Consider the following 57,671-nt stretch of genomic DNA (forward strand, 5'->3'; position numbering starts at 1 on the left):
CTTGATGGTGTAAGCCTTTGAGGGCACGAACCGGGAGCCCGAGACCTTGACCATGCTGTCGGTGACCTGCTCGAAGGTGGTCTCGGACAGGTCGATGAGGCCGCCGGGGCCGGGCAGGTGATAGGGGTCGGTCTTTTCGTAGAGGGTGTGGGCAGCCACCGAAAGGGTGGTGCATTTTCGGATGGGGTTGAGGGGGGCCAGGCGAAAGTGGTCTTTGGCCAGGTACCCGAACATGCAGTCACTGCCGCTGCCCGGGGTGGCGGCGATGGCCGCGCATTCCAGGATCTTGCCCATGTGAAGGGCCAGGCCCGCATCAAAGCCCTCTTTGACGGCCAATGCGGCAAAGACCGTGGGGTCGTAGGCGCGCCCTGCGATGATTACCTGGGCTCCGTTGTCCAGGGCCGTGATCATGGGCTCCAGGCCCATCTGGCCCACGACGCGTTCGGTGCGGTCCAACTCCTCGTCGGTGAGTTCGGGGGCGGGGTGCAGCGGGCTCACCTTTCCCTCGGCCATCTTGCGGGCCACGGTTTTTTTGTCGATTTCCGCGTGGATCACGGCCATGGGAAAGGTCAGCTCTTTTTCCCGGGCGATGGCTTGGACGATCTCCACCACCTCGGCGAGATGGGGCTCTCCGCCTGCGCCTCCGGCTGTTCCCACGATGACGGGGATGCCTGCCTTCATGGCTGCCTCGATCATGACGGCCAGGTCACGCTTGACGGCCGTGGCATCGGTAAAGGAGATGCCCGCGCCCAGATAGTAGGGCCCGGGGTCCGTGGAACCGGCATCTACGGCAATCACATGGGGTTTTCGCTTCATGCCCTCCTCAAAGGAGGCCATGGGGAATCCGTATCCCAGTATGGCGGTTGGTGACAACACCCTGAGTTCTTGCATCCTGCATGATCCTTTCTCTTGATGGTGCGTACGGCCGGAGTCCGGGGGCGCTTGTGGGGCGGCGCGAGCGGGCCGGTCTCATGATCGGGCGGCATCCTGGTGCCCAGGAGGCGCATTCAAAGACATTGTTGCCCAAGAGAAATAGCAACAGCCGTACCAAATCGGGATGGCAGGGTACAATATGTTGAAATGGATGAGGTTTGTGCTGGAAATGGGGTTGGGCGTGGGACGAGGGGAAGCCTGAGACTCTCCTGCCCCGCAGGCATTTTTCTTGCGGGGCAGGAATGGGGATGGGCATCAGTGGGAGATGTCGTGCCGTTTGAGCAGGGCGTAGAGGCGGGACTGGGAGAGGCCTGCCGTGGCGCAGGCTTTTTTCACGTTGCCGCCGCTGGCTGCCATGAGGTCTTTGAGATAGCGGGCTTCGGCTTCGGCGCAGACGAGGTCCCGATAGGCCTGGAGGGGAGGCATGGCCTCGGGGTCGTAATGTGGGGTTACCTCCGGGCCTTGGGTATCGGATGGGTGGTCGCCATGGCTGACCCGCGCCCGTGCCACCCGGGCCCTGAGTTTCATGGGCAGGTGCTTGGGAAAGAGGGTGGGCTCATGGCGGGAGGAGATGAGGGCCTGGTCCAGGACATTCACCAGCTCCCGGACGTTGCCCGGCCAGCTGTGCTTTTCCAGCACGTCGAAGAAGTCCGAGGAGACCCCTTTCTGGTCCCGCCCCGTCTCTTTGCAGAACCGGGCGATGTGGTAGGAGGCGATCTCGCGCAGGTCGGTTCCCCGTTGGCGCAAGGGGGGCAGCTCCAGGGAGAAGGCGTGGATGCGGTAGAGCAGGTCCTTGCGGAAGGTGCCCTCCTTGACCATGGCCTCCAAGTCCCTGTTGGTGGCGCAGACCAGCCGAAAGTGGCTTGTCACCATCTCCCGGCTTCCCACCGGCCGGATGGTGTGCTCCTGCAGGACCCTCAGAAAGGCTTTCTGCAGGGACATGGGGAGTTCACCCACCTCGTCGAGAAAGAGGGTGCCGTTGTGGGCCTGGGCGATGAGGCCGATGCGGTCCCGGTCCGCCCCGGTAAAGGCGCCTTTGACGTGGCCGAAGAGGAGGCTCTCCACCAGGGATTCGGGAATGGAGGCACAATCCACGATGACAAAGGGGGCGTTCTGCCGCAGGCTGTTGGCGTGGACGGCCCGGGCAAAGAGCTCCTTGCCGGTGCCGGTCTCCCCAGTGATGAGGACGCTGGCGTCGCTGGCCGCGGCCCGTGCCACCAGGTCAAAGCAGTCGTTCATCACAGGGCTCTCCCCCACGATGCCCTCGCGGTTCAGGGCCACCACCGGATTGCGCTCCATGGCCGAGACCTTTTCCCGGCGGTACTGAAGGGCACGGGCAAGGGTGAGGGTGATCTCTTTTTTCGAGGCGGTTTTTTCGATGTAGTCCCAGGCCCCGTTGATCATGGCAAGCTCGGCGCCGTCCGGGTCTCCCAGGCCCGTGAGAATAATCACCTCCGGGGCGGACGGGGCCTTCTGTAGGGCCGGCAAGGCCTCCAGGCCGTTGCCGTCGGGCAGGCGCACGTCCAAAAACACCGCGTCCACATCCCCTGCCTCGGCAAGGGCCAGCCCCTCGTGCAGGGTCTGGGCCGTCAGGGCTTCATGATCGGCGGAGCGCACCACCCTGGAAAGGGAGTAACAAAGGGTTTCGTCGTCATCGATAATCAGTACTCGGGCCATACACACCTCAAACATGCCAAAGAAAGGGCCTTTTCCGCCCAAACCAACAAGACTCATCCCGACCATACGAAACGCCCGTGTTTGTTGTCAACGCGGTTGTGCCTCAAAAGCGCATGAAGGCCTGATGAAAAAAATAAAGCGATTCAGGTGCCTCCGGCGGCAAGGTGGGGGTACCTTGAAACCCTTTGGCGAATGCATGGAGGTGTTCATTTTACGACTGTTCTCGGGGCATTCGCGTGACGTGTGACATATGGCAACCGTTTTTGCAGGAGAGGCCCTTTTTATTGCTCTGGAGACATCGATTGACGTTGACCGGGATAACTGCGGCAGGACGGTTAAGGGCTCGGCCGTAAGCTAATCATACACCATCTCATGTCAGCCGTTAGATCGGTGATGGGAATGGATCGATCGGTAAGGTTCACTGCGTGAATATTTTATTTTGTCATAGCCTTAAATCGATAATGAATAAGTGGCAACAACGTATCCTGAAACTTCGAAACGTGCGAGTCAGCCCGCACAAACCATCAGCGTTTATGTCGGGCGTAGCCCGAGCCGAAGGCCACTGCGCTTTGCCCTGAGGAACGAAGGGCAAAGCGCAATGGCAATATGCTTTCGAGGTGGCTCCACCTCGCCGCCGGAGGCATGTTGTGTTACAGGATATCGTTGTCACGGAGCAGGGCGTCCACGCGGGCGGAAACTTCCGGGTCTTCGATGAGGGGCGGAGCGTGGTGGGGTTTGAGTCGGGCGTCGATGATGACGGGGCCGGTGCATCCCCAGTGTTTGTGGATGGTGGTGGCTTCCACCCCGTGGATATCGTGGCTGGGGTTTGAGCGGGTGAAGGTGACCCAGAGAAAATTGTTGAGGGAGGCGGCGGCAAACTCGGCGTCCTCGGTGAGGACCACGAGAGCCATGCCCGTGGTGTCGACCTGGGCCAGGTGAGAGGCCAGCTCCTGGGCTGTGGTTTCGCCTGTTTCGGCATCGGTGAAGGGGGGCGCTTCCACCATGACCACGCCGGGCAGGGCAAGGCGGGGATTGGAAAAGCCCTCGGGCAGGGAGAGGGCCGGGGGCAGGGTGGTGGCAAGGGTGCGTTTTTTCTCTCCGGCAGCGGCAAAGACGACCTTGGAGCCTTCGTTGAGGCCCTCGGCGGAGTAGTCCAGGGTGTCCATGGTGGCCCGGGTCTGGAAGTGGATGTCCCGGGAAAAGTCCATGCGCTCCAGAAGGTGGACCAAAAAGGCCTTTTCGTCATGGATGTCCAGGGCAGGGTTGTCCCCTTCGTCCGCGATGAAGAGATACTTGGCCAGGGAGCACTGGCCGAAGCCCAGGATGGCATTGGACAGGGTGAGGAGCTCCATGGGCTTTTTGGCGTCGTCTTTGGCGTAGGGCACATAGGTCTCTTTGCCCATGGCCAGGAGCAGGGGGTGGACCCCAGCGGCGTCCACCGCATGGACGGCCGACACCCCGGGGATGGAATCGGGCACGGCAGGGCCGGTGATTTCGTGGATGAGGGCCCCGAAGCTGGTGTCCTCGGCAGGGGGACGGCCCACCACGGTAAAGGGCCAGATGGCGTCCTTGCGGTGGTAGACTTTCTCCACGTTCAAAAAGGGGAAAGGGTGGGTGAGGCTGTAGTAGCCGATGTGGTCTCCAAAGGGCCCTTCCGGCTTCACCGCCTTGGGATCCACGGTGCCCACGATGCAGAAGTCGGCCTCGGCCGAGAGGGTGTGGCCCCCTGCTTTGGCGTAGCGAAACCGCCGCCCGGCAAGGGCCCCTGCAAAGGCCACTTCGGGCAGGTTTTCGGGCAAGGGCATCACTGCGGCAAAGGTGTGGGCAGGCGGCCCCCCCACAAAGACAGAAACCCTCAGGGGTTGACCCTTTTCAATGGCATGGGCGTGGTGGCGGCCGATGTCCCGTTTGATCTGGTAGTGAAGGCCCACCTCCCGGTTTTTTTCGTAGTCGTTTCCCGCCATCTGAATGCGGTACATGCCCATGTTGGAGCCCAGGATCCCCGGCTTTTTCGGATCCTCGGAGTAGACCTGGGGCAGGAGCACAAAGGGGCCGCCGTCGTCGGGCCAGCAGGTGACCTGGGGAAGGCTGGAGAGGTCGGTGGTGCACTCCATGACAGGGGCCTCTTTTACCTTTCGGGGCAGGGCGCAGGCCGCGGCAAAGGGCAGCATGAGGTTTTTCAGCGGGTGTTTTAAAAGGGAGGCCGGGTTTGACTTGGCCTCCACCATGCGGGAGACCCGGTCCAGGGTGTGGCGAAAGATAAACCGGGATCGCTCCAGGGTCCCGAAGAGGTTGGATACCGCTGGAAAGGGAGACCCCTTGACCTTCTCATAGAACAGGGCAGGCCCCCCCGCCGCATAGACCCGGCGATGGATTTCCGCCATCTCCAGGTACGGGTCCACCTCTTCTTGGATACGAATCAGGTGGCCGTTGGCCTCCAAATCCTCCACACACTCTCTCATACTGGCATAGGTCATGGTGCCTCCGGCGGCCAGGGGATGATCCCCTGGACCCCACGTTCGCCAATGCTCTCGACCTTCGTTCCTCAGGTCGATCCCATTGGCCGACGGGCTTCGCCCGTGGATAGGTTAAGATCAAAGCCGCTAATCAGGTTGTCTCCGGTTAAAGTCCCGTGGATTCCAACAGCCTTTCATTTGTTTTTAGGTAACTATTCAGCTTATGCCTCCGGCGGCCCTGCCGGGGGCTAAACTTTTAAAAAGTTTAACAAATAGGTCATAAAAAAAGTTGCATGAATGCCGTTATAAATGCGGATGTGATTTGACCCGAGGAACGAGGGGCAAATCACATCCGCTATTTGCTTTCAAGGTGGCACACCTTGCCGCCGGAGGCCTGCCCTTTTTATTCCTCTTGAGGAAAAAGCGCGTCCGGGTTGACTTCCACACGGTGGCCGAAACCCTCGCTGTTGTCAAGGTAGAGGGCCGTCTCCGGGGTAAACCGGTACCACTTGGGTTTGCCTGCGGCGAGGAAACCGGCGAGGCTTCCCAGGTGCTGCGGGGCAAAGAGGTCCTTGAGAAAGGGGAACCGCTTCACATACCGGGAAAAGGCTCCCATGGCCCTTGGCGTCAAGCCTGCTTTGGTGATCACCCCTTCCATTTGCAGGCCTTCGATCTCCTGGAAATAAAACGGGTTTTCGTGGACCGTTGCCGCAGACGCCTCTCCTTTTCCTTCTATAATGTGTCTCGAATCCGGGCTCGAAAAAAAGTAGAGGCTCCCCTTGTGCGCCACATAATAGACAGCCGCCGCCCACGGCTTTCCGTCACAGGCCGTGGCCAGGGTCATGATGTGCGCGCGGTTGAGAAGTCCTGCTGCCTTTTCCGAGGTTTTCTCCAAGGGTATGTGCCTCCGGCGGCCAGCTTTTTGAAAAAAGCTGGACCAAAAACGTTTCGGTTGCATCCCCCGCTTCGCTCAGCCCTGAAGGGCTGAGCGAAGCGGGGGATGCTCATTTAACAGAAAAACCACATGGTATGACAAAGGAGCCAGCGCCTTCAACGTTCTTTTTTACGGGCGAAGCCCGTCAGCACATGCGCAGGGGTGAGGAACGAGCCCCGGAGCATGTGCGAACCTGGGGTCAAGGGGCTTAAGCCCCTTGCCGCCGGAGGCAGTTTTTAACCTGAATGGTTGTTTTTCAGCTTTTCCACCGCTTTACCAGGTCTTTGGCCGGGGTGATGCCGATGTGGTCGAGGATGCGGGCCACCACGGTATCGGCCAGGGCTTCCAGGGTCTCGGGCCTGGAGTAGAAGGCCGGGGAGGCGGGCAGGATGGTTGCACCTGCTGTGGCTGCGGCGGTCATGTTGTTGAGGTGGATGAGGCTGTAGGGCATCTCCCGGGGGACTATAATCAGGGGGCGTTTTTCCTTCAGGGTGACGTCTGCAGCCCGGTGGATGAGGTTGTGGCCGTTGCCTGTGGCAATGGCGGCCAGGGTGGCCATGGTGCAGGGAGCCACCACCATGGCGTGGACCGGGCAGGAGCCGCTGGCCGGGGCTGCGGTGAAGTCGTTCACCGCGTGGATCTCGATGCTTTCAGGGCCGAAGCCGAGCAGGCTTTCCAGGAAGGCCTCTTTTGGGAGGCCCAGCTCCTCTTGGGCCACGATGAAGGCGGCGTCCGAGGCGATGAGGTCGATGTGCGCACCGGCCTCGGCCAGGGCTTTCACCAGCCGGAGGCCGTAGAGGGCGCCCGAGGCGCCGGTGAGGGCGGTGACGATGCGCTTCATTTTAGGCGCCCCCTGTGAGGTGGCCGGCCAGGATCCCTAAGAAGAGCACCACGGAGATGATGCTGTTCATGTGGAAGAAGGCGATGTTGACGTGGGAGAGGTCGTCGGGGTTCACCAGCTTGTGTTCCACCACGAGAAGCGCTCCGATGAGGGCCACGGCCAGGCCGTAGGGCCAGCCCAGGCTGAAGACGGGCCAGAGCAGGAGCATGAACCCGAAGGTGGCGACGTGGATCCAGGTGGAGATTTTCAGGGCCTTTTTGATGCCCATGGTGGCCGGGATGGAGTGGAGGCCCTTTTCCCGGTCAAAGTCGCTGTCCTGGCAGGCATAGAGGATATCAAAGCCTGCGATGTAGGTGAGAAGGGCCAGGGTCAGGATGAGGATACCGCCGGAAAAGCCTCCGGTGATGGCGATCCAGGCACCCAGGGGTGCCAGGGAGATGGCAAAGCCCAGGTAGATGTGGCAGAGCCAGGTAAATCGTTTGGTAAAGGAGTAAGCCCCCAGAAGGAGCAGCACGGGAAAGGAGAGTTTAAAGCACAGGGGGCTGAGCATGGCCGCGGCAAAGACAAAGAGCAGGGAGGATCCGGCCACCACGAGCCAGGCCTCTTTTTTGCCGATCTCGCCTTTGGGGATCTCCCGCATGGCCGTGCGGGGGTTGCTGCTGTCGATGTCGGCGTCCACGATGCGGTTCACGCCCATGGCGGCGGTGCGGGCACCCACCATGGCCACCAGGATCCAGAAGAGTTTTCCGATGGTGAGGGGCGCTTCGGCGGTGGCAAGGACCACGGCGGAGAGGGCAAAGGGAAGGGCGAAGATGGTGTGGCTGAACTTGATCATGCGCCCGTAAACGATGAGGGTCTCTTTGACTTTTGCGGCAGAAGGGGAGGTGAAGGCCGCTGTGAGCCGATTACGAAGTCTGTCCATCAATATCAATACCGTCAATGTAGGTGCCGCAGAAGCTGCAGCGGTTGTCCTTGATATCCACGGCCGTAAGCCGGTACCCCGATCGCTGGATCACCGCTTTGCCGCAGCCGTAACAGAAGGTGTTTTCCCCCGTGTTGTGGGGAAGATTGCCCGTGTATACATAGCGCAATCCGGCTTCGATGCCAATATCCCGAGCCATGAGGATGGTTTCCATGGGGGTGGGGGGATGATCGGTCATGCGGTAGGTGGGGTAGAAGCGGCTGAGGTGCCAGGGGGTGTCGATGCCCGGCCCTTCTGCAATGAATCGGGCGATCTCTTTGAGTTCATCGGCGCCGTCGTTGAGGTCGGGGATCACCAGGGTGGTGATCTCCAGGGCCACCCCTTGTTGTTTCATGTAGAGGATGGCGTCCTTGACGGGTTCCAGGGATGCCCGGCAATAGCGGGTGTAAAAGGCCTCGGTAAAGGCTTTTAAGTCCACGTTGGCGCTTGTGAGGTACGGGGCCAGAAGGTCGATGGCCTCAAAGGTGAGGAAGCCGTTGGTGACCAGGATGGTGAAGAGCCCACGGCTTCGGGCCAGGCGGGCAGTGTCCAGGACAAACTCAAAGGCCACGGTGGGCTCGGTGTAGGTAAAGGCGATGCTGCGCGCCCCCGCGTTAAGGGCCTCGGCCACGGTTTGCTCCGGGGTGACGGTGATGCCTGTGCGGCCGTTGTCGTCCGGTGCGAGCTGGGAGATTTCGGCGTTCTGGCAGAAGCTGCAGCTGAAGTTGCAGCCCACGGAGGCCACGGAGTAGGAGAGGCTCCCCGGGGCCAGGTGCCAGATGGGCTTTTTTTCCACCGGGTCGGAGGCGGCGGCCACCAGCTGGCCGTAGACCAGGGAGACGAGGGTGCCCCCCTGGTTTTCCCGAACACTGCACCGTCCCCTTTGGCCTTCCTTGATGGTACAGCGGTGGCTGCAGAGGTTGCAGCGCACCGCATTGTTTTCCAGTCGTTCATACAACAGGGCTTCGACCATGATGGGCTCCTTGGCCACAAGGGGGGTTATCGGGGATCGGGTTTAAAATACTGCTCCCCGATGCTCATGTTCCGTGGGTGGGGCTTATCGGCGAACAGCGTCAGGGGACGGGTGGTGAATCGGGGGACCAGGCTGACGGACAGGCCGGTGTACGCCCCGTAGGGCAGACGGTGGAAGAGACGCCCCAGGAGCCGGCCTCCCGAGGGAGGATGATAGGTAATGGTGCGGGAGGTCAGGGGCACCTTGCCCAAAAGGCCCCGGATAATCTGCCGGACCTCCCAGGTGGAGAGAAACCGTGCCTTGGAATAGACGGCATTGCCGTGGAGACCCTTGCCCAGGGAGGGCACGGCTCCTAAGGAGAGGCGGTTGAAAAAGCCGATGTAGAGGCGGTCCTTGGCCACGCGCGCTGCCTCGGCGATCACTTTCTCCGGGGAGTCCACGAACTCCAGGGTGAGGTTGAGGACGGCAAAGTTGAAGGCGTTGTCTTCAAAGGGCAGGGCTTCGGCGCTTCCCTTGAAGAGATCGGCGCGGTGGTTCAGCTTTTCTCCGGCGATATCAAGCATGTAGGTGGAGGCGTCCAGGCCGGTGAGGTCCAGGCCCGGCTTGATGTGGTCCAGGCAGGCAAGGGTGATGCCCGTTCCGCAGCCGATGTCCAGGAGCCGGTCTCCATAGGCCGGCTTGATGAGCTTCACCATCAGCTGGCTTTGGCGCTCGGCTGCGTCCCGGTGCCGATCCATTTCAAGCCATTGGGCATATTGCCCGGCTTCCTGAAAGTTGAATACGTGTCCCATGGCTGTAAAGGTAGAAAATTGTGAGTGTTTTATCAATCATTATTGACGGCTGAGCAAAAAAATCGGGCCCGGCCGACCCCTTGATCTCAGTCGGACTTCTCTGCTGCGACCCGGATGGTGAGGTGCAGATGACAGCCCCGCTTGCTGTAGGCCATGTTGTGGCAGTATTTTCTCATGATTTCAATGCCTCGTCCCCCCTCGGAATCACTGGCAGCCTGGCTGTCGATCATGGTCTGCCAGTCAAACCCCGGGCCCTTGTCTTCAAATTCCATGTGAACGGTGTCGTCGGCCAGGAAGATGGAGAAGCGGACCTGGGCATCGGGGGAGAGGGACGAGCCGTGACGGACGGCGTTGGTGAGCCCCTCCCGCATGGTGATGATGATGGCAAAAAGAGCGTTGGAGATGCCGCGCTGCCTGCAGAATGCCGTGACTTCATCCACGGCGCGGTCCACCAGGGCGAGGGAGGCCTGCATGTCGATTTCCAGGCCGTCAGCTTTTTTTGTCACGACAAAAGGATTCATAGGGCTCAGATCTCCATGGCGAGGATGACCACGTCGTCTTCCTGGGCTTCCCGGTTGGGGCAGAGGTAATCCGAGACGGAACGGGGAGCTGCTGTGATGGGCTCGGATCGCGCCCGGTCGCAGGCTTCGAGCATCTTTTCCGTTTCACTGTGCCAGACTTTTTTGGTGGACGGGGACTCCACCAGACCGTCGGTATAGATGTACACCCGGTCGCCCTTGGAGACGGTGAGGGTGGTGAGGCCGAACAGGGCGCTCTGGAACATGCCCATGGGGTCGCCGTCGGCCCCCACGAGCTCGGGGGGACCGCCCTGGGGCACGTAGCAGACAGGCGGGTGCCCTGAAAAGACGATCTCCATGATCCCTTTGCGTCGGTTCAGGCGTGCGTAGCAGGCGGTGAGGTACTTTTCCGCCGGGAGGATCTCCACCAGGACCCCGTTGATGAGGTTCATGCTCTCCAGGGGGGTGTAGATCTGGGTGCAGTTCTGTTTGAGGAGCCCCTTCACCGAGGAGGTGAGGTAGCCGGTGCTGATGTCGTGGCCTGAAAAGTCGGCGATGAAGTACCCGTAGATGTGGTCGGAGATGTGCAGGACGTCGTAGAAGTCACCCCCGGCCTCGTGGAGGGCCAGGTAGTGCACGCCGAAGCGGGCGCCGGGCTCCTGCTCGGGGGTGATGAGAAAGGAGGCCTGGGCCTCGGTGAGCTGGCGAAGCTTTTCCGCCTGGCTGTTGATCAGGGAGTTGGTGGCGATGGAGAGCTTCAGGTGGAGGCTGACCCGGGCGGAAAGTTCCTCGGGGTGGAAGGGCTTGGTGATGTAGTCCACGGCCCCTAAGTTGAACCCTTCGATTTTGGAGTCGACATCGGTAAGGGCCGTGAGGAAGATGACGGGAATCGCCGCAGTGCGGGCATCGGACTTAAAGTGCTTGATGACATCGAACCCGCTTTCACCCGGCATGCAGATATCCAGGAGGATGAGGTCGGGGGGCTCTTCATCGGCAAGGTGCCGTGCCTCTTTACCGGAATCGGCCGTGACGATGCGGTATCCCTCCTTTTGGAGGGTCTTGGCCATGAGCAGACGGTTCACGGAGTTGTCGTCGGCGACCAGAATGGTGAAGCTGGGGGACATGGCTCACCTCGATGGGGGACGGCCTGCCGTCGGCGTGTGGTCAGGCTGTCTTGGCGTTCAGGGCGTCTTTAATATCTCCCTTCAGGGTTTCGATGGATTCCAGGACAGGGCCAAGGCTGTCCAGGGTGTGTTCTCGTGCCGCGGTTTCGATCTCTTTGGACAGACGATAGATTTCGGTAAAACCCAGGTTGCCGGCGGATCCCTTAAGGGAGTGGGCCGCCTCGGTGAGGGTCTGCATGTCGTGGCCGTCGATGGCCTGCTTGAGGCGTGTGATATCGGCTTCCGCCGTTTCCAGGAAGAGCTCAACGATTTCAAGGAACTCGCTCTCTTCCAGGCCGAGATCTTCTCCGATTGCTTTTAAATCCATGGGTGTCAGTCCTTCGATCGCCCGTCAGGGTGGCTGGTCGGGGCAAAACAGGGTCATGTCGGTTGAACGACAGGGGCCGATTTCCAGCCGTGGCGGGAAATCATGCGGAAGGCCGGTGCAGGGCCTTGTCGGTCGGGGCTGTGTAGCGCTCGCATCGCTAATTATAGCTGTGGCGTCATCGGGGTGCAAGGTGATTTTCCGGATGGGGAAGCGGGCAACCACTTGACAGGAGTAGGGAAACTCTATATATCAATAAATCTTGATATATGGATATTTTCACGGCAGGGGGATCCTTCGGGGATGAAAAGTCTGATCTATTTCAAAGCCATGGCGGACAGCACGCGTATCCGCCTCTACCATATTCTGCTGCACCATGAGATGAGCGTCAACGAGATCGTCGGGCTTATGGACATGGGGCAGTCACGGATCTCCAGGCACCTGAAAATCCTCACGGATTGCGGGCTCCTCTCCTGTCGGCGCGACGGGGTGTGGGCCTTTTATTCGGCAGCCAACGAAGGGGCAGGGGCCCTGGTGGCCACCCTGGTGGAGTCGTTGTCACAAGGGGAGTCCCTCATGGAGGACGACCTTGCCCGGGCCGAAGCCATCGTCTTTGAGCGCAGGCTCCGCCGCCAGAAATTCTTTGATGACATCGCCCCCCGATGGGAACACCTGAAAGTGGACCTCATCGGTGACTTTGATCTGAACGAGGCCCTCATGGCCGATATCCGGCCCTGCAGCACGGCCGTGGACCTGGGCTGCGGAACCGGGGCTCTCATGGCCCGGCTCTCCGAGCGGGTTTCACAAGTGGTGGGGGTAGACAGCTCCTCCAACATGCTCAAGGAGGCGGAAAAAAGGCTTCAGGCCCTGGGCGGCGGCTTCGACCTGCGCCTCGGGGAACTCGAACATCTCCCCATGGGGGACGGGGAAGCGGACCTGGCGGTCATCTCCCTTGCCCTGCACCACCTGGACAATCCGCGCCTGGCCCTCAACGAGTCCGGACGGGTGGTGGCCGACGGGGGGCGGCTCCTCGTGGCCGAGTTTGGCCGGCACGCCGACGAGTCCCTTAGGGACCGCTTCGGAGATCGCTGGCTCGGTTTTTCCGAAGCAGAGCTTTTGGCCTGGATCCGCGAGGCGGGGTTTGCCGTGGAGAGCACCCGGCATTTTGCGCCTGCCCGGGGGCCTGCGGTGATGATCTGCCAGGCGGTGAAAGCCGACGGCGGCAAGGTGGGGGCGACCTGATTGGCGAGCAACTTTTGTAACTATTCAGTGGAAAAAAAACAGCCTCCGGCGGCAAGGTGTACCACCTTGAAAGCTGGTAGCGGATGTGTTTTGCCCCTCGTTCCTCGGGTCAAATCACATCCGCATTTAAAATGGCATTTGTTCAAACTTTTTATATATACCGAATTAAAACAACCCAAAGACCAAACAGTCATTGACTACAGACATTCTTTAAGGAGGACGCGACATGGCGTTTCAGGAACTCGATTTGACCCTTACACACAAGGTGGCCGATATTTCCCTGGCGGACTGGGGCAACAAGGACATGCAGCTCTCCGAGCTGGAGATGCCCGGCCTCATGGCTTCCCGCGAGAAGTACGGACCCGAAAAGCCCCTGGCGGGCCTCAAGGTCACCGGCAGCCTTCACATGACCATTCAGACGGCCATGCTCATTGAAACCCTCAAGGAGCTCGGGGCGGACATCCGCTGGGCTTCCTGCAACATCTTCTCCACCCAGGACCACGCAGCCGCAGCCATTGCCGCCAACGAATCCGCCAAGGTGTTTGCCTGGAAAGGCGAGACCCTGGAAGAGTACTGGTGGTGCACCGAGATGGCCCTGACCTGGCCTGACGGCAGCGGTCCCGATCTCATCGTGGACGACGGCGGCGACGCCACCCTGCTGATCCACGAAGGTGTGAAGGCCGAGAAAGACCCCTCCCTCCTCGACCGTGAGCCCGGCAACGCCGAAGAAAAGTGCCTGCTGGACCGCCTGAAGGCCGCTTACAAAGTGGATCCCACCAAGTGGACCAAGATGGCTGAAAAGATCAAGGGCGTCTCCGAGGAGACCACCACCGGCGTACACCGCCTCTACCAGCTGGAAGAGCGCGGCGAGCTTCTCTTCCCCGCCATCAACGTCAACGACTCAGTCACCAAGAGCAAGTTCGACAACCTCTACGGCTGCCAGGAGTCCCTGGCCGACGGCATCAAGCGTGCCACCGACATCATGCTGGCCGGCAAGGTGGTCATCGTCCTCGGTTACGGCGACGTGGGCAAAGGATGCGCCCGCTCCATGCGCGGTTACGGTGCCCGAGTCCTGGTCACCGAGATCGACCCCATCTGTGCTCTTCAGGCCGCCATGGAAGGCTTTGAGGTCGTGACCCTGGAAGACGCAGTGGGCCAGGGCGACATCTTCGTCACCTGCACCGGCAACTACCACGTCATCACCGGTGCCGACATGGAGAAGATGAAGAACGAAGCCATCGTCTGCAACATCGGTCACTTCGATAACGAGATCGACATGGCCTACCTTGAGTCCAACGACGGTTGCACCAAGCTCAACATCAAGCCCCAGGTGGACAAGTGGACCCTGAACTCCGGTCGCTCCATCATCGTCCTGGCCGAAGGCCGTCTGGTGAACCTGGGTTGCGCCACCGGCCACCCCAGCTTTGTTATGAGCAACAGCTTCACCAACCAGACCCTGGCCCAGATCGAGCTGGCCACCGGCAACTACGAGGTGAAGGTTTACACCCTGTCCAAGAAGATGGACGAAGAGGTGGCCCGTCTCCACCTTGACCGCCTCGGCGTCAAGCTCTCCACCCTCACCAAGGCGCAGGCAGACTACATCAACGTGCCCGTGGAAGGTCCCTACAAGGCGGATCACTACCGTTACTAAGGGCCAAAAGCCAGCCTCCGGCGGGCAGGGGATAAATCCCCTGCACCCCAGGTTGCGAATGCTCTGGGCCCTCGTTCCTCGGGCCCAGAGCATTCGCCCGTAAAAAACAAGAAAGCCCGACACCATGCTTTAATGGTGTCGGGCTTTTTTATTGTAACCATTCCGTTCTTTTTAGCGCTCCTCGGCAGAGCCGCCTGGGGCTATCACTGAATGGTTTTTTTTGGCTCTTGAATTGTGCTGCCCTTTGAAAGGGGCGCGAGGAACGCGCCCCGGAGCATGTGCGACCCTATGCCTTGTTTTTCTCGATGAGGGCCAGGGTCTTTTCGACGATGTTGTCGGCTGAGAACCCGAACTCTTTGAGGAGGGTGCCGCCGGGGGCGGAGGCGCCGAAGCCCTCCATGGAGATGACGGTGCCCTTGTCGCCTACGTATTTTTCCCAGCCCATGGCGATGCCCGCTTCCACGGCCACGCGGGTCTTGACCTCGGGGGTGAGGACCCAGTCCTTGTAGTTCTGGGGGTTCATGTCAAAAAGCTCCCAGCTGGGCATGCTCACCACGCGGGCTTTGACGCCCTTTTCAGCCAGTTTTTCGGCGGCTTCCACGGTGATGTGCACCTCGGAGCCGGAGGCCATGAGGATGGCGTCGGGGGTTCCCTCGGTGTCCTTGAGGATGTAGGCGCCGCTGGGCACGGATCCTTCGGACTGGCTGCGGTCGGAGACGGGCAGGCCCTGGCGGGAGAGGATAAGGGCCGTGGGGCCGTCGGTGATCTTGAGGGCCACGCGCCAGGCGTCGGCGGTTTCGGAGGCGCATCCCGGTCGCAGGACGGTGAGGCCGGGGATGGCGCGCAGGGCGGCCACATGCTCCACGGGCTGGTGGGTGGGACCGTCTTCGCCTACGGCGATGCTGTCGTGGGTGAACACGTAGATGATGGGCAGCTTCATGAGGCTGGCCACGCGGATGGCCGGGCGCATGTAGTCGGCAAAGACGAGGAAGGTGCCGCCGAAGGGACGGACGCCGCCGTGGACGAACATGCCGTTCATCACGGCCCCCATGGCGTGTTCACGGACGCCGAAGCGGATGTTGCGGCCTTCGTAAGCGCCTTTCTGGAACTCACCGCAGTCGTTCATGAAGGTGTTGTTGGAGGGCGCCAGGTCGGCGGAGCCGCCCACAAGGCCGGGCAGGTTGGGGGCGATGGCGTTGAGGACCTTGCCGGATGCAGAGCGCGTTGCGATCTTGCCGTCTTCGGGGGTGAAGGTGGGGATCTCCTTGTCCCAGCCGAAGGTGAGGAAGCCGCTGACGCCGTCCACCCACTGATTGGTGCGCTTGGGGTGGGCCTTGGCGTAGGCGTTGAAACGTTCCTGCCACTGGTTTTCGGCCTCTGCACCTTTTTCAATGCAGGCGGAATAGACGGCCTTGGCCTCTTCGGGTACGAAGAAAGGCTCGGTGGAGGGCCAGCCCAGGGCTTTTTTGGTGAGGAGGATCTCCTCTTCGCCCAGAGGGGCGCCGTGGGCGCCGGATGTGCCCCCTTTGTTGGGGCTGCCGTAGGCGATGGTGGTGCGCATGAGGATGACGGTGGGCTTCTCGTCCTGGGACTTGGCTTCGGTGAGGGCCGCGTCGATGGCTTCGTGGTTGTTGCCGTCTTCTACGCGGATGGTGTTCCAGCCGCAGGCTTCGAAGCGGGCTGCCACGTCTTCGGTGAAGGCGATGTCTGTGCCACCCTCAATGGTGATCTGGTTGTCGTCGTAGAGACAGGTGAGTTTGCCCAGGCCCATGTGGCCGGCCATGGAGATGGCCTCCAGGGCCACGCCTTCCATGAGGTCCCCGTCACCGCACATCACGTAGGTGCGGTGGTCCACGATGGTGTGCTCGTCGGTGTTGTAAGTGGCAGCCAGGTGGCGTTCGGCCATGGCCATGCCCACGGCGTTTGCAATGCCCTGGCCCAGGGGCCCGGTGGTCACTTCAACCCCGTTGGTGTGCCCGTATTCGGGGTGGCCGGGGGTCTTGCTCTCCCACTGGCGGAAGGACTTGAGGTCGTCCAGGCTCAGGCCGTATCCGGTGAGGTGGAGCAGGCTGTAGAGCAGGGCCGACCCGTGGCCGCCGGAGAGGACAAAGCGGTCCCGGTCGGGCCAGGCGGAGTTTTTGGGGTTGTGGGCGAGGTGTTTGGTCCAGAGCACATAGGCGGCCGGTGCCAGCCCCATGGGGGCACCCGGGTGGCCGGAGTTGGCCTTTTGAACCGCATCCATGGCCAGGGTGCGCAGAGTGTTGATGCAAAGATCGTCAAGGGTGAGCTGGCTGTCGCTCATGGCGTACTGTCTCCTTACTGAGTATTACAAACTGAAAAATAGAGTATGGCAAACGTCTTGGGGCAGACCGACACTTGGCCTCACCGGAGACGGGACGCGGCAACGCTCCTTAAATACACGCAGAAGCGCGGCTCAGGTCTCCTCCGCGGGGAGGCGTCCTTTCCGGGGGCGCGGATGTCGATTTGCCCGAATGATTCGTTGAGCCACTGGTTTTACAGGGGGCGCTCCCCTTTGTCAAACCAAATCAATGGATTACAGGGCCCGCAAATGCTCCGGTTTCAGGGCCACTTTTCCCTCAAGGGCCCGATTGATAAGGGCAAGGGTCTTCTCCTTCTCTTCGGGCAGTTTGGCCCGGATGGGAAGGTAATTTGATGCGTGGTTGGAGTGGAAGAGGCCGTCGGTCATGTGGGTGGCTGCGATCATGGCACCCAGTTCATGGAGCAGCTCGTCGGGCTCCAGCACGGGAAATTTGCCGTCCAGGTGATCCTGGTACAGGGGGGTGCCAGGGGTGAGCATGAGGCTCAAGGCCCCCACGTACTCGGGATCAATGGCCGAGATGACCCGACCGGTCTCCCGGGCGTGGACCATGGAGCGATCGCGGCCAGCGATGCCCAAAAGGACGGTCACCGAGAGTTTGATGCCGGCGGACCGGATCTTGGTGCCCATCTCGATCATGCGGGCGGAGTCCGCCCCTTTTTTGATGGCGGTAAGGGTCTCGTCGTCACCGGTTTCAAGGCCCATGTAGGCGATGGAAAGCCCCAAGTCTTTCAGCTCTTTGAGTTGTTCCACGCTTTTTTTTGCGATGCTCTTGGTGTTGGCGTAGGTGCCCACCCGTTCCACCCAGGGGAGCTGTCGCCTGATCTCTTTCAAGATGTGCACCAGGCGTTTCTGGGGCAGGATGAGGGCGTCGCCGTCACAGAGGAAGAGGCGCCGGACGTGGCGGTGGTGCTTCGCCGCAAAGGCGAGGTCCTTCATGATCTGCTCATCGCTTTTGATCTTGAAGATTCGCTTTTCCTTGTACATCTCGCAGAAGGTGCATTTGTTGTGGGAGCAGCCCACCGTCACCTGGAGCAGGATGCTGTAAGCCTCCGAAGGGGGCCTGAAAATCATGCCTTCGTAATCCATGCCGTACTCATTCATAGCGTGTGTCCGATCGTGTGTGGAAGCGCGCTCTCCGCACGGGTTGGACGGGCGCGGCTTCGGTCGTCGTAATAAATCCGGTGCAGCGGGCTCCGGGCCGTTGGAGGTGGCCGGGATGCCGGGCGCGGCACATTTTTTTGAACCCTTAACAAAATCAACGGGCTTGGGCCCTCTGGTTCCGGGAAAAGGGCTCCGGGTTGAATGATTACGCCACATTATCGTAGATTCATGGCGGGGTGCAAGCTCTTTCAAGGCGGGGGCCGGGCTTCGATTTTTTTTGGCCGGTGCGCTTGACATCACCTGATTCTGCATAAAATTTTATGTGGTTTATATCTCTGCCGGGGGCAGGGAAAACATATTCGGGCCTTTTCGGGCGCCCGCCGGACAGAGGCGGGACGTCCTTGCGGCACCACGGAACAACCATGAACACACATGATGTGAGGAGAGACCATGAGCAAAGAGACGCGTCAGTTTGAAACGGAAGTTCAGCAACTGATGAACCTGATCGTAAACTCCCTTTATTCCAACCAGGAGATCTTTCTCCGGGAGCTGATTTCCAACGCGTCGGATGCCATCGACAAGCTTCGCTTCGAGGCCCAGACCCACACCGAGCTGCTGGAAGGGGAAGGCGACCTTCATATTCGCATCACGCCGGACAGCGACAACAAGACCCTTGTGATCTCGGACAACGGCATCGGCATGACCCGTGACGAGGTGGTGGAGAACCTGGGCACCATCGCAAAGAGCGGCACCGCGGCCTTTATGAAGGCCATGGAAGAGTCCAAGAAGGGCGACGCCATTGCCCCTGAACTCATCGGCCAGTTCGGCGTGGGTTTTTACAGTGCCTTTATCGTGGCCGATAAGGTGACGGTTGAGACCCGCAAGGCGGGCGAGGGCGAGGCGGTGCGCTGGGAGTCCGACGGACTGGGGGCCTACACCCTGGAGACTTGCGCCAAAAAGGATCACGGCACCACCATCACTCTCCAGCTCAAGGAAGAGGGCCTGGAAGAGGACTTCACCGAGGAGTGGGCCATCAAGCGCGTGGTCAAGCAGCACTCCGACTTTGTGGCTTACCCGGTGATCATGAACGTGGAGAAGACCGAGCCCCTTCCCGATGAGGAGATCATCAAGGATTCCGACGGCAAGCCCATCGGAGAGACCACCAAAAAGGTCCGCGCCGACGAGACCCTCAACACCATGAAGGCCATCTGGGCCAAGCCCAAGAGCGAGGTCACCGACGAGGAGTACGACGAGTTCTACCGTCACATCAGCCACGACTGGAACGCCCCCTTGGACAAGATCCACATGAAGTTCGAGGGGACCACCGAGTACGATGCCCTGCTCTATGTGCCCTCCAAGGCGCCCATGGACATGTACTACAGCGAGAAGAAGAACGGCATCCACCTCTACTGCAAGCGCGTCTTCATCATGGACGACTGCACCGAGCTGATGCCCGAGTACCTGGGTTTCATCAAAGGGGTGGTGGACGCCTCCGACCTGAACCTCAACGTAAGCCGTGAGATCCTTCAGCAGAACCGTCTGGTGCAGAACATCCGCAAGAACCTGGTGAAAAAGGTCCTGGAGCTCTTCACCAAGATGGAGAAGGAGAGCTACGATACCTTCTTTGACGAGTTCGGCGCAGCCATCAAGTCCGGTATCCCCATGGATCACGACAACAGGGACAAGCTGGCCAAGCTGATCCGCTACAAGACCACCAAGTCCGACGGGGCCTATGTCTCCCTTGAAGAGTACGTGGCGAACATGAAAGAGGACCAGGAGTTCATCTATTATATCACCGGCGAAGACCTGGTCTCCCTGGCCGGAAGCCCCCACCTGGAGGCCCTGAAGGCCAAGGACTACGAGGTCCTTCTCATGAGCGACCCCGTGGACGAGTGGGTGGTTCAGTCCCTGCCCGAGTTCGACGGCAAGAAGCTCAAGAGCGCGGAAATGGGCGACCTTGACCTCACCGAGGTGGATGACGACAAGAAAGAGGCCTTCAAGAACTTCATGGAGTACCTCCAGAAGCAGCTGGACGAAGAGATCAAAGAGGTCAAGCTCTCCAGCCGCCTCAAGGACTCCGTCTCCTGCCTTTCCGGGGACGCCCTGGGCATGAGCGCCTACATGGAAAAGATCATGAAGGCCTCGGGCCAGGAAATGCCCAAACAGAAGCGTGTTCTGGAGCTCAACGGGGATCATCCCCTGGTTGACGCGGTCAAGTCCCTCTTTGAAAAGGACGCCGGAAACCCCGTGCTGCCGGATCATGCACAGCTTCTGTATGACCTGGCCATCATCAGCGAAGGGGGACGCGTGGAAGACCCGGCCCTCTTCTCCAAGCGCGTGGGTGACCTGATGGCCAAGGCGCTGTAGCGCCGCCCGGGCATCGCCCGCAGCTTATCCCGACCGACGAGACAAGGCTCGCTTTTCCCCCCGTGGGAGGGCGGGCCTTTTTTCATGGCGGCCCCATTGGAAGGCGGCTGAAAACAGGGCGGATCACCTGTTTCGGTCGGTTGACATCTTATAGACGCTGTACTATCCTCCGGGGCGGAGGCACATATGACAATGATGCAGATTCATGACCTTGAAAAACAGCAGTTTATCACCCTCTTCAAGGAAGAGGGGATTGATAATATTGACGAACGTTTCACCATTCTTGACACGTTTCTGAAAACGGAAGAGCACATCACCGCCGATGATCTCGCCCGGCTCCTGGCCGAAGAGGGGCACACGGTGGACACGGATTTCCTCCGAGAGACCCTTGAGTTGATGTGCCATTACGGGTTTGCCCAGGAGAATCGATTTGATAACGGCCGGACACTCTACGAGCACCGGCACCTGGGGGACCACCACGACCACATGATCTGCACCCGATGCGGCGGAATCACCGAGTTTGCCGATGCCCATCTGGAGAGGCTCCAGGAGGCCATCGCAGCCCGTCACGGGTTTCACATGCTTCAGCATCGCATGGACATCTACGGCATCTGCTCTGCCTGCCTGAAGAAGAGGGTGCCCCTCATGCCCCTCATGCTGGCAAAGCCTGGCGAAAGGCTGATCATCCGAGAGTACCAGTGCGGTGAAAACCTGGAGGCCCGCCTGCTGTCCATGGGCATCCGGCGGGGAGACGTCATTGAGGTGATCACCAGCCAGGGCCGGGGACAGTTTGTCATTGCCGTGGAGAACAAGCGGTACATCCTTGGCCGGGGCATGGCCCAGAAGATCATGGTGGAGCCCATCCACTGAACGAAAGGGGCCCAGCCCTGTCCCGGTGCGTGGCGCGTCGGGCAGCCGGTCTGCTTCGATCACAACAACCATCATAAAACGGAGTAACAGATGCGAATCCGCAGGATGATTCCTTTCGTGCTGGCGGTGCTGCTGGCGGCACCCGCCCTGTGTGCGGCAGCTCAGCGCGTCAGTGTCAGCGTTGAGTCGGCCAATGTGCGAACCGGTCCCGGAACCGAGCATGAGATTGTCTGGAAAGGGGTCGAGAAGCACTACCCGCTCCTGGTTCTGGACCAGGCCGGGTCCTGGTATTATGTCAAGGATTTCGAAAGCGACACCGGCTGGATCTACAAGAAGCTGGTGGGCAAGACCCGCACCGTGATCACCATAAAAGAGAGATGCAATGTCCGAAAGGGGCCGGGAACCAAGAAGCCCCTGGCGTTTGTGGTAGACAGCGGGGTGCCGTTCAAAGTGTTGAGCCGCAAAGGCAACTGGATCCAGGTCCAGCACGCTGACGGTGACAAGGGATGGATTCACAAATCGCTGGTGTGGTAAGTCGCACCGTTTTTTTAATGCCCCGCTGATACCCGGGGCGGGGTTGCAGGAGTTGTTGACTATGTACGACAAGTTGAGCGGAGAGAAAAAGGGCATTGTCGGGGTGGGCTCTGCGTTGATGGACCTTCTGGTGTTCGAAGACGACGCATTTTTGAAGGGGATCAGCGATATCAAGGGCGGCATGACCCTTGTGGACGGCTCTTTTGCCGACGGGGTCCTTGAAAAGGTCACCTCAGAGGTGACGGTGGTCCCCGGCGGGGCTGCCTGCAACACCATCGTAGGGGTGGGGCGTCTGAACGGGGCTGCCACCTTTGTGGGTAAGCGAGGCCGGGACAGCTACGGCGAGCACTTTGAAAAAGACCTGAAGCAAAACGGGGTGACCCCGGACCTGGTGATGTCCGATACCCCCACGGGGCGGGTTTTGTCTGTTATTACGCCGGATGCCCAGCGTTCCATGTTCACCTACCTGGGGGCGGCCTCGGAGCTGGCCCCCGAGGAGATCTCCCCGGAGACATTTGCAGGGGCCGCCATCGTCCTCATCGAGGGCTACCTTGTTTTCAACCAGTCCCTCATGACCAAGGCCCTGGCCTCGGCCAAAGAGGCCGGCGCCCTCGTGGCCATGGACTTGGCCAGCTTTACCGTGGTGGAAGAGGCTCTCTCCTTTATCAAGGAGGAGGTGATCCCGGCTGTGGACATCCTCATCGCCAATGAAGACGAAGCCCGTGCCTTTACCGGGCTCTCCGACGAGGACGCGGCCCTGAACGAGATGAGCCGGTGTGCCGATGTCGCCGTTTTAAAGCTCGGGTCCCGCGGCAGCCGCATCGCCGTTGGCGGCGTCGTGACCGAGGTCGCGCCCGTATCCGGGGGGACCATCGTCGACACCACGGGGGCGGGTGATCTCTGGGCCGCCGGTTTCCTTTACGGCATGGTCATGGGTTATTCAGCCGAGACGTGTGGCAACATCGCTTCGGCCTGCGGGTATGAGGTGTGCTGTGTCACCGGGGCGGATATCCCCGAGGCGGGATGGGCCCGCATCAGAAACACGCTGCCCGCATCCTGAAGCAAGGCGCGGGCGGTTTACGACGAGACTATTGTGGAGGATGGTGCGAGATGCAGAAAGAGAACCCCCAGGCCGTGGCCGAAAAGGATCGGTTCGTAGAATTTGTTGAGAAAACCCTTGTTGCTGCGCGGGAACATAAATCCCAGGTGACCCTGGGGGTTGCCGGCGTGGTCCTGTGCCTGGCCCTGGTTGCCGGGACGGGCCTGTATCGCCATAAGGCTGCCCGGCAGGCGTCCCTGGCGTTTCAGACACTGAAAGTGGATTTTCAGGCCCTTGAGACCAAGGAAGGCCGTGAGGTTGCCCTGCAGCGATGGCTGGGTCAAGCCCCTGAGGCCCTTGCGAGCATAAAGGGCGGGGCCGCCACCTACGACGCCGCGCTGCTCTGGTACGGCGGACTGGCCTTTGAAAGCGGTGACTTCGAGTCCGCCTCCGCCTGGTACGCGTCGGCTGCCAAGGGCTTCGACTCGGGCAGTGCCCTTCGGAACATTGCCCTGTGTGGTCAGGCTCAGGCCCTAGAGGGGCTTGGGAAGGCCGATGAAGCCGCTTCCATTTATGAAAAGGTGCGGGCCAGTGCGGCCTCTGTCAAGCAGGAGGAGGCAACGTTTCTCCTGGCGCGTATAAAGGAAAAGAGCGGCGACACCCAGGGGGCCGAGTCCCTTTACCGCGAAATCCTCGAGAGCCCTTCGACCTCTCTGTATAAAGACCTGGCGGCGGAGAAGGTCGCCGGTCAGTACTAAGTGCATTGCGGTGAGGCCGCTCTGGCCTGGCCCACAGGCCTTGGCCCCGCCGCGTGATCACAGACGGCGCCCTTATTGGGCGCCGTTTTGTTTGGGCGTTGCATTGCTTATTTGTCCCAGTGCCCGGAACGTCCATCGTCCCCTCTTTTCACCTGCCTCACAATGGAAAATCCTTGACAGAATCATGTGCGAGTGGATAATCGTAAAGATATAGTATATCTTTATCCATGTCCTGGCCTGATCGTTCCCCCCATTTTTGAGAAAAAGGCCGCGTTAAAGGACTCACCAAATCTTCCGGAATGTGCTCCTCTTTCGCCTTGACTTAGGCATTGTCCTGGCCTTGGAGCCGTTGCTCGTCACGTCACAATCAACCCCATCATTTTTACCTTTGTCGGATATTGTTATAATATGAAAAAAAGGAATGAAGAGCGAGCTATGAATACAATATCTTGATTTAAATTTGTCTACTGCACAATATATGTCAGTTATCCAAGCGAGTTATATATTTCCCTTGACTTCATTATAGCAATACTCGAATATATGTATCTGACAATTAATAAAATCATAAACAGGTTTTCGCAAGGCGTACGCCGCTCCGTTTCAACATCAACGCGAAAATCCGAGATTCAAATCTGTTGCACCGCAGATGCGGCGTGTTGCCCTCCGTGGAGTCATCGTGTGCCCGATGGGGCATGCGCATGAGGTCCGTAAAATTCCATTCCTGTATTAGGGTGTACTTATGACATTTGGTAAAAAAGATCAGCTGATCGGTCTTGATATCGGGTCCAGTGCCATCAAGGTGGCTGAGGTGGCTGATACGAAAAACGGGTATGCGTTAAAGCGGTTCGGCCTTTACGACATGCCCAGCGGCGCCATCGAGGAGGGGGTCATCCGAGACCCCGAGGAGGTGGCGGAAACCGTCCGGGAGGCCCTTCGGGCCTACAATATCAAGACCCCCAACGCAGCCATCTCCATCGGGGGGTATTCGGTCGTGGTCAAGAAAATCAACGTCCAGACCATGACCGAGGAGGCCCTCCAGTCCACCATCCACTTCGAAGCCGAACAGTACATCCCCTTTGATATCAGCGACGTTAACCTCGATTTCCAAATCATGGGCGAGAGTGAGCACAACCCCAACCAGATGAGCGTGCTCCTCGTGGCCGCCAAAAAAGAGATGATCGCCGATTATGTGAATGTCCTGGACATGGCGGGCCTGGCCTCCTGCATCGTGGATGTGGACGCCTTTGCCCTTCAGAACATTTACGAACTCGGGTACATGGGGCCGGACGCCACCGGAGACGAGTTCGTGGCCCTCATTGACGTGGGCGCCAGCAAAACCTCCCTGAACATTCTCAAAGGGCGAAATTCCCTGTTTATGAGGGATGTTTCCCTGGGCTGCGGCCAGACAAACCAGAAAATTTCCTCCATGCTGGATTGTTCTGCCGACGAAGCCGAGGAGATCAAGCTGAACAACAATGGCGAACGAATCTCCAATGAAGAACTCAAAGACATCGAATCGGCCGTCATTGCGGACTGGTGTACCGAGATCAGCCGGGCCCTGGACTTTTTCTATTCCACCTACCCCGAGGAGAGGATCCAGAAGATCCTGATCAGCGGAGGTGGCGGCAACATCGCCGACTTCAAAAAGATGCTGGCGCTGAGGACCTCCACCGAGGTTGAAACCATCGATCCGTTCAAGGGCGTGGATTTGGGAGACGGGCGCATTGACGATGACTATCTCAAGCAGATGGCGCCCCAGGCGGCCATCTGCATGGGGCTTGCGATAAGGAAAGTGAACGACAAATGATACGAATCAATTTACTGCCTTTTCGAGATGCTCGAACCAAAGAGAATGTCCGCCGTCAGGTGTCCATCTTCGTGCTCCTGATCATTTTGATCGGGGTGGGAATGGGGGCTTACGCCCTGAGCGTGGGGGCGGCGGTGGAGAAGTATAAACAGGAGGTGAGCGACACCCAGGCCGAACTGAACAAGTTCAAGAAAAAGGCCCGTGAGGTGGATGCCATCAACAAGAAAAACAAGGTGCTTCAGAAGAAAATAGATATCATTGAATCCCTTCAGGTGGTTCGCAAGGATCCTGTCCGGGTTCTCAGCGCCATGACGGAGCTGGTGATTCCCGATCGCATGTGGATCAAGAGCTACGACGAGGCAGGAAGGACGATTACCCTCAAGGGAGCGGCCCTGGACGAGATCACCGTGGCGGATTTCACACGGAAACTCGAAACATCGGAGTATTTTTCCAGCGCAAGCCTGAGGTTCCTGAAGCTGGGGGCGTCGAAAAAGAGCGTGGCCATGAAGAATTTTGAGATCGTGTGCACCCGGGCCAAGTTGAAACAAAAAAACACCAATGCAACCGGTATGAAGGTAAAATGATGAACAAGTCCTCAGCGTTTCAGTCGATGGACCCCCTGTTCAAAAGGGTCGAAGAGCTCGACAAGATTCAGCGGATCGCCATCTGCGCCATCACCTGCATCGTCCTGATCGGGTCGATCTTCTACTTCTCCATCCTGCCCAAATACGAAGAGATCAAGCAGCAGAAGCAGACGCTTCAGTCCCTTGGGACCCAGCTTGAGATAGCCCGGAAAAAAGCCGCCCGCCTGGCCTCCCTCAAGCGGGAGTGGAAAATGAAGGAAGCGGAATTCAGGAAAGTGATGCGGGCCCTGCCTGAAAAAAAGGAGATTCCCTCACTTTTGACGAGTATCTCCCAATCCGGCCAAGACACGGGGCTTGAGTTTATCCTCTTTCAGCCCCAGAAAGAGGTGAACAAGGAGTTTTACGGCGAAATTCCCGTGAGCCTGCATGTGAAGGGGAACTTTCACAACACGGTGATGTTCATGGACAAGGTGACCGGTTTGAACCGTATCGTCAACATCCGGGACATCAAGATCAGCGGGTACAAAGAGGGCAAAATTTCAACGAAGTGTACGGCTGTGACGTATAAGTTCATCGATAAGAAAGAGCCTGCAAAGAAGAAATAATCCATCAAATACAAAGATCGTGAGCCATGCAAAAAAAGATCATGACATCGATAGTGACGGTTGCGTTTCTTGCCGGGCCTCTTTTCTCAGGGTGTGACAGGGCGGACGACGCATCACAGTCCCGGGACACCGTCAAGACCTTCAAGGTATCGAAAAAGGAGACGGTGCCGATCAAGGCCAAGGCCAAACCCGAGCCCGAGGCGGCGGATGCGACGCAGATCCCGGCCGTGGCCGGGTTGCCACCGGCTGATTCGGGCAAGACCTCCAAGCCGGAGGTTCTCTCGGAAAAGGCCTCGGATGAGATGCTCTACGGGAAAACAAGTTACGACCCCGCAGGGCGCGTGGACCCCTTTGAGCCTCTGTTCGCACGGGGCAGCATCAGTTCCCAGGCCGTTGAGGGAGAGGCGCGCCCCACGATACGCCAGAGCAGGATGTCCCGGTTGACCCCCTTGGAAAAGTTGGATATCGGCCAGCTGAAACTCGTGGGGATCGTGAGCATGCCGGGCCGGAGCATGGCCATGGTGGAAGAGACCGGCGGCAAAGGGTATGTGGTTCGTAAGGGAACCTATATGGGCGTTAACTCGGGACAGGTAGTGGAGATCACCAGGGACCGGGTGGTTATTGAAGAAGAAGTGGAGAATTTCCTCGGAAAAATTGTGGTTCGGACACGGGAACTTAAACTTCAGAAACCTCTTGGAGAAGACTAATATGTTTGACAAGACCTCAACGTTGCGCTGGAAGGCAGCTTCAGTCGTGCTTTTTGTTTTTTTCGCGGCGCTTGCGGCCGGCGGCTGTGCATCCGATAAGGGTGCGATCACGCCTGCTGTCGAGACGCAATCTGTCATGGCTGAGCGGGTCATTACCGGTGTGGACACCCGTGGAAACTCCGATGAAGTGGTTGTGTCCATCCAGGGCAGTGCCATGCTGACCTATGCCATGATACCCCAGTCCCTTCCCCCAGGGGTTGTCCTGCATTTTCCCGATACGGATGTGGCGGAAGGAGCGGTTCAGTCGCCGGCGAACCATGAGGTGGTGGAGACCATCGCAACCTCCCGCAAGGGAAGCGCCACACAGATCAAGATCCTCCTTACGGAAGAGGCGGAGTACGACGTGGTTCGCAACGGAAACGGATTGGATGTGATCTTCACCTCCGTGGGGGCGGACGTACCCGAGGTGGCCCTGGTCCCTGAGGACGCACCGGCAGAGGCCGACGTGGCTGAGATGACGGTGGAGTCCGAAGCTGTGGCGGTTCAGCCCGAGAAAACGGTAGAGGCACCGCCCCTTCAGCCCGTTGCCGTGGGACCTGCCACGGTGAGCCAGATCGATTTTACCAGCAGCCAGAGCGGGGCATCCACCATCCTGATCGGCACCACCGGCCCGGTGGATTACAAGGTGAGCAAGAAAGATGAGAAGACCCTCTACATCAAGCTCGCCGACACCACCCTGCCCGATTCCCGGAAGCGCCCCATTATCACCACGCGGTTCAACAGCGCCGTGAACCGGATTCTGCCGGTCCAGACGGACCGGATGGCCGGAGACGCCCTGTTTATCATCGAACTCAGGGACGCCGTACCGTACCTGGTGACCCAGAGCGGCGATCAGATTGAGGTAAGCATCGACCCCACCACCGTGCCTCCCCAGAAAGAGGACGAGGCCAACCTGCCCAGCTGGAAAGAGGCCATTGCCGGCGCCGATGTGATGGATCTGCCCCAAGGGGCGGACGCCGGTATGACCGTACTTCCTGAAGGGGCTGTGGGTGGCGCTCCGGTTCCGGACGTGGTGGTGGCGGACGCGGAACCGGAGATCTCCGTGGGCAAGTCCAAAACCTACACCGGCGAGAAAATCGCCGTGGATTTCTTTGAGACGGACATCAAAAACGTGTTCCGCATCATCCGGGCCGTGAGCGGGCAGAACTTTGCCATCGACAAGGATGTCACGGGTCAGGTCACCATGACCCTTCAGAACCCGGTTCCCTGGGACCAGATCCTGGACCTGGTGCTCAAGATGAACATGCTGGGGTCGGTGAAAGAAAACGGCATCACCCGCATCGCCACCTTAAAAACCCTGAAGGAAGAAGAGGCGGCCCGACTTCAGTACATCGCCTCCCAGCAGTTCTCCAAAGAGATACAGAAGGCCATGGCCCCCATGTTCACGGAGTACATCCTCATCAGTTACTCCAACGCAGACGCGGACATCAGGCCCCATATCGAGCGCATCCTTACCCCGGAGCGGGGGAGCGTCAGTGTGGACATCCGGACCAACCAGCTGATCATCACCGACACCGCGGAAAAGATCGCCCAGGCCCGTGAAATTGTCACCCAGATCGACCGGATCACGCCCCAGGTGATCATCGAGGCTCGGATTGTGGAAGCCTCATCCAACTTCACCCGGGCCTTTGGTGTGACCTGGAACGCCCAGACCGAGGGGTATCCCACCGTTGGGGAGGGCAACGAGAGCGGCACCCTGGGCGGTGTGTACGGCTACGGCGTGGCCATGGACTACGGGGTGGACACCACCAACAGCATCGGCATCAACTTTTCACGGCTCACCGGCAACACCCTGATCCTGGATGCCAAGCTTACGGCCCTGGAGACCAAGGGCACCGGCAAGATTGTCTCCTCCCCCAAGGTTCTCACCCTGGACAACAAGAAGGCCACCATCAAGCAGGGGGTTGAGATTCCCTACCAGACCGTTGAAGACGGCGACGTGGACATCGAGTTCAAAGAGGTGGAGCTGAAGCTGGAGGTGACCCCCCATGTGACGGCCGACGACCGGATCTCCCTGCAGGTGCTCATCGACAAGAACGACGTGGGCAGCATCACCGACGGGATCCCTGGCCTCAACACCAAAGGGGTGGAGACCGAGCTGATCATGAACGACGGGGAGACCATTGTCATCGGCGGCATCATCAAGTCCAACAAGACCTTTGCCGAATCGGCCTTCCCGGTGTTGTCCCAGATTCCCGTTCTGGGCTGGCTTTTCAAAAACCGCACGCGTACGGAAGAGAAGCAGGAGCTGCTGGTCTTCCTCACCCCCCGCGTGGTGAAAATGGATGAATTGAAAATTTAGACATGCTTCCCCCTGCCTTTCGTGGCAGGGGGAAATATCAAAGAGTGGTTTGAACAACGAAAGGGAGCAGGTGGTAAACACCTCGCTCCCTTTTTTTATGGTGGTAGAAGTATGTGCGGGGGGAGGGCCCGGTCCGAACCACCCGGACGTGCTTGGCGGAGGATAAAGTTCGTTTCTCTTGAGTGTGGGGATGCCTTATACGTGGTTCTTCCGGAGCGCATCACTGGCCCGTGGCGAAAGGTCTCACGTGGCCCATGGCCCCGGTGAGAGACCGGGGCCGTGCCGTTGGAAGGGGAGGGTTAAATGGAAAGGGCCGCGAGCTCACGCTGCGCTTTGGCGGCAATGGGGGTCTGGTCGTTGATGGCGATGGTTGCTGTCAGCGTGGTTTTGGCCTTTTCATAGGAACCGGAGCGCAGGTAGGCCCCTGCCAGTTCGTAGTGAAGCTGCTGAAATCTGGGGGCGGTGTCGACGGCCTTTTCAAACCAGTGCGTGGCATCGGCAAGGCGCCCTTCGGCCATGTGGCACAGGGCAATGCCCCGCATGGGAAGGACGAACTCCGGGTGGATCTCCAGGGCTTTGTTGAAGTAGCCGACGGCCTTGGCGTACATTTTTTTGTTATAGTACGCCCACCCGAGATTGTAGACGGGGTAGTGGGGCGTGGCATACAGGATGTTGTTTGACACCTGATTGAGGATTTCGATGGCATCGTCCCATCGTTCCATCAGCAACAGGGCCGATCCCATGTTGTTTTTGGCCGGGCCGTAGTCGGGCTGCAGGTCGATGGATCGCTGGAAGTGGATGAGGGCGGTTTCGTACCTTTTTTTGGCGGTGTAGGCCTTGCCCAGGTCGTCTTGAAGGAGGTAATCGTCGGCGTAGAGGCTCTCGGCCTCAAGGAGTTCTTTGAGGGCGGCGGTGTAGTCGCCCTGGCTCAGGTAGGCCTCACCCAGGTTGCGCTGGGCCTCGGATTGCTTTTTCAACATGGGTGTTTTGCTGGCGCAACCGGCCAGCAGGGCCGCGGCCAGAAGAACGAGCAGGATGCGTGCAGATGAATTCATGATGCCCCCGGTATTTAGATGGTGTGTGCGATGGTCGGGATCGTTGCGATTCGTATCGCCTATGGGTCATGGTCAAGCCCCCGTGAAGGGAGGTATCTTTGGAGAAAACGCTGTGTTTGCGCCTATAGCGCAACGTGCCATGAATCTCGTTTTATTGCAATTGCCAGTTGCCTCCGGCGGGTCCCTTTTTTCAAAAAGGTTCGGGCTATCGGACCTGGATAATGCCGAGGCCCTGCTCTTCAAGGAGGGCGATGACCGGGTCGGGCAATGTGGAGGCGACGATGAGCTTTTTGACCAGGGGGGCGGGCTTGACCAGGATGCCGTCCACGGTGAGGGCGCAGGAAAGGCCGTGACCCGCCTTTCCGAACTCGAAGCGCGGGTTCTTTTCATGGGGAATGCCCAGCTTGGAGAGAAGCTTCAGGGTGGCGTTGAAAAGATAGTCTCCCTTTCGGATGGAGACCACCTTGAGGCCGGAGCTTTCGATGGCGAAAGCAGCATCGCCGTAGAGCTGGCCGAAGTCGACCAGGGCGCCTTCTCCCTGGGGATCCCGTATCATGTTGGAGGTGGTCTCCAGCTGGGTACCGGCATAGGAGAAGGAAATGGTGATGTTGGAATCGTACATAAGGCCCAGGGCCTTGGCGAGCTTTTCAACGTAGATTTTGCGTGTGCGGGGGACAATCCGTTTCAGTGAGGTGCTCTTTTCCACCGCATAGAAGACCGGCGGAAGGGCTTCGCCCTGGAGGGATTCCCGCAGCACAAGGCCGTGCTTTCGAAAGTAGGCGGTCAGGGGAACGGGAAATCGCCCGGAGGGGTCGGAAAGGTCAGAGACGATGATGCCCCGGAAAGCCTCAGGGGATTTGGACCGGTCGTACTTAAACGCCCAGCGCGCTTTCAGGGAGAGGTTCATGCCCTCTTCGGAAAAGGAGAGGGGCATGGGCAGGCGCATTTTTGGGTACGCAAGCTGAACCGCGTCAAGGAGCAGGGGCAGGCTGGGCTCGGTGGAGATGTCGGTGAACTGCAGGTTCTTGAAATGGGTGGCCATGATACGCCGTCGCTCTGCGGACAGGGAGAGGCCGTTCTGGACAAAGAGGATTCGTCGCCCTTCGGGAAGCTGCAGAATGGGGGTTTCCGACAGGTTCACGGAAAAATCCGTGCCCTCGGCGTCGGGAAAGTAGTATCGCCCTCGGTTCAGGAGAACACCTCCCAGGAGCTTGGCAAGGGCGTCAAAGGGATCCTTCAGGCCGTCTGCCTCCTCTTCGTCGTACTGGGTGTCCCCGGTTTCTTCCGGTGACGAGGTGTCGGTGGGGGAGGCGTTCAACACCACCTCACCGTCTGCCTCAAATACAGAGGAGTACCATTGTTCATTCAGAACCGACGCATCGGGGATCTTGAGTGCCTGGCCGATGTAGATGCGGTTGAGGTCCTTGACCGTGGGGTTCACCAATCGGAAGAGTTTGACGCCTTCCCGGTAGGTCCGGCTTCCCGTGGGCCCGAACTGGTTGGAGATGATGCGGGAGACCGAGTCTCCGGGGGCCACCTTGTGGGTTTTGGCGCCCTGGGTGATGAGTTGCTTGACCGGTGCCGCCGTAATAAAGGGAAGGTCCACGACCCCTCGCCGCTGCCCGGGAAGGGCGTCGGGTTCCAGCCACTTCAGGGGGACGAAGATTCTCTGGCCAGGGTGGATGCGGTTGATATCGGCGATGTGGTGGTTGATGAGCTTGAATATGTTCAAAAACAGCGGAAAGTTGGTGTGGGAGATCTCCCCCTTTCGCTTCAGGATCTTGATGACATAGTCGTTGGGGCGCACCGTGTAGGGCTCGCTGAGGACATCCCGGCCGTTGACGTTCTGGACGTAATAGCGCTTGTAGAGTACCTCGGCCCGGGCGTGGCCGGACGCAACGATACAGATGACGAGAAGAACCAGCAGGGGCAACAGCCGTTTGATCCTACAACCCATAGGCTCCGGGGCCTCCATGGTGGACTGAGGCCCCGTCCATGGCTCGGCATGAACCGGGAAGGAGCCTGGGATTTGACGGGGCAGGGGCCTTTTCACGGGAAAAGGCCCCTGCCCTGCAATGAGTTATGATGTTTGACGGGCAAGGTCCAGGCGGGTGGCGATGGCATCGGCCGTCAGCCGGACAAATCGCTCAAAGGATTCCCCGGTGAGGGGCGCCCCGGACGCGGGGAACTCGGTGAGGCCCTCGGCCTTGACATCCTCAGGTGCGTTGACCAGCTCCGGGTTCGGGGTAATGCCGAACTCTTCCGGGAAGGTTCCGGAGAAGTAGGTCTCCTGGAAACCGGAAAACTTCAGGGCATGGGCCGTGGAGTCGATGACAGCGGTCTCACCGTCGGTGATCAGGCCCTGCTTGACGGCCTCCATGAGCCCTGCCAGGGTCTCGCCGCCCTGGGTGCAGGCGATGTGGCCGTTGCGGTTGGCCAGGAGCTCGCAGTCCATGATGGCCTGCTCCGTGACTTCCATGAAGAAGACGTTTTTCTTCTCGGAAAGGCGGTTGTAGGTCTCCACCACGTTGATGACCCGGGGCATGGAGACGGGGTTGCCGATCATGGCCGCCTGGGCCACGCTGGCTTTGACGGTGACGGGCTTGAACTCCCGCTTGGCCGTGTCCGGCTCCAGGTAGTACTTGTAAACAGGGTTGGCGTGGTGTGACTGCACCCCGATAACTTTGGGGAGGGTCTCGATGATGCCTGCCTCGTAGAATTTCAGGAAGCCGTTCATCACCGCCGTGATGTTCCCGGCGTTGCCGATGGGAACCACCACCACCATGTTCTCCATGGCGTAGTCGAAGTCCTGGGCGATCTCAAAGGAGTAGGACTCCTGGCCCAGGATGCGCCAGGCGTTCTTGGAGTTCAACAGGGCCACGTCGTAGCGGGAAGAGAGGTTCTCCACCACCTTCATGCAGTCGTCGAACACGCCCGGGATCTCAAAGACCTTGGCCCCGCTGCCCAGGGGCTGGGAGAGCTGCTGGGGCGTGACCTTGCCCTGGGGAAGCAGGACGGCGGACTTGATCCCGTCGGTGAGGTAGGAGGCATACAGGGCGGCAGCCGCCGAGGTGTCTCCGGTGGAGGCGCACACCGCCAGGATCTCCTTCATGCTCCCTTTTTTTACCAGGGAGTTGATGTAGGAGAGGGCGCTGGCCATGCCCCGGTCCTTGAAGGAGGCGCTGGGGTTCTGGCCGTCGTTTTTGAAAAAGAAACGGGCACCGGTAAGCTCCTGGAGGCGGGTGTTGGCTTCCACCACCGGGGTGTGTCCTTCGCCCAGGTAGAGCACAGCGTCCAGGGGGACCACAGGGCCGAGGAACTCGTGGTACCGGTAGATCCCCTTGAGTGCGGGGATGTTGAGCATGCGCCGGTAGTCCAGGATCTTTCGCCAGGTGGGCCCGTCTGCTTTTTTGGCCGCCAGGTTGGAAGTCTCGTGGAGCATCATGACGCTGCCGCAGTCCGGGCAGACGTAGAGCAGCTCGTCAATGCCGTGTTCGCTGCCGCAGCCCAGGCAGCGGTAGATCATGGTGCCTTCCGGGGACGGAAGGATCAGCTCCCGGATGTCTTCTGGAAAATCCGATGGTTTCATTTGGCAATAACCTCCTTGCCGCCCATGTAGGGTACGAGCACTTCAGGGATTTTGACAGTCCCGTCTTCCTGCTGGAAGTTCTCCAGGATGGCGGCCACGGTGCGGCCCACAGCCAGCCCGGAGCCGTTGAGTGTATGAACCAGGCGCGGCTTTTTCTCGCCCTCGGGGCGGAACCTGATGCCCATGCGGCGGGCCTGGAAGTCTTCGAAGTTGCTGCAGGAGGAGATCTCCCGGTAGGTGTCCTGGGCGGGCATCCACACTTCGATGTCGTAGGTCTTGGCAGAGGAGAAACCAAGATCGCCGCTGCAGAGGGTCACCACCCGGTAAGGCAGGCCCAGGAGCTGGAGGACCTTTTCCGCGTTCTGGGTGAGGGTCTCCAGTTCGTCGTAAGAGGTGGCCGGATCAACCAGCTTGACCAGCTCCACCTTGTTGAACTGGTGCTGGCGGATGAGGCCGCGGGTGTCCTTGCCGTAGGAGCCTGCTTCAGAGCGGAAACAGGGGGTGTAGGCCGTGTACCGGATGGGCAGGTCCTTGTCGGTGAGGATCTCGCCTGCGTGGATGTTGGTCACCGGCACCTCGGCCGTGGGGATCAGGTAGTACTCCTGGCCCTCCAGTTTGAAGAGGTCTTCCTCGAACTTGGGGAGCTGGCCCGTGCCCTTGAGGCTGTTGCGGTTGACGATAAAGGGGGGCAGCACCTCGGAGAACCCGTGCTCTTCGGTGTGCAGGTTGAGCATGAAGTTGATGAGGGCCCGCTCCAGCCGTGCCCCGGCCCCGAAGTAGAGGGGAAAGCGGGCGCCGGTGATGCGTGAGGCCCGGCCGAAGTCCAGGATGCCCAGGTCTTCGCCGATGTCCCAGTGGGCCTTGGGCTCGAAGGCAAAAGAGGTGGGGGTGCCCACGGTGCGCAGCAGGATGTTGTCCTCGTCGGTTTTGCCTTCGGGGACCGAGGGGTGGGGAATGTTGGGGATCCCCATGAGGATCTCCTGCAGGGTGGCTTCGGCCTCGTTGACCTCTTTGTCCAGGGCCTTGATGCGGGTGGAGACCGATTTCATCATATCAATCTGGGGCTGGGCGTTCTCCCCGGATTTTTTCATGGCGGCGATCTCGTCGGAGACCGTGTTTCTCTGGTTACGGAGCGCTTCGAGTTCACCGATGAGTTCACGGCGTTTGGCTTCGCAGGTGGCGAAGGTGGCGAGATCGGCTTTGCCGCCTCGTTTCTTGAGGGCATCCTCCACGGTCTGGAGGTTGTCTCTGACGTACTTGAGTTCAAGCATAATTAAGGTACCTGTTCTGGCAACGTGGGATGGTGGACGCTTGGCAACCCGGCCTTACAGAGCCTCGGCAGGACACACAACCACGATTTTGTGTCAGAGCTGTCGATTCCCATATCGTATTGTGTTATGGTATGGACCGAGGACCGGGCTGGACCACGGATATCATGCCGTTTCGTGGTATGGTCGGCATTGTGGTTTTTTGTTTTTAAAAACTTAAAATTACTATCACGGTCCATGGTGGCAGTCAATAGCTTTGAAAATTACCAATCATTACTGATTTTATGTGTTTAGCGAAAAAGACTGGAGATTATATATGGAAGATGCCGGAGAGAAAAAAAAGGAAATAATCGCTGAGGTGGAAGCTGTTCTGGATGCGCTTCCGCCCGAGGAGAAGTCTCGAAAGCAGAAGACCATTGAAGAGCGGCTCTTCGGTTTTGCCAACTTCATGGAAGCCAAGGTCGTGCTTCTCTACCTGGCCAAGCAGAGCGAGGTGGAAACCCTTGATATCATCAAGCGTTCCCTGGAAGGGGGCAAGGTCGTGGTGCTGCCCGTGTTCAATCGGGAGTCCAGCAAAACCACCCTGTACAAGGTGGAAAACAGCCCCGAAGATCTCATTGACGGCCCCGACGGCTGCCTGGTCCCCGATCCCGGCCGGTGCAAGACCGTTCCCATCAATCACATCGACATTGCCATCGTGCCGGGCCAGGCCTTTGATGAAAAGGGCGGCCGCATCGGCATCGGGGACAAGTTTTACGACAAGTTTGTCCAGAAACTCCCCATCACCACCCGAAAGGTGGCCATCGCCTTTGAAGAGCAGGTGATTGCCCAGGTCCCCACCGATTCGAGAAACAAGCACATCGACATCATCGTTACCGATACCCGGACCATCTACAAGATTTGATGTGGGCCGGGTTCTCCGTTCCTCAAGGCTGGAGCGCAGCCTGCAAGCCTGCCAGGTTTGTCCCTTTGCCCACGGCAATCACCGTGTCTCCGGGCTTGAGGACGGTTTCAAAGGAGGGGTTGAAGAGCATGGTTCCCTCCCGGGTTTTGATGGCGATGATGATCAGGTCGAATCGTTGCCGGATGCCCGAATCCTGAAGCATTACGTTGACCAGTTCGGAGTCCTCGTGGATGACGATCTCCTCCATCTGGATGTCCTTGTTTCGGTCCTGGAGCGCCAACTCCAGAAAGTTCGTGACCGTCGGGCGGAGCAGCTTCAAGGCCATGTTGGCGGCCCCCATATCGTAGGGAGACTCCACCATGTTGGCCCCGGCCGTGATGAGCTTGGACCGGGACTCCTTGTAGCAGCAGCGGGCCATGATGAAGATCTCCGGGTTGAGCTGTCGGGCCGTGAGCACGAGAAAGACGTTGTCCGTGTCTGTTGCCAGGGCTGCCACGAGGCAGGACGCTTTTTTGATGCCCGCCCGGATGAGGTTCTCCTCCAAGGCGGCATCGCCGGAGATGTACAAGGCGCCGTCCGCTTCCATGTGGGGCACCAGCTCCGGTGATTTTTCGATGACCACGATGTCCATGGGGGTGGTGGCCATGAGCTGGTGATAAAGGACACGGCCGATGCGGCCGTAGCCGCAGATGATGTGGTGGTCTCTCAGACGGGTGATTTTCTTGTCCAATTTGCGCCTCCCCATGAGGGTTTGAATCTGGCCCTCCACCATGAACTGAACCACGGATCCGCCCACGTAAATGAAAAAACTGGTCCCGAGGACAATGATGACCATGGTGAAGTGCCGACCGACGGGGGAGAGGGGGTGTATTTCTCCGAAACCCACGGTGGTGATGGTAATCAGGGTCATGTAGGCGGCATCGGTGATGCCCCACCCTTCGATGGTCATAAACCCGCCGATGCCCACCGTGATGATGAGCATCAGGAGAATGACCGAAATAGCGACCTGCTTGAGCCCTTCCAATGGATCCGTCCCTGTCGTTGACAGTCGGATGTTTGATGTTGCAACATCCTGTGTTTAAAGGAAAATCACCTTCAGCGTCTTGCCTTTTGCGGGTGAAAAGATCCCCCATTTTACAGAAAAAAAAGCAGTATTTCCAATACTATTCGTTAATAAGTTGTGCTATACACAGCCCAGACGAAATTTCTAGTAGACTGACGGAGAGGTCGTAGGCAATATCAAGGCCCGGTGCTGCCGGTGTTCGCCGCTTACGATATTTTCATCAAGCAAGGGTTGGAAGGGATGGGCATGGATGTGTTGGAGAGAAAATACGCACGCCAGCGGGAGGAGATGGTCAAGCGTCAGATCGCCGGGCGCGGTATCAGCGATCCCCGCGTGCTGAAGGTCATGGGGGAGGTTCCCCGTCACCTTTTTGTCAGTGAAGCCCTCATGGATCGGGCCTACGGAGACTTTCCCCTCCCCATCGGAGAGAGGCAGACCATCTCGCAGCCCTTCATCGTGTCCGAGATGACCCAGGCCCTCTGTCTGTCACCGGATGACCGGGTCCTGGAACTGGGCACCGGCTCCGGCTACCAGGCGGCGGTATTGTCCCGGCTGGTCTATCGCGTGTATACCATCGAGCGGATTCACACTCTGTACATGAGGGCGCGGAAGGTGTTTGACACCCTGCGCTATTTCAACATCGTACCCCGGTTTTCAGACGGCACCACGGGCTGGCCCGAAGAGGCCCCCTTTGACGCCATCATCGTGACGGCAGGGGCCCCGGAGATCCCGACTCACCTCACCGATCAGCTGGCAGACGGCGGTCGCCTGGTCATGCCGGTGGGGGGCGCCGATACCCAGGACCTGCTGCGCATCACGCGGGCGGGGGATGAGCTGGTGCACGAAAACATGGGCAAATGCCGATTTGTTCCCCTCATCGGGGAGTTCGGCTGGAAGGAGTAGCAACCGATGCAGATCATGCGTCGTCTTTACGACTGGGTGTTGAGCTGGTCGGAGTCCCCCTACGGGAGCTGGGCCCTTTTCCTCATCGCCTTTGCCGAATCGTCCTTTTTTCCCATTCCACCGGACGTGCTCCTTGTGGCTCTGGCCGTGGGCGCCCACAAAAAGGCCTTTCGGTTTGCCCTGATCTGCACCGCAGGCTCGGTGCTGGGGGGCATGCTCGGGTACCTCATCGGCTGGCAGTTCATGGCCGCCATCGGGGATCGCATCGTGGCCCTCTTCGGCTTTGCCGACAAGTTCGCCCGGGTGGAACACCTCTACAACACCTGGGACGCCTGGGTGGTCTTTATCGCCGGGTTTACCCCCATTCCCTACAAGGTGTTCACCATTGCCGCAGGGCTCTTCTCCATCAATTTCCCCATCTTTGTCCTTGCCTCCGCCGTGGGCAGGGCCGGTCGCTTCTGCCTGGTGGCCGGGCTCATCTACCTCTTCGGCCCCACCATCAAAGCCTTCATCGACAAGTATTTCAACCTGGTGGTCACCGCCTTCACCGTCCTTCTCGTGGGCGGTTTTGTCCTTATTGCCCACGTGATGTAGGGCACGCGCTGGGGGCCGCTTGAAACCTCTCAGCGCCTGCATGACGGAACCCATCGCTGCAAGCGGTATCGAGGCTTTATCAATGCCTCCGTGTCTTAACCCGAGGAAGAAAGGTTAAAACACGGGGGCATTCTGTTTTTAGCCCTATCTGGTCGCCGGATGCCGTGCGGTGAAACCGAGAATGGACACGTAGCGACATCGTATCCTTTTACCTGGATGATTGCGGGCCAGCCCGCATAAACCATCTGCGTTTATGTCGGGCAAAGCGCAAGGGCTATCAGCTTTCGAGGTGGTTCACCTCGCCGCCGGAGGCTCGCTTTTAACTTGTTTTCTTGAGAAAGGCGGCAAAGGCGTCTGCCAGGGGGGAGGGGGTGCGCTTTTTGTGGCGGGTGAGGTAAAAGGAGCGCTTGAGGTTCACCCCTTCGATGGCGATGGCGGCCAGCAGGCCGGCCTGGATGTCCCGTTCCACGGCCCGCGTGGAGAGGATGGAGACCCCCACCCCGCACTTGACGGCCTCGCACACGGAGACGGTGTTGCCCATGCGGGCAGCGATCTTGAGGTCAGACGGGTTGAACCCGGCGTCGGAGAGGCTCTGGTCCAGGGACTTCAGGGTGCCGGATCCCTTTTCCCGGGTGACAAAGGGTTCGGTTTTCAGCATCTCCACGGGGATGCTTTTTCGTTTGGCCCAGGGGTGGTCAGCGGGGACGATGAGGCGCATGTCGTCTTCGAAAAGGGGCTCCTGGAAGATAGCCGGGTCCGAAAGGGGCGCCCCTGTGACGGCCAGCTCCACGTCACCGTTTAAGATGCCGTCGGCAATGTCCCGGGTGTCCCGGATGATGAGGGAGACCTGGACTTCGGGGTGGGCCTTGGCAAACCGGCCGATGATCTCGGGCAGGATGTATCCGCCGGGGATGGTGCTTCCGCCCAGGGTCAAAGAGCCCTTGGTGACGCCCCGGAACTGGGAGAGGGCTGTCTCGGCTTCGTCCCGCAGGGCCAGCAGGCGCTTGGCGTAGCTGAAGAGCAGGGTGCCGGCCTTGGTGGGCAGCACCTCTTTGCCAAGGCGGTCCAGGAGGCGGAACCCGCAGTGCTCCTCCAGGTCCTTGATGTGGCTGCTCACCGTGGGTTGGGAGAGGTAGATCGCTTCGGCTGCACGGGAAAAGCTCTTGAGCTCCACCACCTTGCAGAATATGGTCAGTTGCCAGAAATCCATGCCCGTTAACCCTTGCTGTATGCCTGGTGAAATTTATCTTTGAGCTTTTTCTCGATGGAGGGGGGCACCATGCCGGAGACGTCCCCGCCGAAGCTTGCCACTTCCTTGATACCGGAGGAGCTGGTGAAGATCCAGCGCATGCCGGTCATGAGAAAGACTGTCTGCACATCGCGGTTGAGCCGCCGGTTGAACATGGCCATCTGAAATTCGTTCTCGAAGTCCGAAACCGCCCGCATCCCGCGCAGGATGGCGTTGGCGTTTCGCTTCCGGGCGTAATCCACCACCAGCCCGTCAAAGGCATCCACCTCCACGGAATCCATTCCCTGAAAACAGTCTCGGATCATGGACAGGCGCTCCTCCACGGAAAAGAGGGGCTTTTTTGCCCTGTTGTTGAGGGTCACGATGACCACTTTGTCGAAGATTTTCAATCCACGTTCCACAAGATCGATGTGGCCATTGGTGAGGGGGTCGAAGGAACCGGGGTAAACGGCGATTGTCTCCATGGTGTCAGATCCTTTTTCGCTGAATGAACAGTGGGCCCAATGTCAGAGAAGCTCTAACACAAAAAAAAGAGGGGGAACAACCTTTTTCATCGGAAATTGCATATGTTAGAGGGGCAGGAGACGGGGCCGTGCAACCGGTTCCGCCACCGCGGCAGTGAATGCCGCGGCAGCAGGTGGCGGGAACCCCATGAATTAAGGGGGGTTGCCCGGGACGTGCCGGAAGGCCCGTATTTTTCGGGGAGCCCTTACTGGGGAGAGAGGAAGGAGAGGGCTGTGGAGCCGTAGTGCCGGGTCTCGGTGAGGGTCAGGCCGTCGGGCGCCGACGGTGCCTCGTCTGCGGCGTGTTCCACCACCACAAGCCCTTCCGGGGCCAGGGCCCCGGCTTGGCTGAGGTGGGCCAGGGCCAGGTCGTCCAGGCCTTTACGGTAAGGGGGGTCCATGAACACCAGGTCCAGCCGGGATGGGTAGCGGGAGAGGCAGCCCAGGTTGCGGGCGATGTCCCACTTGATGACGGTGCTTCTCTCCTCAAAGCCGCAGGCGGCGATGTTCTTCCGGCAGGTCTCCAGGGCCTGCCTCTGGTTGTCCACGAAGAGGCAATGGTCCGCCCCCCGGCTCAGGGCTTCGAGGCCCAGGGCCCCGGTGCCTGAGAAGAGGTCCAGGACAAAGGCCCCCCGGATGTGGCTCTGAATGATGTTGAAGAGGGTCTCCTTGACCCGGTCCGCCGTGGGCCGGGTGGCCATGCCGGGGACGGCCAGGAGTTTTTTCTTGCGTCGTTCTCCGCCAATGATGCGCATGGATGATGCCTGATGCCCTTACGATTTGAGAATTTTGGTGATGTGGCCCTTGCTGACGCCCAGGCTTTTGGCTGCTGCCGCCGTGTCGTTGTCGCACTCTGCGAGGCGCCGTTTGATGTACTCCCGTTCAAAGGCCTCTTTGGCCTCCCGGAAGTCGGCGATATCGGCCAGCTCAGAGAGGCTGTCCGCGCTCTCTCTGGTGTCCGGGGCGCGGTAGGGCGTGGGGAGATCGGCCAGGGCGACGGTCTCTTTATTGACCGTAATGAGCAGGCGCTCCACCAGGTTTTTCAGCTCCCGCACATTGCCGGGCCAGTTGTGGTCGGCCAAGGCTTCCATGGCGTCCTGCTCAAAGGCTTTGGGCTCGGACTCAGAGGTTTTGCACCACTCCTGGGTGAAGCGCCCCACCAGCAGGGGGAGGTCCTCCAGCCGGTTGCGCAAGGGGGGCATGTCCAAGGGCACGCCGTTGAGGCGGAAGTAGAGGTCTTCCCTGAAGCGTCCCTCTTCGATCTCTTTTCTGAGGTCCTTGTTGGTGGCGGCGATGATGCGCACGTTGACGTCGATGACCCGGCTCCCGCCCAGGCGGCAGAAGCGTTTCTCTTCGATGACCTGAAGCAGCTTGCCCTGGTTGGCCAGGGTCATGTCCCCGATCTCGTTGAAGAAGAGGGTGCCCCCGTCGGCCAGTTCAAAGCGGCCGATGTGCTTGGCCTTGGCCCCTTCGAAGGCGCCTTTTTCATGGCCGAGGAGCTCGCTTTCAAAAAGGGCTTCCGGGATGGCCGCGCAGTTGACCGTGATTAAAGGGCTCTCCGAATGGGTGCTGAACTGGTGGATGGTCCGGGCGGCAAGCTCCTTGCCGGTGCCGTTCTCCCCGGTGATGAGGATGGGGGCTTCGGTGGGGGCGGCTGCAATGATCTGCTGCTTCAGGGCCAGGATGGGAGGGCTGGAGCCGTCGATGGCGTTTTTGGCGATCATGCGGGTCCGCAGGAAGCGGTTCTCCTCTTCCAGCTTGCGAAAGTTCAGGGCGTTGTTGATGGCCACGATGACCTTGTCGATGCTGATGGGCTTTTCGATGAAGCTGAAGGCCCCGTACTTGGTGGCGGTGACCGCCGTGTCGATGGTGCCGTGGCCGGAGATCATGATAACGGGAATGTCCGGGTGGGACTTCTTGATCTCCCGCAGGGTTTCGATGCCGTCCAGGCCCGGCATCCAGATGTCCAGCAGCACCAGGTCGGGGTGCTCGGCGTCGATGGTCTTCAGGCACTCATAGCCGTTGGGGGCGGTCAGGACGTTAAACCCCTCGTCGGAGAGCAGCCCCTCAAGGGAATGGAGGATGGGCTGTTCGTCATCCACAATAAGCAGGGTTGGAAACATAAGGTGTTCTCCTTGGGCGGGCTCTTGGTGAGCCGAAGCCGGGATCAGGCCGGGGCCTGTACCGGGAATTCAATGACGAAGCGGGTGCCGGTGGGATCGTTGTCCAGCACCCGGATTTCGGCGTTATGGTCGGAAACAATGGAGTTGACGATGGCAAGGCCCAGGCCGGTCCCGGATTTTTTGGTCGAAAAGTAGGGCTCAAAGAGCCGGGCTTTGACGGGATCGGGGATGCCGGTTCCGGAGTCGGCCACCTCCAGGGTGACCACCTGCTTGAGGCTGTTGTACGAAAGGGATAGGGCGATTCGCCCCCGTCCCCGAACAGCCGCCACGGCGTTTTCGATCAGGTTGATGAGGGCCTGCTTGATCAACTGACGGTCGAGATTCAAAAGGGGAATATCATTTACAAACTCAACTGTAAACTCAATATCGGGGAGGCCCTCCCGGTAAAGGACCAGGCAGTCTTCCACGATGGGAGGCAGCTCGCAGGGCTCAGGGTTGGCAGTGGGGAATCGGGCAAAAGAGGCAAAGGAGTTCACCAGGTTGCGGATGAGGTCCACATGCTCGATGATGGTGCGGGTGCACTCGTCGAAGACCGGCTCGGCCACCACCTTGGAGTAGCGGCGCTTGAGGCGCTCGGCCGACAGGGCGATGGGGGTCAGGGGGTTCTTGACCTCGTGGGCGATGCGCCTTGCCACCTCTCGCCAGGCCGCAAGGCGCTGGATTTTTTCAAGCTCCGTCATGTCGTCAAAGACGATGACCAGGCCCATGGGGTTGCCGTTGTCGTCCCGGAGGGTGGTGGAGTGGACGTTGAAACTCCGGGGCTTGCCGCTGATGGCAAGGGAGACGGGAAAGTTGATGCCGTTGCCCGAGTTCTCCAGTTTTTCGGAGATCTCCTTGGCGGTCTGGCTCTCCTGGTCCCCTAAAAGCTCGGTGTAGTGGTGGCGGATCACATGCTTGCTCTTGACCTGCAGCATGCGCTCGGCAGACTTGTTGATGGTGGCCACATGGCCCGAGGGGTCCAGGGAGATGACCCCGGCCGAGACGCTCTGCAGGACAATCTCCATGTACTGCCGCTGCTCTTCGATCTCCAGGTTCTGCTCTTTAAGCATGCGGGCGGACAGGGCCAGCTGTTCCCGGCTGATCCCGAGGTCACGGGTCATTTTGTTGAAGTCCACCACCAGGCTGCCGATTTCGTCGTTTGCCACCACGTCGATGTGAAAGGAGAGGTCCCCTTCGGCAACGCGCCGCGTGCCCTTGGCAAGTTCCATGATGGGGATGGTGATGGAGCGGGCCAGGTAAAAGGCAAACCAGATGGCGCAGAAGAGGACCAGCAGGGCCACAATGGACAGGGCGATGAAATAGGTGGTGCGGATGGGCTTTTTCATCAGCTTGATCTGCTGATACTCTTCAAAGCCCCGGGTCACCGAGGAGATGTTGCCCACCAGCTCCCTGGAAACCCGGATGGTGATCACCACATAGGCCCGTGCGTTCTGGCGATCGGCCCGGAAGGGGACGGTGGCGATGCTGCGGATGAGTTCCTGGCCCCCGCTCTCTTCGATGAGGGTGTGGATCCCCTTGGACTGGGCAGCCTTCTGGAGTTCCCCGGCGGCGATGAGGTTGAGGGTGGTGGGGGCGGTGTCCGAGGAGATGGAGAAGGTGAGGCGATCGGTGTTTTTGCCGTAGACCTCGATGGCGTCTAAATTGAAGGCGCGCTGGCTCACCACGATGTAATTGGACAGGGCGCTTTTTTTGCTTGAGTTCAGGTACTTTTTGTCCAGCTGGTAGGCGATGCGATCCAGGAAGAAGGCGTTGTTCTTTTCAATGTGGGTGTAAAGCTCCCGGCCGATGGACAGGGAGTTTTCCAGGGCCTGTTCCACCGGAGCGTTGAACCAGTAGGCGATGCTGGTGGAGATGAACTGCATGGAAAAGTAAAAGAGCACCACCGTGGGCACCAGGGTCAGGGAGATGAAGGCGATGACGAGCTTTACCCGGAGCTTGGAGCCCATGGTCTTTTTCCGCCTGTCGAAGTAAGCCTTGGCCAGGTTGCGGAAGACCAGGATGATCAGGGTCAGCAGCAGCATCATGTTGATGTTGATGAGAATGAACATCAACAGGGTGTTGGAGATGGGAAAGTTGGCGCCGTAGTTTGATGCCTTGCTGATGGCGTAGGAGATGAGGCCCACGGTCACGATGAGAAGGGCAATGAAGAGGAACTCCCGCTTCTGCCGCTTTTTTTCCGCCTCGGCCGAGGGACGCTTCATGCTTAAGTCCATGGGCATCCGGCCGGGGGAAGAACCGGTTTTATGTGAAGACTCGGTGGGGGGCGTGTCAAGGGGTGGGGTCATGGCCACCTCTTAATAGACGAAGGCGGCGTGTCGCCAGTCGGTTTCAAAGGCGTCCAGATCGGCAAAGAGGCCGATGAACTTCAGGTAGACGGGCAGGGTGAACTCTTCCAGGCGGGCCCTGGCCCTGACCTGATAGGCTTCCCCGCGTGTCAGGTCGGTGAGGGCGGCCGCGCGCAGCCCTTCCAGGCGGCTCATGACCTGCTTGGCCTCTTCGTAGTTTTCCGTGGTGAGGCTCTGGGGCTCGGCCCAGGAGCGGGTGATGGTGTAGACCTTTTTCATGGCGTCGAACTTGACCCGGTGTTCGGCCCGGATGGAGGCGATGCGCTTGTCAAACCAGAACCGCTTCTGCTCGAAGATGTCGATGTCGTAGGAGACCGTGGTCTCCACCCCGCTCTGGACGGCGGTCTCCACCTTTTCCACAAAGGCCCCCTCCAGCTCGGTGTAAAGGAGCAGGTGGTCCCGGGTGTTGGTGATGGTGAGGCTTGCGAGCCGCGGGTCCTGGGACGCAGCCCCTGCGGCTGCGGCAAGGAGAAGGATCAGGAGCACCACACAGACGGCAAGCGTTGAGAGTCGGCTTTTCATAGGGCGTCGGCTTCCACCGTGCGTGTCTCCCAGGAGTCCTTGTGTTCGAACAGGGTCTCCAGGAAAGCGTGGTTAAAGGCGTGGCCGGACTTGCTGGTGGTGATGTGGGCAAGGATCGGCATCCCCAAGAGGGAAAAATCACCCAGGCAGTCCAGGAGCTTGTGGCGGGCGAACTCATCGGGGAACCTCAGGCCCCCTTCGTTCATGATGCCGTCGTCGGTGAGGGCGATGCCGGTGTCCAGCTCCGCGCCACGCCCCAGCCCGTAAAGCTTGAGCATTTTGATGTCCCGGTAGAACCCGAAGGTGCGGGCCGGGCTGATGTCCGTGAGGAAGGTGTTGTCCCGGGAGTCCAGGGTGACGCTCTGTTCGTTGATCATGGGGTGATTGAAGGCGATGCCGCAGGTGATGGAGAAGTGGTCGCACGGCACGGCGGTCACCCGCTTGTCCCCCTCGCAGAGCTCCACTTTTTTGGTGATGGCCAGAAAGCTCCGGGGTTTGTCCAGCGCCACGATGCCTGCTTCCATGATGCCTTCGGCAAACACGCGGGCACTGCCGTCCATGATGGGCATCTCATACCCGTCGATGGTCACCAGGGCGTTGTCGATGGCAAGGCCAGCAAAGGTGGCCATGAGGTGCTCGATGGTGGAGACAATGGCGCCCTCCTGGCCGATGACCGTGGCAAGGCTCGTGTCCACGACGTTTCGGAACAGGGCCCGGATGGTGGGGCTGTCCGGGAGGTCGCTGCGCTGGAACCGGATGCCGTGATTGGCGGGGGCCGGATGGACGGTCAGGTTGACCCGAACACCGGAGTGGACGCCGGTTCCCGAGCATGAAAAAGGTTTTGCTAAGGTGCGTTGATTCATGTAAATTGTCATCACCGTATCGTCTGCGGGGGCCTGAAAAAGGCCGCCCGATATCGTCGTTTTGATCGTGTCCGATCGTTTCAGTGTCCCTTGAGAGTCTTTCCCGACGTATCCAAATCGTTTGTGCATGGTTGTGTGATGGGTTTGTCCGATAAACGCATCAGGCGTGTCGACATCCTATGCCCCGAAAGGGCCGTCTGTCTGTGCGTGGTATCACTCGTAAAGTCGACACACGCGGGTGGATGTGGGTGCCGTGGTCCGTGGCCCCTGATTATTCGGAAAAATCTCAACTTAGTGGGTTTATATATCAAATACCATGAAATATCAAAGCCATTGTCATCCCGGAGCCCGGGGCTCCCTGGGGGGTGAAAAGGAGGGGGCGTGCTGGCCAGGGTTTTCAGCAGTGCACTGGTGGGGGTGGAAGCCCGGGTGGTGGATGTGGAGGTGGATATCGCCCGCGGACTTCCGGCCTTTACCACGGTGGGGCTTGCCGAGACCGCCGTGCGGGAGAGCCGGGAGCGGGTCAAGGCGGCGGTGACCAATTCCGGCTTCCAGTTTCCCAGGGATCGCATCACCGTCAACCTGGCCCCGGCCGACATGCGCAAGGAGGGCACGGGCTTTGACCTGCCCGTGGCCTTAGGGGTTCTCACGGCAACGGGCATGGTGCCCCAGGGCGCGGCATCGGGCTTTTTGATCTGCGGGGAGCTGGCCCTGGACGGACGAGTCAAGCCGGTGCGAGGCGTCCTGGCCATGGCCATGGAGGCCGGGCGTCGCGGGATGAACGCGGTGATGGTCCCCAGGGACAACGGTATCGAGGCCTCGGTGGTGCGGGGCATCAGGGTCTTTGCCGTGGGAAGCCTCTCCGAGGCCGTGGGGTTTTTCAAGGGCATCCATCCCCTGATGCCCGAGCCGCCCTTTGAGGGGCTGGAGCCCGGTGCCGGGACCTGCCCCGTGGATTTTTCAGACATCGTGGGCCAACAACATGCCAAGCGGGCCCTTGAGATCGCGGCGGCCGGGCGCCACAACCTCCTGATGAACGGGCCGCCGGGTTCCGGGAAAACCATGCTGGCCCGCGCCCTTCCCTCCATCTTGCCTCCCCTCTCCTTTGGCGAGGCCCTGGAGACCACCCGGGTCCACTCCGCAGCGGGCCTTCTGGACAGAAACACGCCCCTGGTCACCATTCGCCCGGTGCGTTCCCCCCACCACACCATCTCCGATGCGGGCCTCATCGGTGGGGGCCAAAACCCCATGCCCGGGGAGGTGAGCCTTGCCCACAACGGGGTGCTGTTTTTAGACGAGCTGCCCGAGTTCAAAAAGCGGGTCCTGGATGTCCTGAGGCAGCCTTTGGAAGATGGGGATGTCCACATCGCCCGGGCCCGCATCAAGGTTACCTACCCCAGCGACACCCTTCTCGTCTGTGCCATGAACCCCTGCCCCTGCGGATACGCCACCCACCCCGGCCGGGAATGCCGCTGCTCCTCCGTGCAGGTGGAACGATACCAGGAACGCATCTCCGGCCCCTTGCTGGACCGCATCGACCTCCATGTGGAGGTGCCCGCCGTCTCCTTTGACGAACTCTCCGGACGAAAACAGACCGGGGCAGAGGCTTCAGCCGCAGTGCGGGAGCGGGTGGTGGCCGCCGTGGCCCGGCAATCACATCGGTTCAAAGACCTTCCCGTCCGGTTCAACGGCCAGATGGGAAGCCGCGAGGTAAGAGCCTTCTGCCAGGTGGGCCCGGACTCCCGGGACCTGCTTGAATCCGCGGTGAAACGCCTGGGCCTCTCAGCCCGCGCCTGGATGCGCTGCCTGAAAATGGCCCGCACCATCGCCGACCTCGAAGGCGTCGATGCCATCGATACCCCCCACGTGGCCGAAGCCATCCAGTACCGGGAGATCTTCTCCCGGGCCGACGAACGGGAACCCTGGGAAGCAACCTGCCCCAGTTAAAACACAGGCAGCGATGCCTTCTATGGTTAAAGTCGGGGGCAAAAGCAAGCCTCCGGCGGCGAGGTGAGCCACCTCGAAAGCTGATTGCCCTTGCGCTTTGTCCCTCGTTCCTCGGGCCAAAGCGCAAGGGCCTTCGGCTCGGGCTACGCCCGACATGAACGCTGAGGGTTTATACGGGCAGGCTCACAAGCTTCGACGTAACAGGATACGTTGTTGCTACTTGTCCAATGTGGATCTATCCGCATTGCCTCCGGCGGCCAGGGGATTTTGGGCCTAAGTGGCTTCGCCACCCTGGACCCCAGGTTGCGAAAGCCCTCCCCCTTCGTTCCTCAGGGGAAGAGCTTTCGCGAAGATTTTTGTGAAATTGAGCAAAACCTGTTTGCCAAACCCAAGACATCTAATTGGCAAAAGTTTGGCCCCCGGCAGGGCCGCCGGAGGCATCATTAGAAAGAGTGACGAGGTGTCGAATCGTGGGCTTGACATCCGTTCCTCAGGCACCTATGAGCCCTTAGCCCTTAGCCCTTAGCCCTTAGCCCTTAGCCCTTAGCCCTTAGCCCTTAGCCCTTAGCCCTTAGCCCTTAGCCCCCCATCGTTTCCTTTTTAAGGTGTCGCCACAGGGTTGCCGTACCGATGCCCAGGATGCCGGCGGTCTCTTTTTTGTTGCCGTTGGTGTGTGCCAGGACCTTGTGGATGTAGCGGTGGGTGAGGTCTTCCAGGCTGGGAAGGTCGCCGTCGATGCTGTCGCCGGATGGGGTTGTGCGCCGGGCTTCCGGGAGGTGATCGGTGTCGATGGGGGTGTTGCCGGCAAGGATGAGGCCGTGTTCCACCCAGTTTTCAAGCTCGCGGACGTTGCCGGGCCAGGTGTGGCTTTGCAGGGCTTTTTCTGCGGCTGACGAAAACCCCGGGTGGTCCGGGGCCCGTTTTTTCAAGGCGGCGTGGGCCAGGGGGAGGATGTCCGCTTTGCGTTGGGCCAGTGAGGGCAGGGTGATGGGAAAGACCGACAACCGGTAGTAGAGGTCCTGGCGAAAGGAGCCTTCCCGGGCCATGGCGGCCAGGTCGCGGTTGGTGGCGGCGACGATGCGGGCCTTGACGGGGATGTCCTCCAGGCCGCCCACCGGGCGTACTTCCCTCTCCTGCAGGGCGCGCAAGAGCTTGCCCTGGACAGGCAGGGGCATGTCCCCGATTTCGTCCAGAAAGATTGTGCCTTCCCCTGCGGAGACAAAGAGCCCTTTTTTTGTTTTTTCAGCGCCGGTAAAGGCTCCGCGCACGTGGCCGAAGAGTTCGGATTCCAGGAGCTCCGGGGGCAGGGCCGCGCAGTTGATGGCCAGAAAGGGGGCATTGCTGCGGCGGGATCCGGCATGGATCCGGCGGGCCACAACCTCCTTGCCCGATCCGCTCTCCCCTAAGATAAGGACCGTGGCGTCGGTGGGGGCCACCTTGTCGGTGCGATCCAGCACGGCCCGAAAGCCGGAATCCCTGCACACCGGGTCGGTTGTTGCGAAAAAGGGCGGGGCCGCGGCCGGGCGATGTTCAAGGCCCAGGATTTCCCTTAGCTTGGTGATGTTGCTCTCCAGGGCGTGGTCGCCCTCATCATCCATGTACGGCGGGGCCTCGCCCATGTCCCATTCCGTCGCCGGTTTTCCTTCAAAGTGGCATTCCGCTGTTCCCATGGCCTGGCAGGCCGTTTCCTTCACCACAATTTTTTCTCCGAACACCGCCGAGGCGTACCCGCTGAGGATGGCGCACAGGGCCAGGCACACCGGTCGCCCGGCATGGCCCCTGTTTTTGCGGCTGTTTGTTTTGAGGTAGATGGCGGTTTCAAAGGATCCGGCCCACCGGCCGCTGAATCGCACCAGCTTTCCCTCGGGGGTGATGTCCAGGGAGGTGATGCGTTCGTGGCAGTAGCCGGTGAAGTTCCGAAGCCTGCTCCCTGCGTGAAGGTGCTCCGAGGCCGATGAAAAGGCGCAGAGCCCGGACAGGGTTGTGGCCTGGCCCAGGCCGACCTCGTAGCCCAGGTTTTCGGCAATGCGTCGGCGGGTTTTTTTGTCCACCATTTCGGTAAAGTCCCGGTAAAACCGTTCCAGGGTGGCGATGCTGACGCCCAGGACACGGCTGGGGCCGAAAAGGGGAAACCCGTATTGGGGGTCCCGGGTGATGAGTTGCGACGGGGAGAAGGGGTCGGAAAGCATAATGATCACCTCTGTGAAAGTGGGCTCAGGGTTTAAACTTTGTATCATTTTGAAATTATGATTTCAATATGAAACGAAATGGCGTGTAACCTGTCCGTTCCGGGATTCTGTGAATGTGGTGGAATGATTACTCAATAACCATTGTTCACGCAGTGGCACGATGGTTGCACAATTGACTTCCGGTAGAAGAGTGGTACAGTGCTGCGCGGTTTAAGTGAACGCTGGTCGCATATGTAGAAGGCGTCATTAACTTTTGAACCGGGCTTTAATATGCACCTGATGTGTAGTGTTCCGTACGGTCGGTTTTTTGACTCTGAGATCGGTGTGCTGGGTCGCAACATCCCAGATATCTTGCCGGAAATCTCCCTGAAGAGGGCGAGTAGGTGTGACGGTGGGACGGTGTTTATGGATGGGGCACTGGTATGAAGGGATGATTTCAGTCCCGGGTTTCGAGCGTCGCTGCTATGTTGACATGCTATGTGTAAGGAGGAAACAATGGTGAAACGTTTTGCTTGTGCGGCGGTTTGTGTGCTTGCCGCTTCCACGATGGCTTATGCAGGTTCGGTGGATACATACGGTATCGGTGCCAGGGCTACCGCCCTGGGCGGGGCCTATGCGGCCACGGCCGACGACCCCTTTGCCGCGTACTACAACCCGGCGGGCCTCTCCCAGATTGAGGGCAAGGTCTTTTCCGTGGGAGCCCTTGCGGTGGACCCCACCATCGAGATGTCCCAGTTTACGGTGACCAACCGCTCGGATATGTCGCAAAACCTCATTGAGCCTACGGATTTCAGCGACGAGTCCGACATTCTGGTGGCCCCTCATCTGGGCTATGCCCAGAAGATCAGCGAGCGTTTCGCCTTGGGCGTTGCAGCGTACGCACCCTGGGGCATGGAGCTGGACTGGGAAAAGGACCCCACTAAAAACCCGGGTTCTTACAGTGCCTATCACTCTTACTATAAGCGATATGGCGTGACGCCTTCCCTTTCGTACAAGGTGAACGATAAGCTCTCCTTCGGTGTGGGGGTCACCATCGGCAAGTCTGAGGCCGGTGCAGATACGAGTAAGTATCTGATTTCCAATACCACTGAGTTTGTAGGGAAACTGATCGACAATGCCGATACGATCAGTAAGAAAATGGGAACAGGCCCAATTAATAACGTTGCTGGTGCCGCCGTTGTTTATGCGAATGCAGCGGCTGCCGACCCCGAAAAGTATGGGGAAGCCGCGGCCTACTCAGCCCAGCTGAGCGCAGCCGGGATCGTGGACGGAAGTGAATTTGGGAATCTTCCCTCTCCCGACCATCAGGCCGCCATCGGCATGGAGTTGGAAGATGATGTAAACTATTCGTACAACATCGGTGTGATGTACAAGCCCAAGGAGACCATTACCCTCGGTTTGACTTACCGGAGCGAGTGCGATGCCGATTTTGAAGGCGACGTGTTTAAAGACGGTGTCAAGGTTGCAACGGCAACGATGGACTACAATCACCCCCAGCAGATACAGGCCGGTGTACGCTACCAGCCCCATGACAAGTTCTCCATTGAATGCGACCTGGTCTGGACGGACTGGAGCATTAACAAGGACCAGGTGTCCAAGCTGTCCAACCCCATAGACATTGGCGTGTTTCCAGGTGCTGATCCCATACAGAGTGGCATGGAAGAAGCTTATGAAAGGGATTGGGAAGACACCAAGCAGCTCCGCTTCGGCATGGAATACATCATCAACGACATGATCACCGTGCGCGGCGGTTACTTCTACGACCCCACGCCCATCCCCGACAACACCCTGGACATGCAGTGGCCCGATGCGGACAAGAAGACCTACTCCCTGGGAGCCGGGTTTAACTTTGGTCGCTACACCATTGATGCGGTGTTTCAGTACACGGACATCGAGCAGGCCCGTGTGGTGGGTGGCGAGAGCACGAACCTCAACGAAAGCTTTGCAGGCAACGTGGTTTCAGCCAGCGCCGACGGCTACATCGTGGGCGGGGGCGTGACCCTGACAGCCCGCTTCTGATTTTTTTCAGTCTCCCGGCACCGGCGACCGTCGGTGTCCTCGGGGGAGGGGCACCCCGCCATCGCCATTGGCCCCTTCCCCGGCATTGCAGCGATGGGCCCGGGCCCTCCTGGGTCCGGGTCGTCACTGCAGACAGTGGTTGTGAGCACAAAAAAGCCGTGCATCGGCAACAAAAAAAGGGCCGCCCCGGATGGGGGCGGCCCTTTTTGCGTTCGAATGCGGTGGTGGTTCGTTCAGTTGTTTCAGGGGTCAGTGCTTGCCGCCATGCGCGATGTGCAGCTTCACATCGCCTCGCTTGATGATCTCAAGGAAGGAGGCCGGGGGGGTGCGGTCTGTAAACAGGGCGTCTACTTCTTCCAGGTTGCCGATGCGCACCATGGCACTTCGGTTGAACTTGGAGTGGTCGGCCACCAGGAAGACCTGGCGGGAGTTGCTGATGATGGCCCGGGCGATGCGCACTTCGTTGTAGTCGAAGTCGATGAGGGTGCCGTCGGGGTCGATGCCCGCCACCGAGATGATGCCGAAATCCACTTTGAACTGGCTGATGAAGTCGATGGCCGCCTCCCCGGTGATGCCGAGGTCGTGGTTTCGGACCACGCCCCCGGAGACCAGGATTTCAAAGCCCCGGTTCTGCCCCAGGATGGATGCCACGTTGAGGTTGTTGGTGATGACTCGCAGGCCGGTCTTGTCCACCAGGGCCCGAGCCACCTCTTCGGTGGAGGTGCCGATGTCCAGAAACAGGGAGGCGTTGTTGGGGATGAACTGGGCCACGTGCTGGGCCACGCGGATTTTCTCTTCCGAACACAGCGATTTTCGGGTGGAGTAGGTGAAGTTTTCCACGCTGTTCAGGAGACCGGCGCCTCCGTGGTAACGCTGGAGCAGCTTGGCGCTGCACAGGTTGTTGATATCCCGCCGGATGGTCTGGGGCGTCACGGAGAAGTGCTGGGAGAGCCCTTCGATGGAGACAAAGCCCTTTTCAAGGACCATGTCATAGATCGCCTTCTGACGCCTCGGCAGCGTTCGGATGACATCTGCTGCGTTGTATTCCCGATCCCCGGTGTTCACCTCTACTCTCCTTATTTTCGGTTTTGATGAGAACGAACCTGCAAAGTTTAATGTGTGATAGCATCGTAATTCCTTTTTCTCAAGAGCTATTATCCCGATTCTCTGTGCCGGAAGCAATAGTTTTGGGTTTTCAAATCCGAAAATTTATGTTGTATTGTGAACAATCTGCTGGATGTGGATGGTCAAAGGATCGATTCCGAACCTTGTCAGGGAACCGGACGCGCTGGAAATGCCAAGAAGTTTATGGTTGAAAACCAAAGGGTTTACCGCAGCGTGTCCGCCGGGTATCCGAAATGTGTGTCTGTTTTGGAAAACGAACATCCTGAGCTGCGGGGGATCTTTTGACGTGCGGTCTCGGTCCGTGTGTGGAATACGGGGGCGCTGTTGCACTGATGGGCAGGTCCTTAATCTGACTCTATAAGACGGAGCATCATGGGATGATGAAGCGAATAAAAGCGGATGTAACGGTCATCGGGGCCGGAGCGACCGGGTGCGGCGTAGCGCGCGACCTGGCGCTTCGGGGATTGAAGGTGTTGCTGGTGGAGCGCGGGGACGTCAACTCCGGCGCGTCGGGGGGCAACCACGGCCTTCTCCACAGCGGGGCGAGGTATCTCTATTCGGATCGGCACTCAGCCGAAGAGTGCAGGGATGAGAACGCACTGCTCCGCGAGATGGCCCCTCAGTGCATCGAGGCCACCGGCGGCTTGTTTGTGGGTGTTGAAGGGGATGACGAAAATTACATGGCGGACTTTGAGAGCCTTCTCAGTCAGAGCGATATGCCTCACAGGCAGCTCGACGTGGCCGAAGCGCGTGCCATGGAGCCGAACCTCACCGGCGGTATTGTTGCGGCCTACGAGGTCGCCGACGCCACCGTGGATCCTTTTCGACTCTCCCTTGACAACGTCTCCGATGCCCTGAGCCACGGGGCGGAGCTCCTCTGCGGCACCGAGCTGGCAGGGGTGACCCGTAAGGGATCCAAGGTGACCCATGCTCTTTTGAAACGCCGGGCAACGGGCGAGACCGTGGAGGTAGAGACCTCCTGCGTGGTCAACGCCGCCGGCGCCTGGGCAGGTCAGGTGGCGGCCATTGCCGGGGCCACGACCCAGGTGCGGTGCTCCAAGGGGAGCCTCCTGGTGACGGACCATCGCCTCACCACCCGGGTGGTGAACCGCCTGCGTCCCCCCTCGGATGCGGACATTGTGGTACCCGGAGGCACCGTCTCCATTGTGGGGACCACGTCCTCCCATGTGGATGACCCGGATGCGGCCTGGCCCACCACCGATGAAGTGGATCGCATGGTGGAGGAGGCCATTCCCTTGTTGCCGATCCTTGAACGGACGCGGATGATCCGGGCCTACAGCGGGGTACGTCCCCTGTTCGGCGCCGCCTCCGGCGGAGACGATCGAAGGGTCAGCCGAGGGTTTGTCCTGATGGATCATGCGGAGGAGGGGGTGGAAAACCTGTTTACCATCACCGGCGGCAAACTCACCACCTACCGGCTCATGGCGGAAAGAGCTGCGGACGCCGTCTGCCATTACCTCGGCACAGGCGGACCCTGTCTGACCCGTACCCGCATCCTGCCGGCCAGTGGCGACGCCATGTGGACCGAGCCCGGCGCGGCCCCGAAAAAGTGGATGTCCGGTCATCAGGACGGTGACGGCATGATCTGCGAGTGTGAAATGGTCTCCGAGTCGGTCATCGGTTCCCTGGTGGCCTCCCTGGAAAGCCAGGGCCTTGCCCGGGGCCTTGTGGAAGTGGGCTTGCGAAGCCGCGTGGGCAAAGGTCCCTGTCAGGGGAGCTTCTGCGGGCTGAGGCTGGCCGCCTGGATGTACGGCCAGGGGCACGTGACAGGGGACGAGGGCCTCTCCGGTCTGGCCCGTTTTTATAAGGAGCGCTGGAAGGGGATGCGATCCGTCTCCTGGGGAGAGAACCTCGCCCGGGCGGAGCTTCATGAAGCCCTGCAGTGCGGACTCTTTGGAATGGAGGTGGGTCATGAGTAATGCAGCGGATATGGGCCGTACGGCCAGAGACCCCTGGAACGGCCAGCGAGACGTCGTGGTGGTGGGAAACGGACTTGCCGGAAGCGCGGCAGCTCTCTTTGCGGCAAAAAAGGGGCTCAAGGTTGCCGTGGTGGGCACGGGCAGCCAGCTGCCTTTGTCCAGCGGCCTGTTCGATCTGGCGGGCATGTTGCCCGGTGACAAGGCGTACTCCGCAGCTCCCTGGCAGACTGTTCAGGACCTGGTGAGCCAGGGGCCCGGCCACCCCTACGGAAAGGTTGGGGCCGACGCCATTGCCCAGGCCTTTAAAGGGTTCCTGGCGGTTCTGGAAGAGGAAGGGGTGGGCTATCGAATCTGTGAAACCAACGCCCGGGTGGTGACCAGCGTGGGGTCTCTCAAGGCCAGCTATGCCCTGCCCGAGACCATGGTCGCAGGGGCAACGGCCCTTGAGCAGGGGCTCAAGACCCTTATTGTGGGAATCCGAAGGCTCAAAGGGTTTGAGGCGAGCCAGGTTGCTCAGTCGGCTGCCCCCATCTGGCCCGGGCTCTCATCGGTTGTGGTTGCACCCGAAGGCCTGGGACGTCCCGGGGACATCTACCCCGAAGCCCTGGCGCGGGAGCTGGACCTTCCCGAAGCATGCGATCGGCTCATCGAGGCCATCCGTCCTCACCTGGACGGGCACAAGGCCGTGGGCCTTCCCCCTGTCCTCGGCATGGAGAAGAGCCGCGAGACCCTGGCCTATATGGAAAAGGGCCTGGGCGTTCCCTGTTTTGAAATCCCCGGCATGCCCCCCACGGCCGCCGGCGTCCGGCTGCGAGAAGCCTTGGACCGGGCCTTCTCAAGGTATGGTGTTGCGACCTTCGTGGGCGGGCGGGTCACAAAGGCTTCCAAAGGGGAGGGCGGGTTCACCGTGACCGCCTCCCTGAGGGGCGAGGAGCGGACCGTTTCGGCCCGCAAGATGATCCTGGCCACCGGTCGCTTCATGGGTGGCGGACTGGCCGGGGACCGGCTTCGTATCACCGAGCCCCTTCTGGATCTGTATGTCTCCCAGCCCCAGAGCCGGGACGCCTGGCACCGATGCGACCTCTTCCACCCCGAAGGCCACGCCGTGAACCGGGCCGGGATCATCGCCGATACGGCCATGCGCCCCCTGGACAGCGACGGCAACGTGGTGGACCCGAGCCTTTTTGTGGCCGGCAGCATCCTGGCCCATCAGGACTGGAAACGGGAGAAGAGCGGGGCAGGGATCTCCATTGCCACCGCCTTCAGAGCCGCGGAATCCTGCAGCGTGTAAGTCTTCTACGGACTGATAAGCGTGTGTTGAACAAAAAAAGCCCCCTTGCGCTGCAAGGGGGCTTTTTGCGTTGGGTCCCGGGCGTTCTAACAGGGCCTAGAAGGGGATGTCGTCGTCGGGCGGGTTGGTGAAACCGGGATCACCGCCGCCGAAACTTCCGCCCTGGTCAAAGCCGTTGCCCTGGGGCTGGGCCGCAGGCTGCTGGGGGGGCTGTTGTGCGGGCTGCTGGGGCGCGCTGTTGTAGCTGCCCGGGTAGCCGCCGGCGCTGCCGTAGCCACCGCCCTGGTTTTGATTCTGGTTCTGGTTGTATCCGCCGCCCTGGTAGCCGCCGTTCTGGCCTCCGCCGAAGCCGCCGCCCTGCTGGCCGCCGCCGTCTGCGTTGCGGCCGCCCAGGAAGGTGACCTGGTTGGCGATGATGTCGGTGGAGTATCGGGTGATGCCGTCCTTTTCATAGGAGCTGGTCTGGAGGCGTCCCTCGACGTAGACCTGCCGTCCCTTGGCAAGGAACCGGCCGCAGTTTTCTGCTGTTTTTCCGAACACGGTGATGCGGTGCCACTCTGTTCGCTCGTTGCGCTCTCC

47 protein-coding genes (2 of these 47 cut by a window edge) are annotated in these 57,671 nt (G+C 59.8%); 19 read left to right on the forward strand and 28 right to left on the reverse strand.

Annotation, left to right across the window (positions count from 1 at the left end; translation table 11 throughout):
* From ACOYW0_RS12895 to ACOYW0_RS12945, 11 genes are all read right to left on the reverse strand, one after another.
* Positions 1-891 carry the 5' portion of an acyclic terpene utilization AtuA family protein gene (locus ACOYW0_RS12895; RefSeq protein ID WP_482418809.1) on the reverse strand. The gene continues 477 nt to the left of window position 1, outside the view, so 891 of the gene's 1,368 nt are visible here — the first part of the coding sequence; it begins with the start codon at positions 889-891; its stop codon lies beyond the left edge, outside the window.
* Between the two features lie 297 nt (positions 892-1,188).
* On the reverse strand, positions 1,189-2,610 hold the full coding sequence (locus ACOYW0_RS12900) for a sigma-54-dependent transcriptional regulator (protein WP_482414285.1): 1,422 nt from the start codon (positions 2,608-2,610) through the stop codon (positions 1,189-1,191).
* A gap of 650 nt (positions 2,611-3,260) precedes the next feature.
* Positions 3,261-5,087 carry a UbiD family decarboxylase gene (locus tag ACOYW0_RS12905; RefSeq protein ID WP_482414286.1) on the reverse strand — a complete coding sequence of 609 codons (1,827 nt, stop codon included), beginning with the start codon at positions 5,085-5,087 and terminating at the stop codon, positions 3,261-3,263.
* A gap of 382 nt (positions 5,088-5,469) precedes the next feature.
* Complete coding sequence (locus ACOYW0_RS12910) at positions 5,470-5,961, reverse strand: pyridoxamine 5'-phosphate oxidase family protein (RefSeq protein WP_482414287.1); 492 nt, start codon at positions 5,959-5,961, stop codon at positions 5,470-5,472.
* 295 nt (positions 5,962-6,256) lie between these two features.
* Positions 6,257-6,841: a UbiX family flavin prenyltransferase gene (locus ACOYW0_RS12915; RefSeq protein WP_482414288.1), complete on the reverse strand. Its 585-nt coding sequence runs from the start codon at positions 6,839-6,841 to the stop codon at positions 6,257-6,259.
* Position 6,842: 1 nt separating this feature from the next.
* Entirely contained in the window at positions 6,843-7,763 is a 921-nt protein-coding gene (locus tag ACOYW0_RS12920) for a UbiA-like polyprenyltransferase (protein ID WP_482414289.1), read from the reverse strand.
* Positions 7,747-8,775, reverse strand: coding sequence for an AmmeMemoRadiSam system radical SAM enzyme (amrS, locus tag ACOYW0_RS12925; RefSeq protein WP_482414290.1), 1,029 nt, complete (start codon positions 8,773-8,775; stop codon positions 7,747-7,749). The genes ACOYW0_RS12920 and amrS overlap by 17 nt, the downstream gene beginning before the upstream one ends.
* 26 nt (positions 8,776-8,801) lie before the next feature.
* Positions 8,802-9,566: a class I SAM-dependent methyltransferase gene (locus ACOYW0_RS12930; RefSeq protein ID WP_482414291.1), complete on the reverse strand. Its 765-nt coding sequence runs from the start codon at positions 9,564-9,566 to the stop codon at positions 8,802-8,804.
* An 86-nt stretch (positions 9,567-9,652) separates the two neighbouring features.
* Positions 9,653-10,087: an ATP-binding protein gene (locus ACOYW0_RS12935; RefSeq protein ID WP_482414292.1), complete on the reverse strand. Its 435-nt coding sequence runs from the start codon at positions 10,085-10,087 to the stop codon at positions 9,653-9,655.
* Positions 10,088-10,092: 5 nt separating this feature from the next.
* Positions 10,093-11,208, reverse strand: coding sequence for a response regulator (locus ACOYW0_RS12940; RefSeq protein WP_482414293.1), 1,116 nt, complete (start codon positions 11,206-11,208; stop codon positions 10,093-10,095).
* 40 nt (positions 11,209-11,248) lie between these two features.
* Positions 11,249-11,575 carry an Hpt domain-containing protein gene (locus tag ACOYW0_RS12945; protein ID WP_482414294.1) on the reverse strand — a complete coding sequence of 109 codons (327 nt, stop codon included), beginning with the start codon at positions 11,573-11,575 and terminating at the stop codon, positions 11,249-11,251.
* 300 nt (positions 11,576-11,875) lie between these two features.
* On the opposite strand from ACOYW0_RS12945, the gene ACOYW0_RS12950 reads away from it, so the two are divergent.
* Together ACOYW0_RS12950 and ahcY are read left to right on the forward strand one after the other, a co-directional pair.
* A complete protein-coding gene (locus tag ACOYW0_RS12950; protein ID WP_482414295.1) occupies positions 11,876-12,814 on the forward strand; it encodes an ArsR/SmtB family transcription factor in 939 nt (312 codons plus the stop codon).
* A 226-nt stretch (positions 12,815-13,040) separates the two neighbouring features.
* Positions 13,041-14,465: an adenosylhomocysteinase gene (gene ahcY, locus ACOYW0_RS12955; RefSeq protein WP_482414296.1), complete on the forward strand. Its 1,425-nt coding sequence runs from the start codon at positions 13,041-13,043 to the stop codon at positions 14,463-14,465.
* A 286-nt stretch (positions 14,466-14,751) separates the two neighbouring features.
* Here the strand turns inward: ahcY and tkt are convergent, their stop codons facing one another.
* Both tkt and ACOYW0_RS12965 read right to left on the reverse strand, forming a co-directional pair.
* Positions 14,752-16,767, reverse strand: a complete 2,016-nt coding sequence (gene tkt, locus ACOYW0_RS12960; protein WP_482414297.1) for a transketolase — start codon at positions 16,765-16,767, stop codon at positions 14,752-14,754.
* 252 nt (positions 16,768-17,019) lie between these two features.
* The gene (locus ACOYW0_RS12965; protein ID WP_482418832.1) at positions 17,020-17,892 is read right to left on the reverse strand and encodes a radical SAM protein; all 873 of its coding nucleotides are present in this window, start codon (positions 17,890-17,892) and stop codon (positions 17,020-17,022) included.
* Between the two features lie 465 nt (positions 17,893-18,357).
* On the opposite strand from ACOYW0_RS12965, the gene htpG reads away from it, so the two are divergent.
* From htpG to ACOYW0_RS13015, 10 genes are all read left to right on the forward strand, one after another.
* A complete protein-coding gene (gene htpG, locus ACOYW0_RS12970; RefSeq protein WP_482414298.1) occupies positions 18,358-20,274 on the forward strand; it encodes a molecular chaperone HtpG in 1,917 nt (638 codons plus the stop codon).
* A 186-nt stretch (positions 20,275-20,460) separates the two neighbouring features.
* Entirely contained in the window at positions 20,461-21,144 is a 684-nt protein-coding gene (locus tag ACOYW0_RS12975) for a transcriptional repressor (RefSeq protein WP_180138802.1), read from the forward strand.
* A gap of 90 nt (positions 21,145-21,234) precedes the next feature.
* Complete coding sequence (locus ACOYW0_RS12980) at positions 21,235-21,678, forward strand: SH3 domain-containing protein (RefSeq protein WP_482414299.1); 444 nt, start codon at positions 21,235-21,237, stop codon at positions 21,676-21,678.
* A 61-nt stretch (positions 21,679-21,739) separates the two neighbouring features.
* Positions 21,740-22,738: an adenosine kinase gene (locus ACOYW0_RS12985; RefSeq protein WP_482414300.1), complete on the forward strand. Its 999-nt coding sequence runs from the start codon at positions 21,740-21,742 to the stop codon at positions 22,736-22,738.
* Positions 22,739-22,788: 50 nt separating this feature from the next.
* Positions 22,789-23,475 (forward strand): tetratricopeptide repeat protein, encoded by a 687-nt coding sequence (locus ACOYW0_RS12990; protein WP_482414301.1) that lies wholly within the window; start codon positions 22,789-22,791, stop codon positions 23,473-23,475.
* 739 nt (positions 23,476-24,214) lie between these two features.
* Positions 24,215-25,282, forward strand: coding sequence for a type IV pilus biogenesis protein PilM (gene pilM, locus ACOYW0_RS12995; RefSeq protein ID WP_482414302.1), 1,068 nt, complete (start codon positions 24,215-24,217; stop codon positions 25,280-25,282).
* A 71-nt stretch (positions 25,283-25,353) separates the two neighbouring features.
* Entirely contained in the window at positions 25,354-25,866 is a 513-nt protein-coding gene (locus ACOYW0_RS13000; protein WP_482414303.1) for a PilN domain-containing protein, read from the forward strand.
* Positions 25,863-26,471, forward strand: coding sequence for a type IV pilus inner membrane component PilO (locus ACOYW0_RS13005; protein WP_482414304.1), 609 nt, complete (start codon positions 25,863-25,865; stop codon positions 26,469-26,471). The genes ACOYW0_RS13000 and ACOYW0_RS13005 overlap by 4 nt, the downstream gene beginning before the upstream one ends.
* Before the next feature lie 41 nt (positions 26,472-26,512).
* Positions 26,513-27,178, forward strand: coding sequence for a pilus assembly protein PilP (locus ACOYW0_RS13010; RefSeq protein WP_482414305.1), 666 nt, complete (start codon positions 26,513-26,515; stop codon positions 27,176-27,178).
* A 136-nt stretch (positions 27,179-27,314) separates the two neighbouring features.
* Positions 27,315-29,540 (forward strand): type IV pilus secretin PilQ, encoded by a 2,226-nt coding sequence (locus ACOYW0_RS13015; RefSeq protein WP_482414306.1) that lies wholly within the window; start codon positions 27,315-27,317, stop codon positions 29,538-29,540.
* 299 nt (positions 29,541-29,839) lie between these two features.
* Here ACOYW0_RS13015 and ACOYW0_RS13020 read toward each other — a convergent pair whose 3' ends face one another.
* The 4 genes from ACOYW0_RS13020 to serS form a co-directional block, all read right to left on the reverse strand.
* Positions 29,840-30,595: a tetratricopeptide repeat protein gene (locus ACOYW0_RS13020; RefSeq protein ID WP_482414307.1), complete on the reverse strand. Its 756-nt coding sequence runs from the start codon at positions 30,593-30,595 to the stop codon at positions 29,840-29,842.
* Between the two features lie 205 nt (positions 30,596-30,800).
* Positions 30,801-32,552: a LysM peptidoglycan-binding domain-containing protein gene (locus tag ACOYW0_RS13025; protein ID WP_482414308.1), complete on the reverse strand. Its 1,752-nt coding sequence runs from the start codon at positions 32,550-32,552 to the stop codon at positions 30,801-30,803.
* 123 nt (positions 32,553-32,675) lie between these two features.
* Entirely contained in the window at positions 32,676-34,184 is a 1,509-nt protein-coding gene (gene thrC / locus ACOYW0_RS13030) for a threonine synthase (RefSeq protein ID WP_482414309.1), read from the reverse strand.
* Positions 34,181-35,455 (reverse strand): serine--tRNA ligase, encoded by a 1,275-nt coding sequence (gene serS / locus ACOYW0_RS13035; protein ID WP_482414310.1) that lies wholly within the window; start codon positions 35,453-35,455, stop codon positions 34,181-34,183. Before serS ends, thrC begins: the two co-directional genes overlap by 4 nt.
* 313 nt (positions 35,456-35,768) lie before the next feature.
* On the opposite strand from serS, the gene ACOYW0_RS13040 reads away from it, so the two are divergent.
* On the forward strand, positions 35,769-36,356 hold the full coding sequence (locus ACOYW0_RS13040) for a 5-formyltetrahydrofolate cyclo-ligase (RefSeq protein WP_482414311.1): 588 nt from the start codon (positions 35,769-35,771) through the stop codon (positions 36,354-36,356).
* Positions 36,357-36,378: 22 nt separating this feature from the next.
* On the opposite strand, the gene ACOYW0_RS13045 is transcribed toward ACOYW0_RS13040, so the two are convergent.
* Positions 36,379-37,338, reverse strand: a complete 960-nt coding sequence (locus ACOYW0_RS13045; RefSeq protein WP_482414312.1) for a potassium channel family protein — start codon at positions 37,336-37,338, stop codon at positions 36,379-36,381.
* Between the two features lie 321 nt (positions 37,339-37,659).
* Here ACOYW0_RS13045 and ACOYW0_RS13050 point away from each other — a divergent pair, with 321 nt between their 5' ends.
* A complete protein-coding gene (locus ACOYW0_RS13050; protein WP_482418833.1) occupies positions 37,660-38,322 on the forward strand; it encodes a protein-L-isoaspartate(D-aspartate) O-methyltransferase in 663 nt (220 codons plus the stop codon).
* Positions 38,323-38,328: 6 nt separating this feature from the next.
* Positions 38,329-38,916, forward strand: a complete 588-nt coding sequence (locus ACOYW0_RS13055) for a YqaA family protein (protein ID WP_180138836.1) — start codon at positions 38,329-38,331, stop codon at positions 38,914-38,916.
* Between the two features lie 319 nt (positions 38,917-39,235).
* On the opposite strand, the gene ACOYW0_RS13060 is transcribed toward ACOYW0_RS13055, so the two are convergent.
* The 7 genes from ACOYW0_RS13060 to lpxC all read right to left on the reverse strand — a co-directional run bounded on the left by ACOYW0_RS13060 (position 39,236) and on the right by lpxC (position 46,581).
* Entirely contained in the window at positions 39,236-40,126 is an 891-nt protein-coding gene (locus ACOYW0_RS13060; RefSeq protein WP_482414313.1) for a selenium metabolism-associated LysR family transcriptional regulator, read from the reverse strand.
* Positions 40,127-40,131: 5 nt separating this feature from the next.
* Positions 40,132-40,629 carry a pantetheine-phosphate adenylyltransferase gene (coaD, locus tag ACOYW0_RS13065; RefSeq protein ID WP_180138840.1) on the reverse strand — a complete coding sequence of 166 codons (498 nt, stop codon included), beginning with the start codon at positions 40,627-40,629 and terminating at the stop codon, positions 40,132-40,134.
* Positions 40,630-40,874: 245 nt separating this feature from the next.
* Positions 40,875-41,423, reverse strand: a complete 549-nt coding sequence (gene rsmD / locus ACOYW0_RS13070) for a 16S rRNA (guanine(966)-N(2))-methyltransferase RsmD (protein ID WP_482414314.1) — start codon at positions 41,421-41,423, stop codon at positions 40,875-40,877.
* An 18-nt stretch (positions 41,424-41,441) separates the two neighbouring features.
* Positions 41,442-42,791 carry a sigma-54-dependent transcriptional regulator gene (locus tag ACOYW0_RS13075; RefSeq protein ID WP_482414315.1) on the reverse strand — a complete coding sequence of 450 codons (1,350 nt, stop codon included), beginning with the start codon at positions 42,789-42,791 and terminating at the stop codon, positions 41,442-41,444.
* A gap of 44 nt (positions 42,792-42,835) precedes the next feature.
* The gene (locus tag ACOYW0_RS13080) at positions 42,836-45,136 is read right to left on the reverse strand and encodes an ATP-binding protein (RefSeq protein ID WP_482414316.1); all 2,301 of its coding nucleotides are present in this window, start codon (positions 45,134-45,136) and stop codon (positions 42,836-42,838) included.
* A 9-nt stretch (positions 45,137-45,145) separates the two neighbouring features.
* Positions 45,146-45,718 (reverse strand): DUF4390 domain-containing protein, encoded by a 573-nt coding sequence (locus ACOYW0_RS13085; protein ID WP_180138846.1) that lies wholly within the window; start codon positions 45,716-45,718, stop codon positions 45,146-45,148.
* Positions 45,715-46,581 (reverse strand): UDP-3-O-acyl-N-acetylglucosamine deacetylase, encoded by an 867-nt coding sequence (gene lpxC, locus ACOYW0_RS13090; protein WP_482414317.1) that lies wholly within the window; start codon positions 46,579-46,581, stop codon positions 45,715-45,717. Before lpxC ends, ACOYW0_RS13085 begins: the two co-directional genes overlap by 4 nt.
* Positions 46,582-46,962: 381 nt before the next feature.
* On the opposite strand from lpxC, the gene ACOYW0_RS13095 reads away from it, so the two are divergent.
* The gene (locus ACOYW0_RS13095; protein WP_482414318.1) at positions 46,963-48,528 is read left to right on the forward strand and encodes a YifB family Mg chelatase-like AAA ATPase; all 1,566 of its coding nucleotides are present in this window, start codon (positions 46,963-46,965) and stop codon (positions 48,526-48,528) included.
* Positions 48,529-49,106: 578 nt separating this feature from the next.
* Here the strand turns inward: ACOYW0_RS13095 and ACOYW0_RS13100 are convergent.
* Positions 49,107-50,717 (reverse strand): sigma 54-interacting transcriptional regulator, encoded by a 1,611-nt coding sequence (locus tag ACOYW0_RS13100; protein WP_482414319.1) that lies wholly within the window; start codon positions 50,715-50,717, stop codon positions 49,107-49,109.
* Between the two features lie 495 nt (positions 50,718-51,212).
* On the opposite strand from ACOYW0_RS13100, the gene ACOYW0_RS13105 reads away from it, so the two are divergent.
* On the forward strand, positions 51,213-52,736 hold the full coding sequence (locus ACOYW0_RS13105; RefSeq protein ID WP_482414320.1) for an OmpP1/FadL family transporter: 1,524 nt from the start codon (positions 51,213-51,215) through the stop codon (positions 52,734-52,736).
* A gap of 249 nt (positions 52,737-52,985) precedes the next feature.
* Here ACOYW0_RS13105 and ACOYW0_RS13110 read toward each other — a convergent pair whose 3' ends face one another.
* A complete protein-coding gene (locus tag ACOYW0_RS13110; protein WP_246317750.1) occupies positions 52,986-53,801 on the reverse strand; it encodes a DeoR family transcriptional regulator in 816 nt (271 codons plus the stop codon).
* Between the two features lie 437 nt (positions 53,802-54,238).
* Here ACOYW0_RS13110 and glpA point away from each other — a divergent pair, with 437 nt between their 5' ends.
* Positions 54,239-55,801 carry an anaerobic glycerol-3-phosphate dehydrogenase subunit GlpA gene (gene glpA / locus ACOYW0_RS13115; RefSeq protein WP_482414321.1) on the forward strand — a complete coding sequence of 521 codons (1,563 nt, stop codon included), beginning with the start codon at positions 54,239-54,241 and terminating at the stop codon, positions 55,799-55,801.
* Positions 55,794-57,092, forward strand: coding sequence for a glycerol-3-phosphate dehydrogenase subunit GlpB (gene glpB, locus ACOYW0_RS13120; RefSeq protein ID WP_482414322.1), 1,299 nt, complete (start codon positions 55,794-55,796; stop codon positions 57,090-57,092). The genes glpA and glpB overlap by 8 nt, the downstream gene beginning before the upstream one ends.
* A gap of 96 nt (positions 57,093-57,188) precedes the next feature.
* On the opposite strand, the gene ACOYW0_RS13125 is transcribed toward glpB, so the two are convergent.
* Positions 57,189-57,671: the 3' portion of a single-stranded DNA-binding protein gene (locus ACOYW0_RS13125; protein ID WP_482414323.1), read on the reverse strand. It continues 132 nt past the right edge of the window; 483 of the gene's 615 nt are visible here — the last part of the coding sequence; its start codon lies beyond the right edge, outside the window; its stop codon occupies positions 57,189-57,191.

The sequence above is a fragment of the Desulfoluna sp. HI9BLuna genome, from assembly GCF_056829775.1.

Coding starts and splice junctions, on each gene's coding strand:
- ACOYW0_RS12900 (WP_482414285.1), bottom strand. CDS start 2,610: ATGGCCCGAGTACTGATTATCGATGACGACGAAACCCTTTGTTACTCC.
- ACOYW0_RS12905 (WP_482414286.1), bottom strand. CDS start 5,087: ATGACCTATGCCAGTATGAGAGAGTGTGTGGAGGATTTGGAGGCCAAC.
- ACOYW0_RS12915 (WP_482414288.1), bottom strand. CDS start 6,841: ATGAAGCGCATCGTCACCGCCCTCACCGGCGCCTCGGGCGCCCTCTAC.
- ACOYW0_RS12920 (WP_482414289.1), bottom strand. CDS start 7,763: ATGGACAGACTTCGTAATCGGCTCACAGCGGCCTTCACCTCCCCTTCT.
- amrS (WP_482414290.1), bottom strand. CDS start 8,775: ATGGTCGAAGCCCTGTTGTATGAACGACTGGAAAACAATGCGGTGCGC.
- ACOYW0_RS12930 (WP_482414291.1), bottom strand. CDS start 9,566: ATGGGACACGTATTCAACTTTCAGGAAGCCGGGCAATATGCCCAATGG.
- ACOYW0_RS12935 (WP_482414292.1), bottom strand. CDS start 10,087: ATGAATCCTTTTGTCGTGACAAAAAAAGCTGACGGCCTGGAAATCGAC.
- ACOYW0_RS12940 (WP_482414293.1), bottom strand. CDS start 11,208: ATGTCCCCCAGCTTCACCATTCTGGTCGCCGACGACAACTCCGTGAAC.
- ACOYW0_RS12945 (WP_482414294.1), bottom strand. CDS start 11,575: ATGGATTTAAAAGCAATCGGAGAAGATCTCGGCCTGGAAGAGAGCGAG.
- ACOYW0_RS12950 (WP_482414295.1), top strand. CDS start 11,876: ATGAAAAGTCTGATCTATTTCAAAGCCATGGCGGACAGCACGCGTATC.
- ahcY (WP_482414296.1), top strand. CDS start 13,041: ATGGCGTTTCAGGAACTCGATTTGACCCTTACACACAAGGTGGCCGAT.
- tkt (WP_482414297.1), bottom strand. CDS start 16,767: ATGAGCGACAGCCAGCTCACCCTTGACGATCTTTGCATCAACACTCTG.
- ACOYW0_RS12965 (WP_482418832.1), bottom strand. CDS start 17,892: ATGGATTACGAAGGCATGATTTTCAGGCCCCCTTCGGAGGCTTACAGC.
- htpG (WP_482414298.1), top strand. CDS start 18,358: ATGAGCAAAGAGACGCGTCAGTTTGAAACGGAAGTTCAGCAACTGATG.
- ACOYW0_RS12975 (WP_180138802.1), top strand. CDS start 20,461: ATGACAATGATGCAGATTCATGACCTTGAAAAACAGCAGTTTATCACC.
- ACOYW0_RS12980 (WP_482414299.1), top strand. CDS start 21,235: ATGCGAATCCGCAGGATGATTCCTTTCGTGCTGGCGGTGCTGCTGGCG.
- ACOYW0_RS12985 (WP_482414300.1), top strand. CDS start 21,740: ATGTACGACAAGTTGAGCGGAGAGAAAAAGGGCATTGTCGGGGTGGGC.
- ACOYW0_RS12990 (WP_482414301.1), top strand. CDS start 22,789: ATGCAGAAAGAGAACCCCCAGGCCGTGGCCGAAAAGGATCGGTTCGTA.
- pilM (WP_482414302.1), top strand. CDS start 24,215: ATGACATTTGGTAAAAAAGATCAGCTGATCGGTCTTGATATCGGGTCC.
- ACOYW0_RS13005 (WP_482414304.1), top strand. CDS start 25,863: ATGATGAACAAGTCCTCAGCGTTTCAGTCGATGGACCCCCTGTTCAAA.
- ACOYW0_RS13010 (WP_482414305.1), top strand. CDS start 26,513: ATGACATCGATAGTGACGGTTGCGTTTCTTGCCGGGCCTCTTTTCTCA.
- ACOYW0_RS13015 (WP_482414306.1), top strand. CDS start 27,315: ATGGCTGAGCGGGTCATTACCGGTGTGGACACCCGTGGAAACTCCGAT.
- ACOYW0_RS13020 (WP_482414307.1), bottom strand. CDS start 30,595: ATGAATTCATCTGCACGCATCCTGCTCGTTCTTCTGGCCGCGGCCCTG.
- ACOYW0_RS13025 (WP_482414308.1), bottom strand. CDS start 32,552: ATGGGTTGTAGGATCAAACGGCTGTTGCCCCTGCTGGTTCTTCTCGTC.
- thrC (WP_482414309.1), bottom strand. CDS start 34,184: ATGAAACCATCGGATTTTCCAGAAGACATCCGGGAGCTGATCCTTCCG.
- serS (WP_482414310.1), bottom strand. CDS start 35,455: ATGCTTGAACTCAAGTACGTCAGAGACAACCTCCAGACCGTGGAGGAT.
- ACOYW0_RS13040 (WP_482414311.1), top strand. CDS start 35,769: ATGGAAGATGCCGGAGAGAAAAAAAAGGAAATAATCGCTGAGGTGGAA.
- ACOYW0_RS13045 (WP_482414312.1), bottom strand. CDS start 37,338: ATGCTCATCATCACGGTGGGCATCGGCGGGTTTATGACCATCGAAGGG.
- ACOYW0_RS13050 (WP_482418833.1), top strand. CDS start 37,660: ATGGGCATGGATGTGTTGGAGAGAAAATACGCACGCCAGCGGGAGGAG.
- ACOYW0_RS13055 (WP_180138836.1), top strand. CDS start 38,329: ATGCAGATCATGCGTCGTCTTTACGACTGGGTGTTGAGCTGGTCGGAG.
- ACOYW0_RS13060 (WP_482414313.1), bottom strand. CDS start 40,126: ATGGATTTCTGGCAACTGACCATATTCTGCAAGGTGGTGGAGCTCAAG.
- coaD (WP_180138840.1), bottom strand. CDS start 40,629: ATGGAGACAATCGCCGTTTACCCCGGTTCCTTCGACCCCCTCACCAAT.
- rsmD (WP_482414314.1), bottom strand. CDS start 41,423: ATGCGCATCATTGGCGGAGAACGACGCAAGAAAAAACTCCTGGCCGTC.
- ACOYW0_RS13075 (WP_482414315.1), bottom strand. CDS start 42,791: ATGTTTCCAACCCTGCTTATTGTGGATGACGAACAGCCCATCCTCCAT.
- ACOYW0_RS13080 (WP_482414316.1), bottom strand. CDS start 45,136: ATGACCCCACCCCTTGACACGCCCCCCACCGAGTCTTCACATAAAACC.
- ACOYW0_RS13085 (WP_180138846.1), bottom strand. CDS start 45,718: ATGAAAAGCCGACTCTCAACGCTTGCCGTCTGTGTGGTGCTCCTGATC.
- lpxC (WP_482414317.1), bottom strand. CDS start 46,581: ATGAATCAACGCACCTTAGCAAAACCTTTTTCATGCTCGGGAACCGGC.
- ACOYW0_RS13100 (WP_482414319.1), bottom strand. CDS start 50,717: ATGCTTTCCGACCCCTTCTCCCCGTCGCAACTCATCACCCGGGACCCC.
- ACOYW0_RS13105 (WP_482414320.1), top strand. CDS start 51,213: ATGGTGAAACGTTTTGCTTGTGCGGCGGTTTGTGTGCTTGCCGCTTCC.
- glpA (WP_482414321.1), top strand. CDS start 54,239: ATGATGAAGCGAATAAAAGCGGATGTAACGGTCATCGGGGCCGGAGCG.
- glpB (WP_482414322.1), top strand. CDS start 55,794: ATGAGTAATGCAGCGGATATGGGCCGTACGGCCAGAGACCCCTGGAAC.